The 57,671-nt window shown below is 68.0% G+C and carries 32 protein-coding genes and 6 pseudogenes (1 of these 38 running past the window's edge); 15 read left to right on the top strand and 23 right to left on the bottom strand.

All coding sequences use genetic code 11. The annotated features are described in order from the left end of the window. Positions 1 to 271 carry the 3' portion of a hypothetical protein gene (locus IU450_RS27850; RefSeq protein ID WP_195152709.1) on the top strand. Its footprint begins 65 nt before the window's first position, so 271 of the gene's 336 nt are visible here — the last part of the coding sequence; the start codon falls outside the window, past its left edge; its stop codon occupies positions 269 to 271. A 932-nt stretch (positions 272 to 1,203) separates the two neighbouring features. Here IU450_RS27850 and IU450_RS27845 read toward each other — a convergent pair. Further along, a complete protein-coding gene (locus IU450_RS27845) occupies positions 1,204 to 1,824 on the bottom strand; it encodes a trypsin-like serine peptidase (RefSeq protein WP_195152708.1) in 621 nt (206 codons plus the stop codon). Positions 1,825 to 1,993: 169 nt separating this feature from the next. On the opposite strand from IU450_RS27845, the gene IU450_RS27840 reads away from it, so the two are divergent. The 3 genes and pseudogenes from IU450_RS27840 to IU450_RS27835 all read left to right on the top strand — a co-directional run bounded on the left by IU450_RS27840 (position 1,994) and on the right by IU450_RS27835 (position 8,862). After that, on the top strand, positions 1,994 to 7,231 hold the full coding sequence (locus IU450_RS27840) for a beta strand repeat-containing protein (RefSeq protein WP_195152707.1): 5,238 nt from the start codon (positions 1,994 to 1,996) through the stop codon (positions 7,229 to 7,231). 296 nt (positions 7,232 to 7,527) lie between these two features. Further along, positions 7,528 to 7,755: pseudogene (locus tag IU450_RS41380) on the top strand (IPT/TIG domain-containing protein); the annotation flags it as partial. A 48-nt stretch (positions 7,756 to 7,803) separates the two neighbouring features. Next, positions 7,804 to 8,862, top strand: a complete 1,059-nt coding sequence (locus tag IU450_RS27835; RefSeq protein WP_324197856.1) for an IPT/TIG domain-containing protein — start codon at positions 7,804 to 7,806, stop codon at positions 8,860 to 8,862. 234 nt (positions 8,863 to 9,096) lie between these two features. Here the strand turns inward: IU450_RS27835 and IU450_RS27830 are convergent, their stop codons facing one another. From IU450_RS27830 to IU450_RS40650, 8 genes and pseudogenes are all read right to left on the bottom strand, one after another. Further along, the gene (locus IU450_RS27830) at positions 9,097 to 9,627 is read right to left on the bottom strand and encodes an ESX secretion-associated protein EspG (RefSeq protein WP_195152705.1); all 531 of its coding nucleotides are present in this window, start codon (positions 9,625 to 9,627) and stop codon (positions 9,097 to 9,099) included. Between the two features lie 11 nt (positions 9,628 to 9,638). Next, positions 9,639 to 10,040, bottom strand: coding sequence for a hypothetical protein (locus IU450_RS27825; RefSeq protein WP_195152704.1), 402 nt, complete (start codon positions 10,038 to 10,040; stop codon positions 9,639 to 9,641). Between the two features lie 804 nt (positions 10,041 to 10,844). Then, a complete protein-coding gene (locus IU450_RS27820; RefSeq protein ID WP_195152703.1) occupies positions 10,845 to 11,594 on the bottom strand; it encodes a hypothetical protein in 750 nt (249 codons plus the stop codon). Positions 11,595 to 11,972: 378 nt separating this feature from the next. Continuing rightward, the gene (locus IU450_RS27810) at positions 11,973 to 13,280 is read right to left on the bottom strand and encodes a fatty acid desaturase family protein (protein ID WP_195152702.1); all 1,308 of its coding nucleotides are present in this window, start codon (positions 13,278 to 13,280) and stop codon (positions 11,973 to 11,975) included. A gap of 170 nt (positions 13,281 to 13,450) precedes the next feature. Then, on the bottom strand, positions 13,451 to 14,440 hold the full coding sequence (locus tag IU450_RS27805) for a patatin-like phospholipase family protein (protein WP_195152701.1): 990 nt from the start codon (positions 14,438 to 14,440) through the stop codon (positions 13,451 to 13,453). A 296-nt stretch (positions 14,441 to 14,736) separates the two neighbouring features. Next, on the bottom strand, positions 14,737 to 16,050 hold the full coding sequence (locus tag IU450_RS41375) for a helix-turn-helix domain-containing protein (protein WP_195069153.1): 1,314 nt from the start codon (positions 16,048 to 16,050) through the stop codon (positions 14,737 to 14,739). Between the two features lie 348 nt (positions 16,051 to 16,398). Then, positions 16,399 to 16,824, bottom strand: a pseudogene (locus tag IU450_RS41370) (DUF3556 domain-containing protein); the annotation flags it as partial. A 23-nt stretch (positions 16,825 to 16,847) separates the two neighbouring features. Further along, positions 16,848 to 16,970: pseudogene (locus IU450_RS40650) on the bottom strand (hypothetical protein); the annotation flags it as partial. Between the two features lie 625 nt (positions 16,971 to 17,595). Between IU450_RS40650 and IU450_RS41365 the strand changes: the two are divergent. Continuing rightward, a pseudogene (locus tag IU450_RS41365) lies at positions 17,596 to 17,868 on the top strand (hypothetical protein); the annotation flags it as partial. 273 nt (positions 17,869 to 18,141) lie between these two features. Here IU450_RS41365 and IU450_RS27785 read toward each other — a convergent pair. Further along, positions 18,142 to 18,495 (bottom strand): annotated as a pseudogene (locus tag IU450_RS27785) (DDE-type integrase/transposase/recombinase); the annotation flags it as partial. A gap of 99 nt (positions 18,496 to 18,594) precedes the next feature. After that, positions 18,595 to 19,833 (bottom strand): FAD-dependent oxidoreductase, encoded by a 1,239-nt coding sequence (locus IU450_RS27780; protein WP_195152700.1) that lies wholly within the window; start codon positions 19,831 to 19,833, stop codon positions 18,595 to 18,597. A 96-nt stretch (positions 19,834 to 19,929) separates the two neighbouring features. Here IU450_RS27780 and IU450_RS27775 point away from each other — a divergent pair, with 96 nt between their 5' ends. From IU450_RS27775 to IU450_RS27765, 3 genes are all read left to right on the top strand, one after another. After that, positions 19,930 to 20,931 (top strand): helix-turn-helix transcriptional regulator, encoded by a 1,002-nt coding sequence (locus IU450_RS27775; RefSeq protein ID WP_195152699.1) that lies wholly within the window; start codon positions 19,930 to 19,932, stop codon positions 20,929 to 20,931. Between the two features lie 415 nt (positions 20,932 to 21,346). Continuing rightward, on the top strand, positions 21,347 to 22,678 hold the full coding sequence (locus tag IU450_RS27770; protein ID WP_195152698.1) for a salicylate synthase: 1,332 nt from the start codon (positions 21,347 to 21,349) through the stop codon (positions 22,676 to 22,678). Between the two features lie 263 nt (positions 22,679 to 22,941). Continuing rightward, entirely contained in the window at positions 22,942 to 23,091 is a 150-nt protein-coding gene (locus IU450_RS27765; RefSeq protein ID WP_195152697.1) for a hypothetical protein, read from the top strand. Positions 23,092 to 23,137: 46 nt separating this feature from the next. Here IU450_RS27765 and IU450_RS27760 read toward each other — a convergent pair whose 3' ends face one another. Further along, complete coding sequence (locus IU450_RS27760) at positions 23,138 to 24,550, bottom strand: MFS transporter (RefSeq protein WP_195152696.1); 1,413 nt, start codon at positions 24,548 to 24,550, stop codon at positions 23,138 to 23,140. Positions 24,551 to 24,654: 104 nt separating this feature from the next. Here IU450_RS27760 and IU450_RS27755 point away from each other — a divergent pair, with 104 nt between their 5' ends. Next, positions 24,655 to 25,338: a TetR/AcrR family transcriptional regulator gene (locus IU450_RS27755; RefSeq protein WP_195152695.1), complete on the top strand. Its 684-nt coding sequence runs from the start codon at positions 24,655 to 24,657 to the stop codon at positions 25,336 to 25,338. Between the two features lie 28 nt (positions 25,339 to 25,366). On the opposite strand, the gene hsaB is transcribed toward IU450_RS27755, so the two are convergent. After that, positions 25,367 to 25,954, bottom strand: coding sequence for a 3-hydroxy-9,10-secoandrosta-1,3,5(10)-triene-9,17-dione monooxygenase reductase subunit (hsaB, locus tag IU450_RS27750; RefSeq protein WP_195152694.1), 588 nt, complete (start codon positions 25,952 to 25,954; stop codon positions 25,367 to 25,369). Positions 25,955 to 26,043: 89 nt separating this feature from the next. Between hsaB and IU450_RS27745 the strand changes: the two genes are divergently transcribed. Beyond that, positions 26,044 to 26,757 (top strand): class I SAM-dependent methyltransferase, encoded by a 714-nt coding sequence (locus IU450_RS27745; protein WP_195152693.1) that lies wholly within the window; start codon positions 26,044 to 26,046, stop codon positions 26,755 to 26,757. 154 nt (positions 26,758 to 26,911) lie between these two features. On the opposite strand, the gene IU450_RS27740 is transcribed toward IU450_RS27745, so the two are convergent. From IU450_RS27740 to IU450_RS27720, 5 genes are read right to left on the bottom strand one after another with little or no spacing between them, the layout of a single operon-like run. Continuing rightward, a complete protein-coding gene (locus IU450_RS27740; RefSeq protein ID WP_195152692.1) occupies positions 26,912 to 28,204 on the bottom strand; it encodes a cytochrome P450 in 1,293 nt (430 codons plus the stop codon). Next, on the bottom strand, positions 28,201 to 29,319 hold the full coding sequence (locus IU450_RS27735) for a Gfo/Idh/MocA family oxidoreductase (protein ID WP_195152691.1): 1,119 nt from the start codon (positions 29,317 to 29,319) through the stop codon (positions 28,201 to 28,203). The genes IU450_RS27740 and IU450_RS27735 overlap by 4 nt, the downstream gene beginning before the upstream one ends. Then, entirely contained in the window at positions 29,316 to 30,473 is a 1,158-nt protein-coding gene (locus tag IU450_RS27730; protein ID WP_195152690.1) for a saccharopine dehydrogenase NADP-binding domain-containing protein, read from the bottom strand. Before IU450_RS27730 ends, IU450_RS27735 begins: the two co-directional genes overlap by 4 nt. Then, the gene (locus IU450_RS27725) at positions 30,470 to 36,052 is read right to left on the bottom strand and encodes an AMP-binding protein (RefSeq protein WP_324197854.1); all 5,583 of its coding nucleotides are present in this window, start codon (positions 36,050 to 36,052) and stop codon (positions 30,470 to 30,472) included. The genes IU450_RS27730 and IU450_RS27725 overlap by 4 nt, the downstream gene beginning before the upstream one ends. Before the next feature lie 2 nt (positions 36,053 to 36,054). Next, positions 36,055 to 45,777 carry a non-ribosomal peptide synthetase gene (locus tag IU450_RS27720; RefSeq protein ID WP_228835238.1) on the bottom strand — a complete coding sequence of 3,241 codons (9,723 nt, stop codon included), beginning with the start codon at positions 45,775 to 45,777 and terminating at the stop codon, positions 36,055 to 36,057. Between the two features lie 180 nt (positions 45,778 to 45,957). Here IU450_RS27720 and IU450_RS27715 point away from each other — a divergent pair, with 180 nt between their 5' ends. From IU450_RS27715 to IU450_RS27705, 3 genes are all read left to right on the top strand, one after another. After that, positions 45,958 to 46,971 carry a methyltransferase gene (locus tag IU450_RS27715; RefSeq protein WP_195152688.1) on the top strand — a complete coding sequence of 338 codons (1,014 nt, stop codon included), beginning with the start codon at positions 45,958 to 45,960 and terminating at the stop codon, positions 46,969 to 46,971. A 14-nt stretch (positions 46,972 to 46,985) separates the two neighbouring features. After that, a complete protein-coding gene (locus tag IU450_RS27710) occupies positions 46,986 to 48,218 on the top strand; it encodes a cytochrome P450 family protein (RefSeq protein ID WP_195152687.1) in 1,233 nt (410 codons plus the stop codon). A 69-nt stretch (positions 48,219 to 48,287) separates the two neighbouring features. Continuing rightward, positions 48,288 to 49,877 carry an NAD(P)/FAD-dependent oxidoreductase gene (locus tag IU450_RS27705; RefSeq protein ID WP_195152686.1) on the top strand — a complete coding sequence of 530 codons (1,590 nt, stop codon included), beginning with the start codon at positions 48,288 to 48,290 and terminating at the stop codon, positions 49,875 to 49,877. 76 nt (positions 49,878 to 49,953) lie between these two features. Here IU450_RS27705 and IU450_RS27700 read toward each other — a convergent pair whose 3' ends face one another. Both IU450_RS27700 and IU450_RS27695 read right to left on the bottom strand, forming a co-directional pair. Beyond that, a complete protein-coding gene (locus IU450_RS27700; protein WP_195152685.1) occupies positions 49,954 to 51,699 on the bottom strand; it encodes an ABC transporter ATP-binding protein in 1,746 nt (581 codons plus the stop codon). Then, positions 51,696 to 53,546 carry an ABC transporter ATP-binding protein gene (locus IU450_RS27695; protein ID WP_195152684.1) on the bottom strand — a complete coding sequence of 617 codons (1,851 nt, stop codon included), beginning with the start codon at positions 53,544 to 53,546 and terminating at the stop codon, positions 51,696 to 51,698. The genes IU450_RS27700 and IU450_RS27695 overlap by 4 nt, the downstream gene beginning before the upstream one ends. 112 nt (positions 53,547 to 53,658) lie before the next feature. On the opposite strand from IU450_RS27695, the gene IU450_RS27690 reads away from it, so the two are divergent. Then, positions 53,659 to 54,399 (top strand): TetR/AcrR family transcriptional regulator, encoded by a 741-nt coding sequence (locus IU450_RS27690; RefSeq protein ID WP_228835237.1) that lies wholly within the window; start codon positions 53,659 to 53,661, stop codon positions 54,397 to 54,399. Between the two features lie 152 nt (positions 54,400 to 54,551). After that, on the top strand, positions 54,552 to 54,677 hold the full coding sequence (locus IU450_RS41020; protein ID WP_324197853.1) for an aldolase/citrate lyase family protein: 126 nt from the start codon (positions 54,552 to 54,554) through the stop codon (positions 54,675 to 54,677). 454 nt (positions 54,678 to 55,131) lie between these two features. Here the strand turns inward: IU450_RS41020 and IU450_RS27680 are convergent, their stop codons facing one another. The 3 genes and pseudogenes from IU450_RS27680 to IU450_RS27670 form a co-directional block, all read right to left on the bottom strand. Beyond that, on the bottom strand, positions 55,132 to 55,332 hold the full coding sequence (locus IU450_RS27680; protein ID WP_195152683.1) for a hypothetical protein: 201 nt from the start codon (positions 55,330 to 55,332) through the stop codon (positions 55,132 to 55,134). Next, entirely contained in the window at positions 55,329 to 55,787 is a 459-nt protein-coding gene (locus IU450_RS27675) for a PhoU domain-containing protein (RefSeq protein WP_195152682.1), read from the bottom strand. Before IU450_RS27675 ends, IU450_RS27680 begins: the two co-directional genes overlap by 4 nt. A gap of 611 nt (positions 55,788 to 56,398) precedes the next feature. Then, positions 56,399 to 57,033, bottom strand: a pseudogene (locus tag IU450_RS27670) (ferritin-like domain-containing protein); the annotation flags it as partial. Between the last annotated feature and the right edge of the window lie 638 nt (positions 57,034 to 57,671).

Genomic DNA, 57,671 nt, shown 5'->3' with positions numbered 1-57,671 from the left:
CACCGATGAACCGGTCACCCCGCCGATCGAGACCGGCGCGGGCGCGGAACCGGTCCTCATCCCCCGATCGGTGAAGCTGACCCGTGACCTCGATCAGGCGTGTAAGCGCCGCGCGGCGAACCTCGGCATGTCGCAGTCGGCCTATATCCGTTCGTTGATCGAACGCGACGTGGCCGAGGCCGGAACCGGCGCGCAGCGACCGGCGTGGGTGCGCGAACTCTTGGCCGTGATCGCTCAGCACGAGAACGACGAGCACCGCAAGGCATCCTGAGCCGAGTTCGGCGGTCGACGTCGACCAGTCGGGATGACCGGTTTTGTGTGACTACTCGCCGGGCTTGGAGCCGCTCACTGTCAGCGAGCGTCTGCTCGCGCAGTGCCGCCGGACCCGGGCGGATGACTGATTGGTTCGACGCGTTCTCGTCAACCAGCGTCCTCATCCGTCTCGAGCGAAGCTTCACTGTGCCCGCATCCCGCCGCGATGCCGACCTACGAGGACGACATCAACGTGCGTGTCCGGTCCTTGCCATCCGCACCGGGTATCCCAGCTTCCCGGAGCAAGTGGGCTTACATCGCGCTGCAGGCGCAACGAATCAACGAGAAGCCGCACATCAGTCTGCGGGCACCCGGCCTTTCGGACCCTCGCCAGCCCGGGACGAGACAGCCTCGGCCTCCCCTCATCGAATCGCTGAACATTCGCGAACTAGTAAAAGTCAATTTCAGCTGGATGACCTTGAACCATTGACAAAAGTACCGGCATGTAGCAATGCTGAAACTGTGTCAGGGCAGCATGATCCGACCCCAAGTAGCCGTAGGAGAAACTACAGCAGCGGCATTCGGTCAGCCCCCCAACCACTCCCCGTGGGCTTGGGACGGACTCGATCTCCGCGATTCTCAGATAGTTCCGCAGTCTCGCGATGGCCCACTCGTGGTTGATGCCGCGGTTCATCTCCGAAATGTTCCTCCCACAGGTGCGCTCCGACCAAAACGCTCAGCGTCGACGGCCGCCGTCGCGCCGTCGCCGCGCGGCGCGGATCTTGCCATCGGCGACTGGCCTGCGAGCAGCGCGTAGATCTGAGTGGGTTTCGCTGGAGGCGTGCCCGAGCCGTCTTGCCCGATAACGGTAGTTATGGGGCAACACACCTCCGGCGGGGACGTTCTACCCGCGCACGTAACTGCCGCCTAGACGGCCACATCCCTGCCGAGCTAGGGGTAGTTCCGCTTTGCGTACCTGACGAGGCGGACGATATCGGCCCCGCCGGAGCACCAATTGATCCTGAAGGTCGGCGGGTAGAAGCCAAAGCTCTCCGAAGATATGACTGCCGTGACAAAAGGCCAGGGTCGAGTGCCGGTGCCGTCGTCGTAATTCCACCAGCCGAACATGGGGGATCCTGACTGACCTTTCATCATGTCGACGTTGCTGTTCATGGCGCGGCCGGAGCCGAAGTCCCACTCGTCCTCGTCCATACTCTTGTTCCCGATGAAGATGGGCTGGACTCCGCTGGCGACGTCCCCTGGGTACCCGATCGAGGACCAAACGTCGTCGTCATCCCAGTCGCTGTCGTACTCCCGGACGCCGAGCCAACCGAAGGCCTCGCCGAGCGGTTTTTCGAGCACGAGACAGGCGTAGTCCTCATCGACTGTGGTGGACGTAACCGTTGTGATGTCGGTATACGCGATCGCTCGCGTGACGTAGGACCAGTCACGAGCCGTCGCGCCGAACAGGTGGACTTCGACCTTCATCAACCCGCCCGACCAGTCGACGCAATGACTCGCGGTGAGCACGTGACGCGGGCCAACCCCGAATGCCGTCCGGTGCACCGTCATCCCATCTTGCGGGATAAAGCGTTTCGGCAGATCTGCCTTGTTCTCGCCTCGCCTCAGCTACGCCGCTGCCGCAGTGCCCGATAGAACGTCCTCGACTCCATCGCCAGCATCCAAATCGGACAAAAACAGATCGGAGATACGTTGCCCAGCAACTAGTCCTGGGGCGTTAATGGAGAAGGCGGGCCGCCGATCGAGTCGTGCACCAATCCGGTGCAGAGGATTAGCACCACGGCAACGAGGAGGCTGCGCCATGCCTACCATCACTTCCATCTCCCCCACGTCAGGGCCGACGACGGGGGGTACCAGCGTCACGATTACCGGTACCGGGTTCACCGGTCCGACGACAGTTCGGTTCGGGAGCACCGCAACCACTTTCACCATGAACTCCCCCACCCAGATCACGGCCATCGCGCCCGCCGGTTCGGCCGGTACCGTACAGGTCACCGTCACCACCGCGGCCGGTACCAGTAACGGGGTCTCCTATACCTATCTGCCGGTCCCGTCCCTGAGCAGTGTCAGCCCCAGCCAAGGGTCCACCTCCGGCGGGACGACGGTCACACTCACCGGATCGGGCCTGACCGGAGTCACCTCGGTCAACTTCGGTGCCACACCGGCAACCTCGTTCACGGTCAACTCCGACACCCAGATCACCGCCGTATCCCCTGCCGGGAGCGGAATCGTGTCGATCACCGTCACCGGTCCAGGGGGCACCAGCAACCCGGTCACCTTCGTCTATGTCACAGTTCCGACCATCACGTCCATCTCCCCGACCGCGGGTCCCGCGTCGGGTGGTAACAGTGTCACGATCACCGGCACGAACTTCACCGGTCCCTTGACGGTACGGTTCGGCAACACCGCAACCATTTTCACCGTCAACTCGCCAACACAGATCACGGCCACCGCCCCCGCCGGGTCGCCCGGCACGGTACAGGTCACCGTCACCGGCTCGGGCGGAACCAGCAACGGCGTCAACTACACCTACGCCGGAGTCCCCAGCCTCACCTCGATCAACCCGAATACGGGGCCGGTCACCGGCGGCACAACGGTCGTCCTCACCGGCACGGGCCTGTCCACCACCAGCGCGGTCACTTTCGGTGGTACGCCGGCGACCTCGTTCACGGTGAACTCCAACACGCAGGTCACGGCGGTCGCTCCCGCAGGAACAGGGACGGTACAGGTCACCGTCACCACTGCCGGGGGCACGAGCAACGGACTCTCCTACACCTACGTCGCGGTGCCCACGCTCACCTCGGTGGTGCCGAACTCCGGACCAGTGGCAGGCGGAACGACGGTTGTCCTCACCGGAACAGGATTCACCGGAGCCACCGCGGTCACTTTCGGTGCCACACCGGCAACTTCGTTCACGGTCAACTCCGCGACACAAATCACCGCCGTCGCACCGGCCGGAACGGGGACCGTCCAGGTCACCGTCACCGCCCCAGGCGGAACCAGTAACGGGGTGTCCTACAGCTACATCCCCGTTCCGACTCTGACCACAGTGGTCCCGAGTGCGGGACCAGTGGCAGGCGGAACGACGGTCGTCCTCACCGGAACAGGATTCACCGGAGCCACCGCGGTCACTTTCGGTGCCACACCGGCAACTTCGTTCACGGTCAACTCCGCGACACAAATCACCGCCGTCGCACCGGCCGGAACGGGGACCGTCCAGGTCACCGTCACCGCCCCAGGCGGAACCAGTAACGGCGTGTCCTATACCTACGTTCCCGTTCCGACTCTGTTCTCGGTAGTGCCGAGTTCGGGACCAGTAGGTGGTGGGACAACGGTCGTTCTGACCGGAACGAACCTGACCGGAGCCACCGCCGTCACCTTCGGCGCCACACCGGCAACCTCGTTCACGGTCAACTCCTCTACCCAGATCACCGCTGTCGCACCAGCCGGAACAGGCACGGTGCAAGTCACCGCCACCACCACGGGCGGAACCAGCAACGGGGTGTCCTACACCTACGTTCCGATTCCCGCTCTGTCCTCGGTAGTGCCGAGTTCGGGTCCGGTCACCGGCGGGACAACGCTCGTGCTCACCGGGACAAACCTGACCGGAGCCACAGCCGTCACCTTCGGCGCCACACCGGCAACCTCGTTCACGGTCAACTCCTCTACCCAGATCACCGCTGTCGCTCCAGCCGGAACAGGCACGGTGCAAGTCACCGCCACCACCACGGGCGGAACCAGCAACGGGGTGTCCTACACCTACGTTCCGATTCCCGCTCTGTCCTCGGTAGTGCCGAGTTCGGGTCCGGTCACCGGCGGGACAACGGTCGTGCTCACCGGGACAAACCTGACCGGAGCCACAGCCGTCACCTTCGGCGCGACACCGGCCGCCTCCTTCACCGTCAACTCCGCGACGCAGATCACCGCGGTCACCCCCGCGGGCACGGGGTCCGTTGCGGTCACCGTCACCACAGTCGGCGGAGCCAGTAACGGCGTCACGTACACCTACGTCGCGGCTCCCACCCTGAGCACGGTGGTACCGAGCTCGGGCCCGGTCGCTGGTGGGACGACAGTCGTTCTCACCGGGACAGGGCTGACGGGAGCTACAGCGGTGACTTTCGGCGCGACACCGGCCGCCTCCTTCACCGTCAACTCCGCGACCCAGATCACCGCCGTTGCTCCAGCCGGAACAGGCACGGTGCAAGTCACCGCCACCACTGCGGGCGGAACCAGCAACGGCGTGGCCTACACCTATGTTGCGCTTCCCACCCTGGCCACCTTGGTTCCCAGTGCGGGCCCGGTCACCGGCGGAACGACAGTAGTGCTCACCGGCACCAACCTGACCGGAGCCACCGCCGTCACCTTCGGTGCGACACCGGCGACGTCGTTCACCGTCGACTCCGCCACCCAAATCACCGCGGTCACCCCCGCAGGGACCGGGTCCGTTGCGGTCACCGTCACCACAGTCGGCGGAACCAGTAACGGCGTCGCGTACACCTATGTTCCGGCGCCGGCTCTGACTTCGGTGGTGCCGAGTTCGGGCCCAGAGAGTGGTGGGACGACGGTCGTTCTGACCGGCACGAATCTGACGGGAACGACCGGGGTGACTTTCGGTGTGACACCGGCGGCTTCGTTCACGGTCGATTCGGCGACGCAGATCACGGCGGTTTCTCCCGCTGGAACCGGGACGGTGCAGGTTACCGCCACCACCGTGGGCGGCACGAGTACCGGCGTCGCGTACACCTATGTTCCGGCGCCGGCTCTGACTTCGGTGGTGCCGAGTTCGGGCCCAGAGAGTGGTGGGACGACGGTCGTTCTGACCGGCACGAATCTGACGGGAACGACCGGGGTGACTTTCGGTGTGACACCGGCGGCTTCGTTCACGGTCGATTCGGCGACGCAGATCACGGCGGTTTCTCCCGCTGGAACCGGGACGGTGCAGGTTACCGCCACCACCGTGGGCGGCACGAGTACCGGCGTCGCGTACACCTACGTACCGATTCCGACTGTGGCCACGGCCGTACCGAGTTCGGGCCCGGAAACCGGCGGGACGACAGTCGTGCTCACCGGAACGAACCTGACCGGAGCCACCGCCGTCACCTTCGGTGCGACACCGGCGACATCGTTCACGGTCGACTCCGCGACGCAGATCACCGCCGTCGCCCCGGCAGGCACGGGATCCGTACAGGCCACCGTCACGACAGTAGGTGGAACCAGTACCGGCGTCACGTACACCTACGTACCGATTCCGACTGTGGCCACGGCCGTACCGAGTTCGGGCCCGGAAACCGGCGGGACGACAGTCGTGCTCACCGGAACGAACCTGACCGGAGTCACCGCGGTCACCTTCGGTGCGACACCGGCGACATCGTTCACGGTCGACTCCGCGACGCAGATCACCGCCGTCGCCCCGGCAGGCACGGGATCCGTACAGGCCACCGTCACGACAGTAGGTGGAACCAGTACCGGCGTCACGTACACCTACGTACCGACTCCCGCTCTGACCACAGTGGTCCCCAATTCGGGGACAGCAGCGGGCGGAACGACGGTTGTCCTGACCGGAACGGATCTGACCGGAGCGACCGCGGTCAGTTTCGGTGCGACACCGGCAGCTTCGTTCACCGTCGACTCGGCGACGCAGATCACGGCGGTTTCTCCCGCTGGAACCGGGACGGTGCAGGTTACCGCCACCACCGTGGGCGGCACCACCAACGGCGTCGCATACACCTATATTCCGGTTCCGGCTCTCGCCAATGTGGTTCCCAACTCGGGACCGGTCGCGGGTGGGACGACGGTCGTTCTCACCGGAACGGACCTGACGGGAACTACCGCAGTCGATTTCGGTGCGACACCGGCTGCTTCGTTCACGGTTGATTCCGCGACGCAGATCACGGCGGTCTCTCCGGCGGGTACGGGAACGGTGCAGGTTACCGCTACCACCGCGGGTGGGACCAGCAATGGCGTGGCCTACACATTTGTTCCGGTTCCCGCTCTGACCACGGTGGTCCCGAATTCGGGGTCGGCAGCGGGCGGGACGACGGTCGTTCTCACCGGAACGGATCTGACGGGAGCGACTGACGTCAGTTTCGGTGCGACACCGGCGACATCGTTCACGGTCGACTCCGCGACGCAGATCACGGCAGTCTCTTCGGCGGGTACGGGGACGGTACAGGTCACCATCACCACCGCGGGTGGTACCAGTAACGGCGTCTCCTACGACTACGTCCCGGCCTTGGGTTCGGCGTTCCCCTTCCAGGGGCCGGAAGCAGGCGGTAACCAGGTCTTCCTCAACGGGAATGGCCTGACCGGAGTCACCGCGGTCACCTTCGGCGGCACACCGGCCACCTCGTTCACCGTCGACTCCGATACGCAGATCACGGCCATCGCAGCCGCGGGGACGGGCGCCGTGCAAGTCACCGCCACTGGCCCGAACGGCACCAGCAACGGCGTGACCTACACGTACATCCCGGTTCCCACCCTGACCTCGGACAGCCCGACTTCCGGGCCCGAAGCAGGCGGAAACACGGTCATCCTGACCGGGACGGGCCTGTCCACTGCGGGCGCGGTCCTGTTCGGTATCTCCGCGTCCGACTTCACCGTCGACTCCGACACGCAGATCACCGCGACCGCTGTTCCGGGGACGGGGACTGTGCAGATCACCGTCATCACGGCGGGTGGAACCAGCAATGGTGTCGCGTACACCTACATTCCGGCTCCCACCCTCAGCAGCGCGGTTCCGAATTCGGGTGCGGCGGCCGGTGGCACGACGGTCGTTCTCACCGGAACGGATCTGACGGGAACTACCGCAGTCGATTTCGGTGCGACACCGGCTGCTTCGTTCACGGTCGACTCCGCGACGCAGATCACGGCAGTCTCGCCCGCCGGAACGGGCACCGTGCAGATCACCGCCACGACAGGAGGTGGGACCAGTAACGGCGTCGCCTACACCTTTATCTGACAGGAGATTCGGCTGGGCCGTCGGCACAATGTGCCGGCGGCCCGGTCTCGTATCTGGTTCCTTGGCCTCTGTTCGGCCACACACCTGCAGTGGGATGCGGTGAACCGTACGCGTTGCTCAGGATATGCCCAGCAGTTATACCGGGCGGTCGGAACGGAAATTCGAAACGGACAAAACGGATTGAAGATGCATTGCTCAGTAAACGGCCCAGGGGAGTTAATGGAAAGGGCGGGCCGCCAACAAAACTCGGGCGCCACACGGTGCAGAGGAACCATTCAGCAATAAGGGGCAGCGCCATGCCTACCATCAATTCCCTCTCCCCAACGTCTGGCCCCACGACAGGGGGTACCAGCGTCACGATCACCGGTACCGGCTTCGCCGATGCCACATCCGTGCGTTTCGGTACCACCGCAACCAGCTTCAGCATTGATTCCCCCACTCAAATCACTGCCATCGCTCCCCCCGGTTCGGCCGGAACGGCGCAGGTGACCGTCACCGGCCCGGGTGGAACCAGTAACGGTGTCTCCTACACGTATTTACCGTTTCCGAGTGCCGGGTCGACGGTCTGCGGGGTGACCGTCACTCTGACCGGGACGGTGCAGATCACCATCCCGACGGGTGGTCCCTGCAACTGTGTCCCTTGCCCCGGTGGCGCGCCTCCCACTCTGACCACGATCAATCCGGGTGCGGGTCCGGAGGCCGGCGGGACAACCGTCACTTTGACCGGGACGGACTTGACCGGAGCCACTGCGGTCAGTTTTGGTGCGACACCGGCGACTTCGTTCACGGTCGACTCCGCTGCCCAGATCACGGTCGTCGCCCCCACGGGGTCGGGAACCGTGCAGGTCACCGTCACCACCGCGAGCGGAACCAGCAACGCGGTCTTCTACTCCTATGTTCCGGCCCCTGCTCTGACCTCGGTCAGCCCGAGTTCGGGACCGGCCGCCGGCGGGACCACGGTCACCCTCACCGGTACGGGTCTGCCTACCGCTGGTGCGGTCTCGTTCGGTAGTACACCGGCGACTTCGTTCACGGTCGATTCCGATACGCAGATCACGGCCGTTTCCCCCGCTGGAACAGGGACCGTGCAGGTCACCGTCACCACTGCAGGTGGTACCAGCAACGGTGTCTCCTACGCCTATGTCCCGGCCCTGGCCTCGATCTTCCAGTTCCAAGGGCCCGAAGCAGGCGGACACCTCGTCTACCTCAACGGGACCGGCCTGACCGGAGTCACCGCGGTCACGTTCGGTAGTACGCCGGCGACGTCGTTCACCGTCAACTCCGATACGGAGATCGCCGTTTTCACCCCTGCGGGGACGGGTACCGTGCAGGTCACTGCTACTGGGCCGAACGGCACCAGCAACGGTGTCTCCTACACCTATGTTCCGGTTCCCACTCTGACGTCGGTCAGCCCGACTTCGGGGCCCGAAGCAGGCGGGAACACGGTTGTCCTGACCGGGACGGGCCTGTCCACTGGGGCCGCAGTCCTGTTCGGCATCGTGGCGTCCGATTTCACCGTGGATTCCGATACGCAGATTACTGCGACCGCTGTTCCGGGGACAGGGACGGTGCAGATCACCGTCATCACCGCGGGTGGAACCAGTAACGGCGTCAACTACACCTACATCTGACAGCTGATGCCGCTGGGCCGCCGACAAGTTATTGTCGGCGGCCCGGTCTCGTTGGGATGCGGCCGAGCGATATGCCGACGCACAGGTCCAGGCTGGGCGGCGATGTCAGCTGGTCGGCCCTCGATTCGTCCCGCAATTGGGGGTCGTCGGCCGCAGCGCTCAGCGACTCCGACCGTGGCTGTAGTCAATACGGTAGGTGGACGCCGTCTCGCACTTCCGTAACGGCCCGGCTGATCAGCTGAAGAATTGCTCGAACTGCTCGCGTGGTGTCGGCCGCCAGGCGTCGCGGGCCGGCGGGCGTGGCCGCGTCAGCTCCTCGGCTGTGGCCTGCACTTGCTTGCCCCGCCCCGCGCCGCATCTGGGGAATACGTCGACCACCGTGCGCGCCACCTCTGCGGCGGGCAGCAAGGTCAACACCACATCGCCGGGTTCGTGGCCGGGACCCGGTTCCTGCACCGCGACCGCGCCATGCTGATAGTGCACCCCGGCGTGCGCACGCAGCTTGCGGTCGCGGCGGGCGCCGGCGAACCCGGCCAGTTCCACTCGGGCCTCCGGCGCCAGCAGCACTTCGACCGCACGCAGCAGATCGTCATCGAGGCACGGGTGCAGCGACCGCGCCGCTCCCTGCCGCAACCGCAAACTTTCCGGCCGGAACTCCGTCGTGTACTGGTGCCGCAACGGATAAGGCAGCACATCCCGTCCGGTGGACTCCCACAGCGTCCGGAATTCGAGCGCGGTGAACCGCCAGCTCCGCACTTCAGGCATGGAAAATTTCCTTACGGCGCCGTGTTGTCGCCGATGACCGGCGGCACTGTCCTGGGCAGGTCATCCAGCCCGGTGAGCTCATTGCCGTGTTCCTGAGTGATCAGGTAGTCCGGAATGCCTTTGCTGGATTCGTCGTCGGACTTGCCGCCGCGCGAACCGGGCGCCATCCCGCCCGGCATGCCGCCCATGCCGGGGCGGCCGGACGGGTTGCCCGACCGCGCCGCGGCCGGGACAGCTCCGGGAGTATTCGGTGTGCCGGGACGCCCCGAAGGCGGCACCGACACACCCGGCCCGCCGGGACCGGTGGGACTACCGGGACTTCCTGGGCTTCCCGGCGTGTTGAGATTCGGGCTGCCGGGGGTCTCGGGCGTGGTGGTCGAGGCGGGTGTGTCCCACCGGGGTGAAGGTGGCATCCCGCTGAGGTGAGGAAGCCGATGTCGGCCGCCTCGAAGGTGCCCGCGCCGAGCGGCCCAATCTGACCGCGGCTACCCAAGGCAGCCTCGAGTCGGAGCTGGGGCTGTTGGAGCAAATCGCCGGCCAAGGCCGGATCGTGCTCGCCGCGTCTGCACCGAATCTGACCAGCAAAAGCTAGCCCGCATCCGGGAGCGTGGACCGCGCTCAACGATCGCCAGCAAGGGCCCTTGTCCGACATCTACGACATCGAGCAGGGCATCGAGGCTTCGCGCAAGCGCGACGGTGCCCGTGGCGCTCGGTGTTGGTCCGACAGTTGGCCCGCATCGTCGAAGCGCGAACACATCGCTGTGTCTTCGAGCGTTTCTGCCGCCAGAAGGAATCCGTACGATCGGACACTCGAATCTAAACCTGATCCGAAGGGCCAGGTGGAGCGCGGTGAGTGAGTCACGAGCAACTGGTGGAGTGTAGGTATTCGAGGCGGGCGCAATTCCTCGGCCACTCCACAGATGCTTCCGTCCCGCTCATCGTCGTAGTGTCCGGGCCGAGTGACACTCGTCCGCATTGGTCGGCTGCTGGGATGGTTCATTTTGCAGCCGGTCGGCCCCGCCACTGATTGCCGCCACTGCATTTGCACGCAGTTTGCTGCAACGTGCGGAAGTGTCTATGGATCGCTTCGAACTGGGCCGAGCCGCGGCTGGCCGAACGCACCATAGTGTCGAATACGGCGTGTGGGACGGTCGTCCAAATCTTCTGGCCCAGGCGACGTTTCTACCCGAAATCGGCCACAGGTGACGGCATGGAGTTTACGGCTGGACGAGTGTCCGAACGAGCACCGCTTCGACCTCTCGTGGAGCACCGCCGGCAACATCCACGGCGCACACGGCCTCGAACGGGTCGCCGGACCGTACCGCCGGATGATCAAGGAGCTCGGCCTTCTGGCACAGCATGGCCGCGCCTGCGGTACCGAATGCTGTGCCGCCGGCCAGGATCAAGATTGTCCGCCGTGCATTGAACGGGCTGATGGCACGGACCACGATGCCGTAGTCGGTGCGGGTCCGCTTGCCGTCGGGAGTGCGCACCCTGGACCACGTTCGACTCGACTGCACGTCATGCACATCCGCAAGTTCCGTCGAAGGCTGCGCGAGACTGCCGAATCCCACGTTGATATCGAGGCGCGCCAAGGCGTCTCCGGTGACAGTGTTGGTCCAGGGACCGCCGATCAAAATCAGGTTGCTGCGCCAGTCGTCGTCGTTCAGCCTGTTCGACGGGCGCACAACAAGTTTGTCGATACCCAGCGCGCTCACCGCGTCCTGCAATGTGACGAGAGCAATGACGTCGCCGAGGCCGACCCATTCGGCTCTTTCGATCGTCTGGTCTTCGCCGACCTGATGGATCGGGGTGATCACTCGAAACTCGCCGTTCGCGTATGGCTTCCAGAACGCTCGGGTGCTTCGCGTCCGCCACCGGTTGCGGGCCTGATTGCTCGACAGCCCTACACCGAACGCGATGCCCGCGGCCAGAAGATTGATTCCCAGATCCTGCAGCTCCTGCACCCGTTCATCCTGCCGTACCCGCCGCACTGTCACCGTCGCACCGAGGGCATCAACTTCCGGGGGACACAGCGAGTTTGGTTGTGCGACCACGGTTGGTGTCGTCGGGGACGATCGGCGGAGTTGACGGGTTCCCGATTCGGCCAGCTCAACGTCACAACACAGTCATCACATGCGAGATTCCAAAGCCGGTCCCCGACTCGTGACGGTTCAGAGTGCTTCGCCCAGGGCGGTGGTCTGGGCCTTGACGAAGGCCCGGGAGATGGCGGCTTTCGCTTCAATGGAGTCGAAGTTGTGGTAGGCGCCGGGCACTACGTGAAGGGTGCAGTCGACGCCGGCCTGCTGCAGTCGCCGGGCGTAGGTGACGTCCTCGTCGTGGGGTTAGCGCACGAGTGCCGCAAGTCGTGCAACCGGATCGGCCGGGCGCCGGCCTTCTTCGCCAGCTGAGCGAAAGCCCAGGTCTGATTTGGCCTTGGCGAGTGCCGTACGAAGGCCACGGCGCTTGCCGGTGACGGGGTCGGCCGGAAACCGATCTGATGTCGCATGCTGGCTCGATACACCGATGAATTTGAGTTCAGAGCTGGTCTCAGGCGCGTCGTCAGCGGTGCGACGCAACAACCTATCGGGCAGCGCAAGTTTATGGATCGTCCGCAATGCCTGCAAAAATTGCTTGGTCAGCGAGCCACTGGTGTAGGGCAAGTCGTATTCGTCACACAGCGCACGTACCCGCACCGCGATCTCGGCATAGCGGTTACTCGGCAGGTCGGGAAACAGATGATGCTCGATCTGATAGCTGAGATTTCCTGACATGAACGCCAACACCGGCCCCGCCTCGAAGTTGGCGGTGCCTAGCAGTTGCCGGAGATACCACTCACTACGGGTTTCGTTGTCGAACTCCTCGATAGTGAACTTCTCTGCACCGTCGGGGAAATGCCCGCACATGATGACGATGAACGACCACAGGTTCCGCAGCAGCAGCGCGGCGGCATTGGCGCCGAGCGTTCGTTTGAACGCTGGACCTGTCAGCGCCGGATAGAAGACGAAATCTTTGCCTAGTTGGCGGACGATCTTTCGCGCGAACTCCCTGTTCGGCTTCGATAACAACCGCTGGCGCGATGTGTGCGTGAACCGGCGTTCCAGCGCCCAGTCGTGCACCGAGATCGCCCACTCGAAAAACGCCGCGACCACAAGGCTCGACACCGGTTGGAACAGGTGAACCGGACGCCACGGTTCGTCCCGAGTCATTCGCATGACGACGAAGCTCAGGTCGTCGTCCATGCCGAAGACATTGGTGTATGTGTGGTGGAAGTGGTTGTGCGACCGCTTCCAATGCGCCGACGAACCGACGAAATCCCACTCCCACGACGTAGAATGAATCTCCGGATCGTTCATCCAATCCCACTGGCCGTGGCTGATGTTGTGTCCGAGCTCCATCATTTCGATGATCTTCGCTAGAGCCAACATCGCTGTGCCCACCAGCCACGCCGGTCGCCGTCGACTCGCGAACAACGTCAATCGTCCGCCCAACTCCAGCATCCGCTGCGCTCTGATCACACGCAGAATATAATTGGCATCGCGTTCACCTCGCGACAATTCGATGTCTCGACGAATCGCGTCCAGCTTTTTGCACAGGGCATCGATATCTGCTTGGTTCATATGAGAAAACGTCTGTATGTCCGTGATCGCCACGGGAGTCCTTTCTACTGCTTGGAGCGTTCACTCGTTGCCGTCGAGTGCCGTAGGGCCGACAGGCGAGTTCGACAGCAAGTCCGCCGCGGACTCGGGGCCTCACCGGCGCCGCTGACGCCACCGTGAATCGCGAAGCGACAAGCATCCGCACCTCGAGTTCCGGTCTACCGTTATCGCCGAGGGCCGAGCGCCGCGGAATCTTCGGCCGGTGACACCGGCATCAGCTCACCGAGTACATCTGGATCGACGACGGCGAAGAGCTGGTCGGCGGTGCGGGTGTCGACCCACGTTGCCGCGATGTCGTAGCCGTAGTCGAAGAGCTCCTCGGGCGAACGCGTCGGGGACTGCAGCGCCGACCCATATGGCATCTCGGCGAAAATGGTTCGCGCGCAAACATTTTCGTCACCGAAAGGTCGTGGACGACGGGGGATCATCGGCAGTGACGAGTGGACCACTGGGAGGAGTAGACCGCCGCGGCTGTAGTGCGGCTCCGGGCCGTAGAGGTCGAGAATCAGCGCGGGATGAGACCCGAATAACTCATACGGGACACGATGGTGTGTTCCGCCGTCGAAGATATGATCGAGCGCGGTGACCGCGGGGAAGGCTCCCGGTATCCGTGTCGCCGCGACCAGTGCATCGGCTACGGGCATATCGGTCAAACCCAGCTTCGGCAAATCCTGTGGAAGGAATAACGTGCCGTGCTCGCCCGAGTAGACCGGAATGATCAAGGAGGAAACGATCCCTGACGGCTGCCGCCGAGCCAGGTTCGGTTCCAGCACGAAATCAGCGAATGTCCGATCGCCGACAACCGCGTGTGCGAGTTCGCGTAGCCGAGCATCGGGGTAGAGTGTGCGTTTGGTCAACATCGCGCGAAGGCTTCGGTTGCCGACTACTTCGTTTGCCGGATGATCGGCGGCGATCTGACGTAGCTGCGCGCGACCCATTCCCAATGCTGCGGCTGCAGCCCCGATAGCCCCTCCGCTGACACCTAGTACAACTGGCTGAATAGGTGTCGGCCGTGTGACACCATGATCAGCCAGAATTTTCGCCCTCCTGGAATTCAAACTATCCACGGCGCCATTGACCATCCCCGCCATAAGAGCGAGGCTGAGCCCGGCTACACCGGCCAGAATGCGAACCGTCACCCGTTCCTCAATCAACAGACTATCCTTCTCGAAATCGAATCAGTTCGGAGCACAAAGAATTTCGCAACGCAGGCAGTCATGCCGATCGACCCGGCGAATGATCTCGCCGCCGGCCACGGAGCTCGATTGAAGGAGATCGCCCACCACGGTCGTTCTATTGTGGGCCACTAGAGCCGAAATGCTCACTGCAACCTACCGTAGTCACCCACACCGGAAAATCATTATTCCGCGTCATTGATTTCGGTGTATTCGTAACACTTTTCTGCCGGTGGTGTAGCACCGCGTGCCGTGCCTGCAGAATTATCGGATGATCAGGAGGGTCGGCGCAGGACGGTGGCACCGAGGAAGCGGCAGACCTGCAAAGCCAGCGCAATATCGAGTTTGTCGTGTGGGGCGGTGCCGACGCGGGTGGCCTCGATCGCCTTGGTGACGCGATATTTGACCGTATTGCGGTGCAGAGTGAGGATTTGGGCGGTACGCACATGGCTTTCGCTGGTGGTGTAGTAGGTGCTGAGGGTGCGGCGCAGAGTGGCTGCCTGGTCGGTGTCGAACGCCAGTTCGCCCAGGACTTCACGGACCCATGCGCGGGTGGAGTCCAGGTCCTTGGCCAGCAAGGAGATGACGGCCACACCGGGATCGCCGAAGCCGACGATCATATGCGAGGACGAGATCCCGGGAACGCTGGCGACGAAGTATGCGGCGATGGCCTGTCGATGCGAGCGGCGAAATCCGCCGAGCGCGTGTCCGGGCAGTCCGACCGTCAGTCGCACCCCGTCGGCGGGATCCATCATGGCGTGCAGTTCGGTGGTGTCGATCACCGGGTGGCGGTGGCCGAACGGCAGCCACGCCCATGCTGTGTGGCGGTCGATGGCCGTGACCAGTGCCGGGCTCTCGGCGCGCAGGCCACGGGCGAGCGTCCGTGCTTGGGCATCCAGGAGTTTCCAGGTGCTCGGCTTCTCATGGCCGGGGCGCCACAGGATGAGAGCCAGGTGGGTTTGGTCGAGCCGGTAGCCGGTTTCGGCCTCGAAGGCAGTTGCATCGGCAGTGTCCTCGGACAACACGGCGTGGACGGTGGAGGAGTGCACGCTGCCGCGGGCATTCACCCACCGGCTGCGCTCAGCCTCGTAGGCAGCTAGGACGTAGAGGGTGATCCATTCGACGTAGGTGTAGACGATCTCGGTGAGCCTCTTGACGACGGCGAGCGCGAGCGGCGCGGGCAGGCGGCGGCGATCGATCTCGTCGTGGCAAATCCGCAGCATGTAGTTCTGCCCCATGTGGTACGCCCGTACCAGAGAATGGGACGGAACGTCCCGCTGGGCGAGTCGTGATGCGTTTTCGACGGCCGCGGTGGTGGGTTGCAAATGGTCGACGGGGATACCGTCGGCCAAGACATGGAGGAGGGTGGCGAGGTTGCCGTGCACACTGGCCTCGAACATTTCCATCAATTGTGGGTCGTTGTCGAGGTGGTCGACTTCTCGCGCAATCATGGCGCTCATCGCCTGGGAGATCTCCCGTTCGCGCGACTTCAGCGTGCGTGCGATGTCTGCTATGACCGCGACGGCATCATCCATGGCCGGGACCTGGGACAACTGACGCTGATGGGGGGAGCTGGGAAAGGCGGTCATAGGTGCGCCTCCTGCTTGACCGGCGAACGAGGAGGTGTCCGCGGATACCGCAGTGCCGAACTTCGCCGGCTGCGGTGGATGACGGTCGACTGCCTCCGCCGGTTGACCTTGGACACCGTGCCGGGATATGCGGACGGCTGCGGCGAGCCATCGGGTCCGCCGACGACGACGGCCGTGGTCACGTCCGCCGAATCTCGGCGGGCGAGGATGCGGGGTCGTGCATAGAGACTCCTGCAGATCGGTCTGCTTGACGACCGAGTCGGTACGCGAGTCCAACACCCACTCCATGTCGAATGGTATGGGGTTGTTGGGCAACCAGGGCCGTTCGGCGACCGCGTCGGCGACCCGGTCGGTGCCGGTCTCGATCGTTTCGAGTGCGGCGCCGATGACCATATAGCGTCGGATAGTGTTTCGCATCGGCTGAGATCCGACGGGTGACCGGTGCACGGCTACGTCGGCGGGGTCGGGTGGATAGCTGGTCAGGAATTGAGTACGGGTACTCGAGACTGGCCGGGGTATGAACTGGTCCAGTTCGTCCTCCGCCCCGGGCGCGAAAGCCCATGTCGTCGTCGCCCAGTTGCCTGTGTACTGGCACATCGACGGCAGGAATGAGACCAGGCCGAGCCGCAGACTACCCAGCATTGGGAAGTACCCCAAGCCGGACGTGGCCAGAAGCGGCAACCACGGAATCGACCTATCGGTGACCTCGAATCCATCGTGGTTCGGAAAACCCGGAACAGGAATACCGCAGCGTAGGCGAACAGAATATTCCACTTCGTCGGCACCGCGAGCGGGAACGTCGACACGATGAAGAAGTGGAACGCGACCGCCACGCCGAGCAGGATGATCACCGGATGCGTCGCGCACAACAACAGCAGCGGGGCGCTGATCTCCACGAACGTTCCGAGTACATATGGCACCCCGCCAGCCGCTGCGGAGCGACGCAGATCGTCGGGATAGTTTCGATAGCACACGTATCCGGTTCGGAAGAGGCCGTTGCTGGAATGTCGGCGGGTCGACCGGCGGAAGATCCCCCGTGGTCAATCCCACATTTCCTCCTCAGGAGACCACGAGCGCGAAAGCAATTCGGGGAAAATGAACTCGGATGGCGTCCGTGCTGCCGAAACGGCCACCTCGAGTGGAGCCGCGGAGGGCCCCGAAACGCTCGGTGAACTCTCAGACATCCTTGTCCTGGAATATACGGATAACCCGATTCGGAGGCGCGCCGCCATATGATTTCAATGGCCGCAGCCGTGACCTCGACCATTTTCGACTTGCCACGAAGTATGAGGGTAATGGGTGTCTCCGGGGCCGGAAAGGTCTGCGGGCACACACTTTCGGACGGGCTTTGTGCTTAGTGCACATCCACCGCTGGATTGGTGCGGGAGCGGTATTCGGCGGAGGACGTTGTGGCTGGTGGGCCCCTTCGGCACCGCGGCGCTGTGCGGGCAGCCACCGGCCACCCGCCTGCGGATCCTCGGTGGCGTCGTGCGTGTGCTGCGTCGGCGAGGAGGCTGAACGTTCGGCAGGTGATGTGCCACAGCGATTCGGACTCGTGCTGGAACCCCGCCGGGGATTGGCCTGGCGGATGCGCGAAGTGGGGACGCCGACACCCACCGATCCTGCCTCGCACGACGGCTGCGGGCACCGCAAGAAGGCTTCAACCTGCCCTTTGCCCGCCGCTTCACCCAGGCGCTCGACATCCCCGTGATCGCGGTCGGAGGCTTCCATACGCGGGCGGGCATGGAACAAGCGCTGGCCAGCGGTGATGCCGACGTCATATCGGCCGCCCGTGCTTTCATCGCCGACCCGCACCTCTACCGCAACGTCACCGGCGAACCCACCCCGGGACATCCGGTCTGCGGCTACTGCAATGGCTGCATCGCGCGTTCAGTGGCTCGCGCATCGGCCCCGCCGATGGCCCGGCGTCCGCTGGATTCCTCGTTGGCCGCGACGGTGCAGGAGCTCGCCGAATCCGACCCCGGATTCGTAGCCTTGCAGATCCCGCAGCCCGGGGGCGGGTGGGGCGACGTCACCGCCGCACGCTTCGCCGAGGAAGTCGGTGCGGTCGCAAAGGGCTTGATAGCGTCCGGTATTGGCCCAGTCCCGCATCGCGAAGCAGCCAGCTCCGGGCCGTTGTCGCAGCGCAGCGCCGCCGGGTATCCACGATCGACGGAGATACGGTCGAGTGTCGATCAACCGGTCGGCGGTGATCGAGCGTTCCACCAGCCCGCCCAGGCATTCGCGGGTGTGTTCGTCGACGATCGACACGATCTTCACCGGCCGCCCGTCCTCGGTGGCATCGAACTGGAAATCAACCGCCCACACCTGGTTCGGCGCATCCGCGACCACCGTGGTCACGGTGGAGTCACCGACGCGTATGCGGCGCCGCCGCTGCGGCACCCGCAACCCCTCCTCGCGCCACAAACGCTGGACCTTCTTGTGAACCCCTGCCGCGGGCGAGTTTTCGGACTCACCCGCTACCGGCCGGTGTGCGTGCGCGACGCCTGTTCTGAGTGCAGGGCACGGACGGCGCGCGGCTCGTCAGTGACGTAGCCGGGCGGCTGCGGCCAGGATTGGGGTGCTCACGGCGGTGGCTGCGGCGCCGAGTGTGGTGTCGGTGGCCAGGATCCACCGGACGGTCTTCATGGCCAGGGTCAGGACTTCGCTGCCGCGCTGGCGCATGCCGGCCTCGAAGTGTTCCACGGCGTCGGTGAGTGTTTCGGTGCCGGCGGCGGCGTCGCTCACGTGCTCGAGCAGGCTGGCGGCGTCGCGGATGGCTGCGCCCGCTCCCATTCCGGCGGTGGGTGGTGTGGCGTGGACAGCGTCGCCGATCGCGGTGATTCGACCCGCGGGCCAGGGCGCGAGATCGTCCGCGCGGGTGGAGGCGGCGTTGAAGCGGAACCCGGCCACGCTGTGCGGGTCGGCCTGGGCGATGACCTCGAGTGTGCGCTCGGTCCAGCCCCGCTTGCGAAACCGGCTCAGCAGTGCGGCCTGCAGCGCGCAGCCACGCAGGTCGCGCAGGGAATCGGTCACGGCGGATTCGGGGAACATGGCGCCCCAGATGTAGGTGGGTCCGGTGGTGACCGACATTCGTAGCTCGGGAGCGTCGAGCGCGGCGTTGCCGACCGGGTCGAGGAAGCCGATATAGAGCGCTGCCCCGCGCGGGCCGATCGCCAGCCCTGATCGTGGCCGCAGCCGCTGCTGTTCGCCGGAGCTGAGGTCTCGCAGGAGGGTGCGGCCGGAGAACCCGATGATGCCCGCCGGTCTGTTGGTTGGGCCTCCTGCCAGGTGGCGGGCTACTACCGAGTGGGTGCCGTCTGCACCCACCACCAGATCCGCTGACACCGGCGCACGATGGGTGAACAGCACCTGGGGCGCGCCGTGGTCATCATGGCCGACGCCGGACGCGCTGCATCCCAGGTGCAGGCTGTCACCCACCGCTTCGGCCAACAACATCCGCAGGGTGATCCGATCCACGTCGACACTGCCGTTGCCGCTGAGGTCCGGCCCGTGGCCGAGCAGCCGGCCGCGGCGGTCCCAGAACGCGTCACGCTCGCGCAGCCGCAGCGCCGAACCCGATGCGAGCAACCGCTGCATGATCTTCGGTTCGACTAGATCTCTCAGCGCCGACTGCGACCGCTCGTCCAGGGTGATGTGGTAGCCGCCTGTCGCCGTCACGTCGGTGTCGCGGTCGAATACCGCGACCTCGAACCCTCGGCGACGCAGCCCCGCCCCCAGTGCAAGCCCGCCGATCCCGCCACCTACCACGACCACCCGCATACCCGACCGTCCTCTCCGCCGCCACTCGCGCTGAACAGAACCCACCATGACATCGGTAGTGGACACCGAGTGTCCACTACCGGTCATGATGAGACGATGGCGAACACCTCACACCGGGCGTTGCGACTGCTGTCTCTGCTCGGGTCAGGACGGCAGTGGCCGCTGCGCGAGCTGGCCACCCGGCTCGGAGTCAGCGAACGCACCGTCCGCCGCGACATAGAAACACTGCGCCAGCTCGACTACCCGATCACCACCATCCACGGCCCCGACGGCGGCTATCGGCTCGGCGCGGGGCACACCCTGCCGCCGCTGCTGTTCGACCACGACCATGCCCTCGCGGTCGCGGTGGCCCTGCAGACCGCGCCCAGCACGATGTTCGGCCTCGGGGACGACGCGGCGCGGGCACTGGCCACTCTGCACCAGGTCATGCCCCCTGCACTGCGGGCATCCATGGAATCCCTGCGCCTGACCCGGCTGCAGAACTACTGGGAATTCTCCGCACCTCCCATCGACCCGGCCGCTCTCACGGCCGTCGGAACCGCGGTATGCTACCGCCGCCTACTCGTCACCGAGACACTGCGTCCCGACGGCACACGCCCCGAACCCGGGGATCCCGATTTCCTGCCCGCACACCGCATCGAGCCGCATCACCTGGTCGTCTGGGCCGCCCGGTGGTACCTGGTCGCCTACGACCTCACCGACCACGAATGGCGAGTGCACCGCGTCGATCGACTGAACCCCCGCCCCACGCAACACTTCTCCGCCCGCGCGCTTCCCGACGACGACCTCGCCCACTTCGTGATGAGCACCCACAACCGCGGCGACACCCCCGCCGACTGGCAATGCACCGGCACGGTGGTCATGGTCGAGTTCGTACCGGAACTGGGAATCCCGGTGGTGGAGGCGATGTATTGGCACCCGCTGCATGACCACCGACCCTGCCAACACCTGGCTGCGGAGCTCCATCCAGCAGGCCTGCCGCGACGTGCGCGGCGACGCCCCAGCAGCGACGCATCCGATCTGCATACAACCCGCACCGCCGCGGTGACTCGGCCGCGCCCTCGGTCTACACCAGCACGATCCGCGGTGGTTCGGTGACCTCGACGGGATAAACGACGAGAAGGACGGCGATCTGCAGAAAACCGCGACCTGCAGAAAGAAGTGCGTCGACAAGTCGAAGAGCGAGGGCATAGCGGACTCCGGGGCAGGCGCGGGCATTCGGCACCGGGGCCCGCGGTGGTCGGCCCGGTGTGCTCCGGGGCCATTCGGACTGGCGGACCCGAGAACCGCAAGCTACGCTAATTGACAATGATTGTCATTTCAGTGTCTTGCATTACGGAATCGAGACTGCCCGGCGCACCGAGGATCTCGCTCTGGAGGCGCAGCGGAGGCACCGCGGGAGACAGATGGTGAGCCTGGCCTTGTTCGACCGCCGGTACGAGCCGGTGGTCACGCGGCGCTACGTCGAGGGCGCCGTACTGCGGTCGACGCCCCGGGCCGGGGAGGTGTTCTCGTGACGGTTCACGAAAACGTCCGGCACGGGCGGTTCGATCCCGCGGCGCTGGCCGCCGGGATCGCGAGTTCCGGAGTGCTGCGCGAGTACGTAGTGTACGAGCGGGCCGGCACCTGGCATGTCGGGGCCGACCCGGTCGGCACCGTCAGCGTGAGCCCGGCGCGGATCCGCTCGACGATCGGTGGCGACTTCGAAGAACCGTGGTCCGGTACGCCGTGGCCGCAGGTCCGGGCGGCGTTGCAGCGCGCCCCGCGCGGATGGCGTGCCTACGGGTGGGGTTGCTTCGAACTGGCCGATCCGGTGAGCGCGGATGTCGGGGACCTACTGGCGCAGATGATGATTCCGGCGCTCGAACTCGAGATCACCGCGCACAGTGTGACTGTTCGATCACGTGACGAGTCCCGCGTGGCGGAAGTGTGCGAATTCCTCAGTGAGCACGCACCTGCCACCGGCCTCGCCCCGGTATCGGTCGAGCAGACCGATACCGCATACCTCGACGCTGTCGAACAGGCCGTCGCGCGAATCCGGCGCGGACAATTCCAGAAAGTGATTCTCTCGCGCCGGGTGGAGATCCCGCACGAGGTCGATATCGCGGCGACGTACCTGACCGGTCGCCGGGCGAACGATCCGGCGCGATCGTTCCTGCTCGACCTCGGCGGTTGGCAGGCCGCCGGGTTCAGCCCGGAAACGGTGCTGGAGGTCGACGAATCGGGGTACGCCGCGACCCAGCCACTGGCGGGCACCAGGGCTCACCGCGGACTCGCCGCGCTCGACCGCGCACTGCGCGAGGACCTGCTCGCCGATCCGAAAGAAGTCTTCGAGCACGCGATCTCGGTCAAACTGGCCTTCCAGGAACTGGCCGCGCTCGGGGCTCCTCGCAGCACCAGGATCAGCGAATTCCTGTCGGTGAAGTGCCGGGGCAGCGTGCAGCACCTCGGTTCGCGGGTGGAAACCCAGCTCGCGGAGGCCACCGCCTGGGACGCGCTCACCGCGGTCTTCCCCGCTGTCACCGCCTCGGGAATCCCGAAAGCCGCTGTCTACGAATCGATCCGCGACCTGGAGGTCGATGTGCGCGGGCTGTACTCCGGCATTGTGCTGATCGCCGACAGTCACGGCATGCTCGACGCCGCACTCGTGCTACGCGCCGTGTATCAGCGCGACGGCCGAGCCTGGCTGCGAGCGGGTGCGGGGGTGGTCGCCACGTCGACTCCCGAGCGCGAACACGAGGAGACTCGGGAAAAGCTGAGCAGCGTCGCACCTTATGTCGTCGCCGCCCGGCCACGTCCGCGGCGCGCGCCCGACGGCGAAGTCCGCGCCGGGCACATCGCATGACCGGCCAGGCCGGAAGTTCACCACCTGGCGCGCGGGTCGACCGTCGAGTGGACCGCACGCACTCCCCAGACATCACCGCCGCAGCATCGAGCGCGAGGCCATCCTCGGTGAACTGTGACGCAACGAATCCGGACTCGGCGTCCGGCAGCTCCACGTTGCGCGGCGAATCCCGATCGGCACCTACCGGCCGGGATCGACGATTACTCCGCATGGCCGGAGCCCGACCGGCGCACGCAGGCGTAGGCGGTGCCTTCGGGAAGCAGATGACGGCGGACGAGTTTGCGCCGACGGTACTGCCGATAGGTGAAGATTCCGCGCACCACCACCGCGACTACGCAGGTCAGGGTTTCGGCGTCGATATCGACCGTGTCGGTATATCGGCAGCGGCGTTCGCCGAGCGGTTCGACCCATAGCGTGTGATTCCATGCCGTCAGCAGGCCACCGTGTTCGTGGGTCCGGTCAGCTTCCCGTCTTCGCCTCCACCGGTGCGGTTTTCGCCGCGGCCTGCGGGATCAGCAGCCCGGCGATCACGGTTCCGACCGCGATGAGCGCGCCGCCCAGCAGGAACGCGGTGGAGTAGCCGTCGCTGAGCGCCGCCGGCGAGCGGTCGTCCCCGGTGACCGTGGCGGCCACCGTCGTCAGCACGGCCAGGCCGAGCGCGCCGCCGAGCTGGCGGGAGCTGTTCAGCAGCCCGGACGCCATGCCCGCCTCCTCGCTCGCGACGCCCTGCATCGCGATGGTGCCCATGACCACGAAGCTGACGCCGATGCCGATGCTGGCCACGATCGAGGGGCCGAGGATGTCGGTGAGGAAGCTGCCGCCCGGCCCGCCTGCGCCGAACCAGCCGATCCCGACCGCGCCGAGCAGCCCGCCTACCACGAGTGTGGCACGGTGGCCGAACCGGGCCACGAGGACCGCCGCCAGGCGCATACCGACCACGGCGCCCAGCGCGAACGGCACGAAGCAGACACCGGCGACGGCGGGCGAATACTGCAGCACCGACTGCATGTGCAGCGAGACGAAGTAGAAGGCGGTCAGCTGACCGGCGGTGATCATGAAGCCGAAAACATTGGCTCCCGCGACACTTCCGTGGGCGAGCAGCCCCAGCCGCATGAGCGGTTCCCGGACCCGCGTCTCCACCGCGACGAACGCTGCCAGCAGCACCGTGCCCGCGGCGAGCGTCCCGATCGTCACAGCGGAGGCCCAGCCGTGCTCGTCGGTGCGGACCACACCGAGGATCAACAGCAGCATCGCGGCGGTGACCAGCAGTGCGCCGACGATGTCGAGTCGCGGCCGCGCGCCCTCGACCGCCCCGCCGATGCCGCGCACGGCCGTGGTCAGTGCGGCGATGACGATCGGCACGTTGATCAGCAGCACCCACCGCCAATCGGCGAAGTCGGTGAGCAGGCCGCTGGCCACCACCCCGAGCGCGCCGCCGAGCATGGTCGCGGCAGCCCACAGCCCCACCGCTTTGGTACGCGCCGGGCCTTCTTCGAAGGTGACTGTGATCAGCGCCAGGGACAGCGGCGACAGCGCGGCCGCGCCCAGCCCCTGCACCGCCCTGGCGCCGATGAGCACGGACTCGTGGGTGGCCAGGCCACCCGCGAGGCTGGCGGCACCGAAGAGCACCAGCCCCGCGATCATCGTGCGGCGGCGGCCGATCACGTCACCGAGCCGGCCACCCAGCAACAGGAATCCGCCGAACACCACGGCGTAGGCGTTGACGACCCATTGCAGCGTGGTGGCCGAGAGCTCGAACTCGGCCTGGATCGCCGGTAGCGCCACGTTCACCACGGACAGGTCCAGGGAGACCATGAACTGCACGATCACCACGGTTGCCAGCACGGCGGCCGGTTTGTTCGATTGCGACATCTGCCTCTCCAGAACTGCTGCCCGATTTTAGTAACGTGTGTTTTTAATATGGTTAGCACAGCCCAACAACCCTGTCGAGAGCGTGGGTTCGGAGACTCGCCGTGATGCCCGAGAGATCGCCCCGCAGACGCGGACGCCCGGTGCGGGTACCCCGAGACGCGGTTGTGGCCGCCGCGACCCAGCTGCTCGCCGCCGAGGGCGAGCAGGCGTTCAGCATGCGTCGCCTCGCGAGCGAGCTGCAGGTCAGCACCGCCGCGCTCTACCATCACTTTCCCACCAAGGCAGCGCTGTTCACCGCCGTCCTCGGCCGACTGGCCGATTCGCTGCGCCGTCCGGCGCTCCCCGAAGGGCCCCGGGAACGTCTGATCGCCATCGTGAGCTACCTGATCGACATCCTGCACCAATTGCCCTGGGTGGCCGGCATTCTCGCCAGCGGTCAGAGCGGTGCGCGATCGGCGTTGTGGATTCTGGAGGAGTTCGTCGTCGCCGCGCGCGAGCTCGGCGCGTCCGACCGGCAGGCCGGGTACATGTATCTGACCGTGTGGCGCTTCGTGGTCGGCGAGCTGACCAGCCGCCACGCCGCGGCCGCGCATCGCGAGAGCGAGCCGGCGCTACCCTATTGGTCGGATCTGACCGGCGCCGATCAGCTCGCCGACTTCCCCGCCGTGGCGCGGTTGCTCCCGCAGTGGGCCGAGGTGCGCGCCGACTTCCGCACCGAGGACGCGGTCGCCGACGTCATCGACGGGCTCCTCGCCGGAATTTCCCGCCGCGCCGCCCCGCAGCACTGACCGTGCCTCACCGCCGGCCGCTCCGCACTCACAGCCACGAGTCGAATGTAGTTGTGGCTAGGAAGCGTTCGAGGTCCACCCGCCACGGCGCGAGCGAGGGGTCGGCGGGTTCGATGGTTGCGTAACGGCCGCGGTAGAACAGCAGCGGGCGCCCGGCGGCGGCGGCTGACAGCGTGTCCACCCGGCCGACGACGATATGGTGATCACCGCCGTCGGCGACGCTCACCACCGAACACTCGATGGTGGCCAGCGCGCCGTCCAGCACCGGGAGTCCGCGCCCGGACCAGCGCCAGGTCGTCCCGGCGAACTTGTCCTCGATCTCGCGGGTGCCGAAGCGCGCGCAGACCGGCTGCTGGGCAGCGGTCAGCACGTTCGCGCAGAACTTTCCGGCTACCTCGATCGCTGCCCCGGTCCGCGAGCCCGTGACCGGGCAGAACAGCACCAACGGCGGCTCCAGGGACAGCGCCGCGAACGACTGGCACGCGAAGCCCACCGGAGCACCCGATGGCCCCGGCGCGGTGATCACGACCACGCCAGTACAGAAGTGGCTCAGGACTTTTCGGAAGTCGCGCGGAGCGATCGTGGATTCGGGGGACAGCCCGAGGGATGGCGACATCACAGACCCTTCCAGCAACTACCGACGAAAGTACGCATAATGATAATCTTTTTCATTAAAGCTGGCTCGTCACACCGCAGGAGATGTGCATGGACGACTTCTACTCCCCCGTCGCCGAGTTCTACGACCTCGTTCCGCGCGCGCACGCCGAAGGCGAAGCGGCGCTGCGGAAGATCCTCGCCGAGGTCGATCCGAGCGCGGGCACGGTGGTCGATATCGGGGCGGGCACCGGGCGTACCTGTCGGGTGGTCGCCGAAGTGCTGCCGACCGCGAAGATCCTGGCCAGCGAGCCCGCTCCGGCCATGCGCGCGGTGCTGACCCACGAGGTGCTCGCCGACGAGGATCTGCGGCGGCGGGTCACTATCGTGCCGGAGCCCGCCGAGTCGGTGGTGCTGCCCGATGCCATCTCGGCACTGGTGCTGTTCGGGGTGCTCGGCCACATCGGCGCCGAGGACCGCCGGGCGCTGTGGGATCGAGTCCTGCCCCGACTGGCGCCCGGCGCGCCGGTGCTGGTCGAACTGCTGCCGGTCAACCGCCCCACCGCGCTGCCCAAGATGCAGCTGGCGCGCGAACAGATCGGCGACCTGATCTACGAGGGTTCGATCGAGGCCGAGCCGATCGGCGGCGATCTGATCCGGATGACCTCGACGTGGCAGATCAGCGGCGACGCGGCGCCGCCGCGGACGGTGCAGAACGTCAGTGAGTGGCACACCTTCGGCATCGAGGACCTGGCGGAGGAGACGGGGCTCGTCGGCGAACAGCTCACCGCGCAGTCCGGGGTGCTGCGGGCGCCGCGCACCTGAGCGCGAGCGCAGTTGCCCGAGTAGCCGCGGGCAGCTGCGCCGCTCGTGCCCGCGGAGCGGGCTACCCCGCCGCATCCGGTGGAGCCGCTCGGGTCCGACCCGCGGCGACGCTGCTCGCGGCGTACCGGCAGCACCGGACCGCGCCGCCCTCGCGTCACCGGATCGCGTTGATGCGCAGAGTGATCCCGTCGCGCGGGTGCATGCCGATCAACCCGCTGGGCGGCGCCTCGGTGGTCAGGAGTTCGGCGTCGATGCGCCGGGCGAGGGCGACGAAAGCTGCTTTGACCGCCATCGTCGCGAAGGCGGCACCGATGCAGCGGTGCGGGCCGACCCCGAAGGGCAGGAATTCGTGCGGCGCCGGGCGCCGGTAGCGATCGGATTCGGGGTCCCATCTGCCGGGGTCGAAGCGCTCCGGGTCCGGCCACACCGACTCCAGCCGATGGGTGTGGAAGGGACTGAAGATCAACAGGTCGCCCGGGACGAATTCCGCTCCGGCCAGGGTGAACTCGGTAGCGACCTTCCTGGAGATGACGGCGGTGGCCGGATACAGCCGCATGGTCTCGGAGATGACATGATCCAGCCTGGGCGGGGGCGGCGCGTCCACCGGACGACCGGCGATCGCGGCGGTGAGCTCCGCCCACAGCGGACGGTCGCCCAACGTGCAGAACAGCATCCACGACAGCTGTGCCGCGGTGGTCTCGGCCCCCGCTTCGAGCAGGCTGACGAGCTGGTCGGGGATCTCGTCGTCGGTGAGCCGGGTTCCGTCGGTTCCGCGCAGCAGCACGCCGAGCACGTCGTCGCCTGGATCGTCACTGTCGCCGCGCCGCTCGATCTCATCGAGGACCCAGCGGTGCACCGAGGAACGGGCCAGCAGCGCCCTGCGCCAGACCGGTGATCCCGACCCGCGTTCGATGCTGCCGCCCACCACGTCGGTGTCGATGGCGCGGTGGATGTCGTGCAGCCAGTCGTCCAGCCCCTCTGATCGATCGACGGCGGATGCGCCGAACAAACTTTCCAGGGTGGCCAGTCGCATCGCACGGCGCAGCGGCGGATGGACGTCGATGACATCACCGGCCGCCCATCCGGCTACCGCGTTCTCGATGTGCCGGGTGACGGTGCCGAGGTGGTGCTCGACCCGGCGCGCCGTGAAGGCCGGGGTGACCTGGCGGCGCAGGTGGCGATGCCGGTCACCGTCATTGACCAGCAGCGCCGAAGGCCCGGTGAGCGGCACCAGCGCAGTGAATGCCGCTTCCCAGCTGAACAGGTCGCTGTTCGCGAGGATGAACGCGCTGGCCTCGGTGCCGAGGGTGAGCCGGAAGCGCATCGGTCCGGCGCCGAGAACCGAGATCGCGCCGTTCTCCCGGTACAGCCGCTGCATCGTGGCGTACGGGTCGGCCGAGAATGCTTGCAGGTCGGACAGTTCGCGCGGGGCATCTGTCCCGGTCACCAGTTATCACCGGCCCGTTGCTCGGCGAGTAGGTCCGGCAGCGGTACCGGCTCGGGGGTGGGCGGCCGGATCAGCTCGGGCTGGCCGAGCACGGCCGTGAGCCGCTGCCACAGGGCGGTGACGGTCATCGCCCACTGACCGGCGCCCGCCGAGCGGCTCGGGTCGGCGATGTCGGCGCGTAACTGCCGCAGTGCGTTTCGGACGCTGTCGGGCCAGAGCTCGTGGAAGACGGTGCGGAAGGTCGGTACCGCGGCCGGTTGCAGAATCTCGGTGCTCGGCACGTCCAGCCGTTCGGTTCCGGGGCCGTCCATGAGCAGCCGGCCGGTTTCGTCACGGCCGGTGTGCAGGCGCGGGCTCCACAGCACCGGGCCGTGCGTGTCGGCCAGGGAGAGCACGCCGCCCTCGAAGGCGATCGCGATCCGGTGCAGCAGCAGCGCGTGGTTGTCCGGGTCGGCGGGGTGGATCTGGTTCTGTACCCGCAGCGACACCGGGACACCGCCGATCACCGCGCTCAGCGAGGTGTAGGGCATCGGCGAATTCGCCAGGGCGGCCACCTCCGGCGCCACGGGCGCGGCCTCGCCGATGGCCCACGGCCGTAGCCGGCCGACCGCCCGGCCGATGATGTCGAGCAACGAGTACACGACCTGGCTCCCGGCCGCCGCGTCCACGTGCAGCGGCCGCTGCCGCTCCCGCAGGATCGCGGCTGCCCGCAGGAACAGCTCCACCGGCCGCACATGCGGATAGAACGCGTTGAGCCGGTAGCGGACTCCGTGCTCACGGGCTACCCGCAGGCAGTCGGTGAGCTCGTCAGGGTGCAGCAGGTGCTCCTGCAGCACATGGATACCGCGACCCATCAGGCTCTGGGCCAGCCTGGCGCCGTCGCCACCGGCGGCACCGGCTCGCACCGCGACGCAGGCGATGTCGACGTCGCCGGGCAGTTCCTCGACGCCAATATAGTGCGGCACTCCCAACGTTTTCGCGTACTCCGCCGAGGTGGCACTGCCGCGGGAGACAACGCCGGCGAGTTCGACCTCCGGATCATCATGCACTGCCCGCAGATACACCCGGCCGAACGACGTGCCGCATACGACGACCTTCGGTTTCGCATCATTCACAGGCTGCCTGCCTCCATCGGCTCGTCGTGGGCAAAGCGGTGGGTCCGGAACACCGGCAACGCGCCGAGGGCGGCCACCGCGTCGAGCAGACCGCGGGGATCGAGCACGTCATCGGCATAGTGCAGGCCCGGCGCGACGCCCCCGGACAGCACTGCCTCGACCGTGTGCGCGGCCGTCGCGGCGGTGAGCTCGAAGCTGCTCGGGGTGCGCAGCACCGCGGTGTCGATGCGGTCCGCCCGGTGCACCGTGAAAGCCATCAGATAGAACGGGTCCAGTCCGGCCAGGTCGAGTTCCGCGGCCGCGCGAATCTCGGTGACGATCGGCGCCAGCGCGGCGGGGTCGGCAGGGACGCGGCCGCGCAACCGGCTGAGCGTCAGCCGCAACGCCCCGCCCACGAAGACGTTGTGCCAGTGCAGTTCGTCGAGCCCGGCGGAGCGGGCCAGCCGTTCGGCGTCGGCGGTGAGGAACGGCATGGTGGTCACCCGCCCGGGGAACCCGGCGACCTCGACGTCCTCGCGCACCGGCAGGGCATTGCGCCGACGGCGCCCACCCAACCACGCGGCCAGGGTCTCGCCGTACCAGTGATCATCGTCGGAGCTGTCCAGCGACAGCGCCAGATCGCCCGCCGACGCCGGCGCGAACGGCTCGATGCCGCCCGCGTAGACGACCAGCCGGGCACCGGTCAGGTCGTCGGCCAGTATCCGGGGAACGACGTTCGCCAGGCCGGGCAGCATGCCGGCCGACAGCACCGCCGTTCGGCCGTCCAGCAGCGGCGAGCCGTCGAGCAGCCGGTGGGCGGGGCCGTCGCCGGAGACGTCGACGTAATCGCTGCCCGCTGCCAGCGCGACCCGCGCCACTCGATCCGTCAACAAGTAGGACGGGCCGGCGCAGTTGAGCACGAGGCGGGTGCCCGCGCAGAACTCCGCCAGCGCATCGGGGTCGCCGGCGTCCACCCGGCGTTGTTCGGCGCCGGGTGGAAGTGCCGACGGCTCGGCCCGGGGCGCCGCGCGCGCACCGAGCCGCAGGTCACCGATCCCGAGCCGGGTCAGCATCCGCACCGCTGCCCGCCCGACCACCCCGGTGGCGCCGAGCACCGCCACCGGGCGCGGGTCACCGCCACCGCTTCGCCCCGCTTCCGTGCCGCGCCCGGTCATGGTCGCAGCTCGTGGCCGGCCGCGTCCGGGAACGGCGCGGTGATCCGGGCGGCGAGTTCGGCGGCGTGCGCGGCGGACATGCTGGTGAGGTGGTCACCGGGGATCTCGGCGATGACCAAGGCGCCGAGCCCGATCCGCGACCAGAACCGCTCCACCTCCGCCCGGGTGCCCATCAGCGTCGCGGTGCCGCTGTTGCTCAGCACCCGCACCGCGCCGAAGTACGGCTCGGCCCGGTGCGCGCCCATGGCGCGCAGGTTGTGCGCGAAGATGTCGAACTGCCTGCGGAACTCCTCCAACGCGAGCCCGCTGGACCGGTACGGGCCGGTCCCGGAGATGGCGGCGGCGTGCAGGGCGGAGAGCCGTTCGGCGCGCGGCACCGCCGCCCGCTCGCGGAATCTCGCCGCCAGCGGCGCCGATTCGCCGTTCAGCCCGGCGAGCGCGCCGGCCGGAACCCGATCCGGGGTGCGGTCGAGGATCGCGCGCAGCGCGGTCGCGAACGCTTCGTCGTCGGCGGGGAACCCGAGGGTGACCGGGTCGATGCCGATGGACTGGGCGAACACGTACTCGGTCATCAGCTCGTCGTGCACGGCGGGCGGCTGGTAGGAGCCGATCACCGTGAGCTCGTCCACTGTCGCGCCTGCCTCGGTGAGAGTGCGGGCGATCTCGGCGGCGAGCAGGCCACCGACGGAGTAACCGATGATCCGGAAGCGGCGGTCGCGGGCGAGCAGCTCGGTCGCGTAATCGGCGGCCTGCCTGCCGATCACGGTGTCGGCGGGCAAGTTCAGGTACTTCGCCGGGTCGGTGACCTCGAGGCCGAGCAGTGCCCCGGGGTGCGCCGTCCGCAGGTGCGGGATCAGCGCGTCGTAGGGCGAGAGCGTGCCGGTTCCGCCGTGCACGAGCACCCAGGTGCCGCTGTCGTGGCCCGGCCGGCCGCCCAGGGTGCGCACCGGGGACTGCTCGCCCACGGGTGTGGAGGCGGGCGCCTGCCCGCGATGGCGGCGGGCGGCGAGCGCGGCGACGGTGGGGTTGCGCAACACGTCACGCAGCAGCTCCTGCCATTCGATGTCGGCGACCTCGGGCACCCGGTCGCGCAGCTTGCCGACCATTTGCGACAGCAGCAGCGAATCCCCGCCCAGGGTGTAGAAGTTCTGGTCGCGGCCGACCTTCGGCACGCCGAGCATCTCCTGCCACAGTTGCGCGATCCGCTCCTCGATCTCGTCGGCGGGCGGCACGTAGGCGGCCTGCGCGGCGGCGGCCGGGGCAGCGCCGATTCGCTCGGCCAGCGCCGCTCGGTCGAGTTTCCCGTTCACCGAACGCGGCAGCGCGTCCAGCAGGTTCAGCTCGGCGGGCACCATGTGGCCGGGCAGCAGGGTCGCGACATGCTCGGCCAGCTGCTGTTCGGTGACGGTGCGCCGCTGCTGCTTGAACCGGGCGATGAAGACACCCTGGCCGGAGGCGGCGAGCGGAGCGTCCGCGGCTGGGAGCACCCGGATGTGGTCGGCGCCGGCGGTATCGAGCTGGCGCAGCCACTGTTCGCGGGTGAAGAACGCCTGCCCAGTGCCCGCTCGCACGTCGGTGAAAGCGGTGAGCTCGCTGAAGAACTCGAACTCCATGGACACCAGCAGCGCGTAGTTGTGCTGCCGGGTGGGTTCGAGGAACACCAGCCAGCCGCCTGGCGCGAGCAGATCCCGCAGCCGGGCCAGCACCTCGTCGGCGTTCACCGAGTTGTGCAGCACGTTGGCGCACAGGATGACATCGGCCGAGTTGGGCCGCAGGCCCTGCTCGAGCGGGTCGGCGTTGATGTCGAAGCGCCCATAGCGCATCCACGGATACTCCGCGAATTTGGCGCGGGCCTCACCGAGGAAGTATTCCGACAGATCCGTGAACAGGTAGTCGGGCTCGAACTCGGCCAGCGCGGGGACCAGATCGGTGCTGGTGCCCGCGATGCCCGCGCCGACCTCGAGCAGCCGCAGCCGGTGCGGTGACTTCTGGGCGATCTCGCGCACGGTGTCGATCACGATGCGATGCGAGCTGCGCGCCACCAGGTTCGTGCGGTACACCGCGTGCGCCGCGCCGGGCTTGCCCGCGGGGAACAGCAGCTCGCGCACGTCCAGAGTGCCGCGCAGCAGGTCGTCCAGCCGGTCGCTGCAGGCTCGGATGTAGGCCAGGGTCTCGCTGCCGTAGCCGACGACGGTTTCCAGCTCGTCGATGCGCTTCCATGCCGCCTCGACCGCGCGCGGGCCGGCCGCGATCAGGTCGCGGTAGCGCCCGGTCTCCGGATCGTGCACCACCGCTGCGCCGTCGGCCAGCGCGGCCAGCCAGCGCCTCAGCAGGCCGTGCTGACGATCGGAAACGCCGGTGGCCGTGGCGATCTCGGCGATGTCGTGGGAGCGATCCCGATCCTCGAACAGGCCGGCGGCGCGCAGCTGGGCGGCGATAGAGAGCATGGCCATCTCGTCGACAGCGTTCATCAGCGCGACGAACGATTCGCCGTCCACCTCGCGCTGCGCCGCGTCGGCGGCGTTCTCGGCGGCGGCGAGCACATCGGCCGCGGCCTGTTCGCCGAAGCCCGGTTCGCCGGCGGCGTCGGTGGCGATCTCGGCGAAGCCGAGCAGCCGCGCTCCCGGGCCTTGGCCGTCGACCAGCACGGCGGCGTCGGCGACGGCGGGATGGCGGCGCAGCGCCGACTCGATCTCACCGAGCTCGACCCGGTGGCCGCGGATCTTGACCTGGGTGTCCTCGCGGCCGAGGAATTCCAGCCAGCCGTCCGGGTGGAAGCGGCCGAGGTCGCCGGTGCGGTAGAGCCGGGCGCCGGTCCGCGGATGCCGCATGAACCGGTGCGCGGTCAGCTCCGCGTCGCCCAGGTACTCCTCGGCCAGTCCGACGCCGCCGATGTAGATCTCGCCGGTCACATACTCGGGGCAGTCCTGCAGCGCGCCGTCGAGTACGTGCATGGTCTGGTTCCGCAGCGGGCTCCCGTAGGGGATGCTGCGCCACCGCGGGTCGATTTCGCGCACCGGGTGGTGGATCGACCAGATGGCGGCCTCGGTGGCACCACCCAGCCCGATCACGGTCAGCTCCGGATGGTCGGCGCGCATCCGGTCGGGCAGGTCCAGCGGAATCCAGTCACCGGACAGCAGCGCCAGCCGGAGTGAGCCGGCGCGGGCTTCGGAGGCGGCGGCTGAGGGGTGAGCCGGAGAAGGAAGCGAGTGTAGCCGCGCAGGCGACCCCGAAGCCGCCGGACGAGGCAGAGATTCGAGGACATCGAGCAGCATCTGCAGCTGCCCCGGCACGCTGTTCCACAGGGTCACCGAATGCTGTTGCACCAGTTCGAGCCAGTGCGACGGGTCCGCCACGCGGTCCTGTTCCGGCAGCACCACGGCGCCCCCGGCTGCGAGCACGCCGAAGATGTCCCACACCGACAGGTCGAAGGCCAGTCCGGCGATGCCGAGCACCCGGTCGCCGGCGGTCACGGCGAAGCGCTGGTTGATGTCGTCGATGGTGTTCGCCGCGGCGCGGTGGGTCACGACGACGCCCTTCGGTTCGCCGGTGGAGCCGGAGGTGTAGATGACGTAGGCCGCGCCGTCGGGGTCGCCGGCGCTGTCCGGCACAGCATCGATCCCGGGCAGCAGGTCCACGGCGAGCGGCCGCGCCGCCGCTGGGACCGCACCGGAATCGCGCAGCCAGGACTGGGTGAGCGCCACACCGGCGCCGGCCCGGTCGAGGATCCGTTCCCGGCGGGCCATCGGCTGGGTGATCGCGATCGGCACGTAGGCCGCGCCGAGCACCGATGTCGCGAGCACCGCCACGACTTGTTCCGGCCCTTTCTCCATCAGCACGGCCACCCGGTCCCCCGCTTGCACCCCGGCCTCGCGGAGGGCGGCAGCCGTCGCCGCGACGCGGCGACGCAGTTCGGCGAAATCGAGCACGGTGTCGCGATGGATCACCGCGACCGCGTCCGGGGCGATATCGGCGCGCTCCAGAATCGCCTGGTGCAGCAGCCTGGGCGCCACCTCGGCGGCGGTGTCGTTGTACTTGTCGCGGCGGCTGCGCTGCGCCGCGGGCAGGGGCACCGGGTACTGCTCGGTCCACGTCTCGGGTGTGTCGGCAAGTCGGGTGAGCAGCTGCACGAACGCGGCGAAGGCCTCGGCGGCGGTGTCGCCGGCGAGCACGCCGCGGCGCACGTCCCAGGCGATCATCAGGCCGCCGTCGTACTGGGTGACCTGGCAGTCGAGCCACACCTGCGGAGTCCGGGTGATGCCGCGCCGTATGCGGCCGCGCAGGGCGCGCGCACCGGCGTCGTCCGAGCCCAGGGTGCTGGTGAATACCACGGGCATGAGCACCGGGTTGCCCGCTCGGCGGGTGAGTTCGCTGAGCACCTCCACGCCGTCGAACGAGCGGTGGTCGAGATCGGTGAAGAGCTGGACGGTGATGCCGCGGGCACGCTCGACGAAGGTGTCCTGTTCGTCCAGGTCGATGCCAAGCAGTTCGACGGAGGTGAAATCACCGAGCACCGCACCGATGTCGGGGTGCGCGGGCAGCCGGTTGAACACCGGCAGGTTCAGCGTAAACTGCCGCTTCCGGCTCCAGCGCCCGATGGCCTCGGCGTAGGCGGCGAGGATCGCGCCAGAGGGGGTGAGGCCGTGCGGTGCGGCGGTGCGCGCCAATCCGGCGAGCACGGAGGCCGGCAGCCAGTGGTTCAGCCGATCGAAGCCCGGGTCGACGTCCGCCGCGGAGCCGTCGTCGCTCGCTCTGGTCGGCAGTTCCGGCGCGGCGGGCAGCGTGTCGATCCGAGCCTGCCAGTACTCCCGGTCGCGCTGATATCGCGATCCGTTGCGCAATTGCTGCATCCCGAGCAGGTAGTCGCGGAAACCGATCTCCGGTGCGGGGCGCAGTGCCGTGTCGTCGCCGCCCGCCTGCACGAGTTCGTCGAGCTCGGCCAGCAGCAGCTGCATGCTGGCCGCGTCGACCACCAGCAGTTCGATCAGCAGGTGCACGATGCACGCGGTGTCGGTGCGGGTGACCCGTACGGCGAACAACGGCCAGGTATCCGTGGCCCCGGCCGGGCCGAGCAGATCGTCGCGCTGCCGGTCCAGCACGGCGTCGACGGCGGCGGAATCGTGCCCCCGCACATCGGTCACCGGAATCTGGTAGTGCGGCACGGACGCGGCGACCCGCTGGTAGCCGTCGCTGTGCACGGTGGCCCGGAGCATGCCGTGGCGGCGCACCAGCGCGTTCCATGCCCGCTCCACGCTCTCGGGTTCGACGCCGTCGTGGCGGACCTCCAGATAGCTGGCGCACGCGACGCCCCCGAAGGGGTAGGTGGGGTCGCGGCCGATCAGGTACGCCTGCTGTACCGGAGTCAGCGGGAACGGGTCGTGCGCGGCGGCCGGATCGGCGGCCACGCTGATCACCGCCTGGTCTCGAGCGAGGTGTTCGAGGACGGCGGGCTTATTCGCTACCAGCTGTTCCCGGTCTTCGGCCGTCAGCACACCCTGGGGGGCGCGGAACCGCAGCTGGTCGCCGTCGGCCCAGAGGTGAACTCCGCGCTGTCGCAGATCGGTTACCAGGTCGGACACGTTCACAGAGCACCTTCTTCGAGTTCGAGCGCGTTGTGCGGTTGGTTGTCGCCGAGTCCGGCGATGGTCGGATCGGTGAAGAATTCGCGCAGGGTCACGGCGATGCCGAGTTCCCGGGCGAGACGGCCGACGAGGCGGGTGGCCGACAGCGAGTCGCCGCCCGCGCCGAAGAAGCTCGCGTGCCGGTCGGCCGGAGCGGCGCCGAGCAGGTCGGCCCAGATCTGCGCTATCCGCGTCTCCAGACCGGGACGAATCGGCTCACCGATCGTGGAAACAGTTGTGTGAGTTGCTGCTTCGGCTTGCCGGACCAGTGCGGCGTGGTCCACTTTGCCGTTGCCGGTCAGTGGTGGGTGCGGCAGGGGAATCAGCTCGGGCATCCAGGCGGCGGGGATGCGGTCGGCGAGGAAACGCGCCATGTCGCCGGGTACCTCCGGCTCGGCGAAGGCGACCAGTCGCGCACTCGCCCGCTTCCCGACCGCCAGCGCGAAGGCCCGCCGCACCCCCGGATGCGCCGCGACGGCCTGTTCGATCTCCCCCAGCTCCACCCGATGCCCACGAATCTTGACCTGACGATCCGCCCGCCCCAGAAACTCCAGCACACCATCGGCGCGATACCGGCCCAGATCACCGGTCCGATACCACCGGACACCCTCGGACTCGAAGAACGACGCCGTCGTCAGGTCCGGCCTACCCCGGTACCCTCGTGCGACTCCCGCACCGCCGATCAGCAACTCACCCGGCACCCAGTCGGGACGGTCCGCGCCGTCCTCGTCGACGACCCGGAAACGCTGATTGCGCAACGGACGCCCGTACGGGATCGAGGTCCACGCCGGATCCACCGAGTCCACCTCGAAGAAGTTCGACCAGATCGCCGCCTCCGTCGCACCGCCCAAGGCGACGAAACGACAGCCCCCGGATCGGGCCGCCAATCGGCCGGGCAGATCCAGGCCGACCCAATCCCCCGACACCAGTACCAGCCGCAGCGACTCGATCGGATCGGGTCCGCTCTCCGCCACCGTGAGCAACATGTCCAGCATCGCGGGCACCGTGTTCCACACCGTCACACCGTGTTCGCGTACCAGGGTCAGCCAGCGGTCCGGATCACGCCGATCCTCATCGGCGACGATCACCGCGCTGCCACCGGCACCGAGCACTCCGAACAGGTCGAACACCGACAGATCGAAATCCACGGCGGCCACGGCCAGCACCCGATCGCCGGCACCGAGCCGGTAACGCTCCCGCAGATCGTCGAGGGTGTTCACGACGTGCCGGTGCTCGACCTCCACGCCCTTCGGCACCCCGGTGCTACCGGAGGTGAAGATCACGTAGGCGAGGTCGGTTTCGGATACCGGATGCAGCGGCGCGGGATCGTGCCGGCCCGCATCCGCGATCGCCACCACCGGCACGGCGTCGGCTCGCCCTTCGGTGCGCCGACCCGCGTCGTCCGCCCCGGGGGCGCCACCGGCCGCGGCAACCAGCCCCGCTCTCGGGGCGAATCGGCTGGTGTCGTCGGTGAGGACGGCGGCGACGCCGGCCTGTTCCAAGATCGCGGCCCGCCGCCGCTCCGGCTGGTCCACCGCGACCGGCACATACGCCGCCCCCACGGCCAGCACCCCGTACAGTGCCGCCACCAGCGTGGCTCCCCTGGCCGCGCACACCGCCACCGCATCACAGGGCCGCACCCCACGCTCGGCCAGCAACGCCGCGATCCGGCGGCTCTCGACGGCGAGCTCGCCGAACGACACGGTGGCATCGCCGACGACGAGCGCCGTGCGACCCGGATCAGCGGCGGCGACCTCGAACATCGCCGAATGCAGCAGACCGCTGCCGGCTCGATCGGCCAACGGCCCGGCGGTGTCGTTGACCTGGTCGCGGACCGCGCGCTGGACGGGCGGCAACACCACCTCCAGCGGCCGGTCCCAATCCAGCTCCCCCAGCTCCAGCAACAGCTGGTGATAGGCGTCGAACATTTCATCGACCAGCCCGTCCGGGAACAGCTCGTCCACCGAATCCCAGCTCAGCACAAGCCCGTCCGGCAACTCGATCACCTGATGATCCAGCCACACCTGTGGCGTCTGCGTCCGCGTGAAATCCGGCCACCGCACCGACCGCGCCAGCTCGTCGTCCACCCCCAACATCGAGGTGAACACCACCGGCACCGGCTCGGCGGGCACCGCGCTGTCGCGGGCGAGTTCGCGCAGCACCCGCACCGCCGACACCTGCTGGTGATCCAGGTCGCTCCACAACTGCTCCTGCAACCGTCGAGCGCGCCCGGCCCAACTCTCATGTGCTTCCGGGCGATCCGCCACCAGCAGCAGCGAACTGAAATCACCAACCACCCGCATGATGTCGGGGTGCACGTCCCGGCGATCGAAACGGGTCAAGGTCACCGTCAGCTCACGCTGCGCACTCCACGCACCGAGCACCCATGTATAACACGCCAGCAGCACCACACTGGGCGTCACACCCAGACCCCGCGCGCGCCGGATGATCCCCTGCCAGACATCAGGATCCAGCCACACCTCCCGGCGGGTGAACCGCGGTCGCTCGATCATCGCGGGCAACATCCGCAGCGGTAACTGCGGACCCGGCGGCAGCTCCGCCAACCGCTCCCGCCAATACGCCAGCCCCGCCGCCACCTCCGAATCCGACGGGGCACAACCCAGCACGTAGTCCCGGAACTCGATGGCCAGTGGCTCCGATGTCACGGTGGGTTCCGCGTACCACCGGAACCAATCGGAGATCACCACCAGGGCGCTCAGGCCGTCGATGACCAGGCTGTCGAAGGCGACGCACAGCCGGGCTCGGTCGGCGGCGCGCAGGACTCGTACGGCGAACAGCGGTCCGGTGGCGGCATCCAGGGCGCCGCTCGCCATGTCGTCTCGCATCGCCGCAGCAGCGGAATCGAAATCGCCACCGGTCTCGACGACCTCGATCCGATATTCCGGGGTGCCGGGCAGCACCCGCTGCCTGCCGTCGGCGTCGATGACGGCCCGCAGCATGGCGTGCCGCTGAATCACCCGATTCCAGGACGCCTGCAACCGCTCGACATCCAGGCCCGGCCAGTCGTATTCGAAGTAGAGCTGCGCTCCGATACCGCCGAGATCGAAGTCGGCCGAGCGGCCCAGCCAGTACGCCACCTGGATGTCGGTCAGCGGGAACGGATCGTGCAGGTGCGCGGGGTCGGCGGTCAGCGCCGGGGCTGCGGGCGCGCTCGGCGGCTGCGTCGACGGCTCGGCGAGACCGGTATCGGTTCGGGTGCGCGCGAGTCCGGCGATGGTCGGGTCGAGGAAGAATTCGCGCAGCCGCACGGTGAGTCCGAGTTCCCGGGCGAGGCGGCTCACCAGGCGGGTCGCCGACAGCGAGTCCCCGCCCGCGCCGAAGAAGTTCGTGGTCCGGTCGGGGCGGTCGCCGCCGAGCACGTCCTGCCACAGCTGCGCTATCCGGTTCTCCAACCCGGGACGAATCGGTTCGTCCGCCCCGGCACTTGCTGTCGCCGTCGCTGTTTCGGCGCGGCGCACCAGAGCGGCGTGGTCGATCTTGCCGTTACCGGTCAACGGCGGATCAGGCAGCGCAATCAACTCCGGCGCCCACCCGGGAGGAATCCGCTCGGCCACGAACTCAGCGAGACCCTCCGGCAAACCCGGCTCGGCGAAGGCGACCAGTCGCGCACTCGCCCGCTGTCCGATCGCCAGCACGAAGGCCCGCCGCACCCCCGGATGCGCCGCGACGGCCTGTTCGATCTCCCCCAGTTCCACCCGATGCCCACGAATCTTGACCTGACGATCCGCCCGCCCCAGAAACTCCAGCACACCATCGGCGCGATACCGGCCCAGATCACCGGTCCGATACCACCGGACACCCTCGGACTCGAAGAACGACGCCGTCGTCAGGTCCGGCCTACCCCGGTACCCTCGTGCGACTCCCGCACCGCCGATCAGCAACTCACCCGGCACCCAGTCGGGACGGTCCGCGCCGTCCTCGTCGACGACCCGGAAACGCTGATTGCGCAACGGACGCCCGTACGGGATCGAGGTCCACGCCGGATCCACCGAGTCCACCTCGAAGAAGTTCGACCAGATCGCCGCCTCCGTCGCACCGCCCAAGGCGACGAAACGACAGCCCCCGGATCGGGCCGCCAATCGGCCGGGCAGATCGAGCCCCACCCAATCCCCGGACAGCAGAGCGAGGCGTAGCGACGGGAGCAGATCGGGGCCGGTCTCGGCGACGGTGAGCAGCATGTCCAGCATCGCGGGCACCGTGTTCCACACCGTCACGCCGTGCTCACGCACCAGCTCCAGCCAGCGGTCCGGATCACGCCGATCCTCATCGGCGACGATCACCGCACTGCCACCGGCACCCAGCACCCCGAACAGGTCGAACACCGACAGATCGAAATCCACGGCGGCCACGGCCAGCACCCGATCGCCGGCACCGAGCCGGTAACGCTCCCGCAGATCGTCGAGGGTGTTCACGACGTGCCGGTGCTCGACCTCCACGCCCTTCGGCACCCCGGTGCTACCGGAGGTGAAGATCACGTACGCGAGATCGGAGCCGCTCCCCGGATGGAGCGCGGCGGGGTCGTGCCGACCCGCATCCGCGATGTCCACGACCGGCACGGATGGAGCGCGTGATTCCGCGCCGGGCACTGTGGCGAATCGGCTGGTGTCGTCGGTGAGCACGGCGGCGATGGCGGCCTGTTCCAGGATCGCGGCCCGCCGCTGCTCCGGCTGGTCCACCGCGACCGGCACATACGCCGCCCCCACGGCCAGCACCCCGTACAACGCCGCCACCAGGCCCGCACCCCTGGCCGCGCACACCGCCACGGCGTCTCCCGGTCGCACCCCACGCTCGGCCAGCAACGCCGCGATCCGGCGGCTGCGCTCGGCGAGTTCGCCGAAACTCACTGTGGTGTCGCCGTCGATGATCGCGGTCCGGCCGGGATCGGTCGCGGCGATCTCGAACATCGCCGAATGCAGCAGACCGCTGCCGGTTCGATCGGCCAACGGCCCGGCGGTGTCGTTGACCTGGTCGCGGATCGCCCGCTGGACGGGCGGCAACACCGCTTCCAGCGGCCGGTCCCAGTCCCGATCACCCAGCTCCAGCAACAGCTGGTGATAGGCGTCGAACATTTCATCGACCAGCCCCACGGAAAATAGCTCGTCCACCGAATCCCAGCTCAGCACAAGCCCGTCCGGCAACTCGATCACCTGATGATCCAGCCACACCTGCGGCGTCTGCGTCCGCGTGAAATCCGGCCACCGCACCGACCGCGCCAGCTCGTCGTCCACCCCCAACATCGAGGTGAACACCACCGGCACCGGCTCGGCGGCGAGTTCGCTCTCCCGGCCCAGCTCGCGCAGCACCCGCACCGCCGACACCTGCTGATGGTCCAGGTCGCTCCACAATTGTTCCTGCAACCGCCGGACCCGGCCCAGCCAGCTCTCTCCCGCCCCCGGGCGATCCGCGACCAGCAGCAGCGAGCTGAAATCACCCACCACCCGCATGATGTCCGGATGCACGTCCCGGCGATCGAACCGGGTCAACGTCACCGTCAGTTCACGATGCGCGCTCCACTGCCCGAGAACCCAGGTGTAACAGGCCAGCAGCACCACACTCGGCGTCACACCCAGACCCCGCGCACGAGCAACGATCCCGCTCCAGATTCCCGGGTCGAGCCGTACCTCCCGCCGCGTGAAACGCGGACGCTCCACCACCGCGGGCAACACCCGCAGCGGTAACTGCGGACCCGGCGGCAGCTCCGCCAACCGCTCCCGCCAATACGCCAGCCCCGCCGCCACCTCCGAATCCGACGGGGCACAACCCAGCACGTAATCCCGGAACTCCAGCTCCGGCACAGGGAGCGCGAGATCGGGCTCCGCGTACAGTCGCGTCCACTCCGACAGCAGCACCAGGACACTCAGGCCGTCGGCGATCAGCGTGTCGAACGCAGCGCAAACCTTCGTGCTCTCGCCGTCCCGAACGATACGGATGTCGAACAGCGGCCAGCTCGCGGCATCGCGGAGGTTGTCGGAGATGCCGTCCCGGACCGCTGAGACGGCCCCCTGGACCACGGGAACCCGATACGCGGGCACCTCGCCGAGCACCCGCTGCGTGCCGTCCGGTTCGATCACCGCGCGCAGCATCGGATGCCGCTCGACCACCCGGTTCCACGCGGCCTCCACCCGGGCCGGATCGACATCGGGCCAGTCGTATTCGAGGTACAGGTGCGCACCGATACCGCCGAGAGCGAAATCGTCCGACCGCCCCAGCCAGTACGCCACCTGGATGTCGGTCAGCGGGAACGGATCGTGGCGGTGCTCGGGATCGGCGACGATCTCCGGGAGCTCGGTCGCGGCGCCGAAGGCCAGCGCCGAGGCGAACGCGGCGAGGGTGGGGGTGGTGAACAGGTGCGCCAGAGCGGCACCGGTCACCCCGTCGGCGAGTAGGCGCCGGATCAGGCGGGTAGCCAGCAGGCTGTCCCCGCCGAGCGCGAAGAAGTCGTCGTCGCGCCGGATCTCTGCGACGCCGAGGACCGCTGCCCAGGCATCGGCCACGATCCGCTCCAGACCGTCCAGCGGTGCGGATCCGGCTTCGCTGCGCTCGTCACCGGCGGCGACGAGCGCAGCGAGCACGGCATCGCGGTCGATCTTGCCGTTGCGCGTGATCGGAAGTTCTGCGCGACGAACGAAGCGCCGGGGAATCATGTACATGGGCAACCGCTCGCCGAGCCAAGCCCGCAGAGCCTGGTCGGGAAGAGCGTCGTCGCCCGCACCGACGACGACGGCGCCGAGGGACCGGGTAGGGTGCTCGAGCACGGCGGCAGCCGCGGCGGAGACCCGTGGATGCTCGGCCAGCACGGCCTCGATCTCGCCGAGCTCGATCCGATGGCCGCGGATCTTGACCTGGTGGTCGACGCGGCCGAGAAACTCCAGCATCCCGCCCGTCCGGTAGCGCACCAGGTCGCCGGTCCGGTACCACCGGAGCCCGTCGCGCTCGACGAACCTGTCGGCGGTGCGCTCCGGATCGTCCCGGTAGCCGTGCGCCAAACCGGCTCCGGTGACCCACAATTCGCCGGACGCCCACTCCGGGCAGTCTCGGCCGCGGGTGCCGACCACTCGGCAGGCGGCGTGCGGGAGCGGTACCCCGTACGGCACGCTCGACCAGCTGGGATCGACGGTCTCGACCTCGCAGACGGTGGCGTGGATGGCGGCCTCGGTCATGCCGCCGAGGCCGGCGAACCGGCAGCCGGGCACCAGCCGGCGCAGCCGGTCGGGCAGATCGAGGGTGACCCGGTCGCCGCCGAGCATCACCACCCGCAGCGCGGCGCCCAGCCCGGTGCCGGCGGCGGCAGTCAGCAGCATGTCCAGCAGCGCCGGGACGGCGCTGACGACGGTCACCTCCCAGCGGCGGATCAGCTCGGCCCAGGCGGCGGCGTCCCGGCGCTGCGGCTCGGCCACCACGACCACCGAGCCGCCGAAGCCCAGGAACGCGAACAGGTCGTACGCGGAGAGGTCGAAGTCCAACGCGGACAGGGCGATCGTGCGATCGTCCGCGCCGATGCCGAACCGGTCGTTCACCGCGTCGACGGTCGCGGCGACAGCCCGGTGCGGAACCTCGACGCCCTTGGGCGTGCCGGTGGAGCCGGAGGTGAAGATGACGTACATCACGTCCTCGGGATCGACCTCCACGATGCCCGACAGCGGGGCGACGGTGCGGGCTTGCTGGAGAAAGACCGCTTCGATGTCCTCGGACCACGCCGGCGCGCTCGCGGTGTCCCGGTCGGTGACGACCAGCCGGGCCCCCGCGGTTCGGTAGACCTGTTCGCGTCGGGCGAGCGGCAGATCGACACCCGAGGGGACGTAGGTCGCCCCGGTGGCGAGCACACCCAGCACCGCCACGATCTGATCCACCCCCTTGGGCAGGGTGATGGCCACGGTGTCGCCCCGGCCGATTCCTCTGTCCCGCAACAGCCGTGCCAGACGTCGGGCCCGCTCGGAGAGCTCGCCGTAGGAGATCGCGGCGTCGTCGGCAAGCAGCGCGGGACGGTCCGGTTCGGCGGCGGCCCGCGCGAAGAACCGCTGGTGCAGCGGAGCGGCCGGCGCGGCGACGATCTCGTCGTATCGGCGGACGGTCACCGGCCACGGTGCGGCGCGATCCCATGCGCCGTCGTCGTCCAGCAGCAGCTCGACGAGGTGCACGTAGGCGGCGAACATGCTGTCCAGCAGGCCGGGTGGGAACAGCGAGACCCGCGCGTCCCAGTTGAGCAGGATGCCGCCGTCGAATTCGGTGACCTGCGCATCGAGCCAGACCTGCGGCCCCTGCGAGATGGTCCAGCACGGTTCGCCCAGACATCGCCGCACCTCTGGCGCGTACAGCTCGCCCAGGCTCAGCGCGCTGGTGTAGACCACTGGCGCCAGGACCCGGCCACCCCCGCCGGCCCGGCTCAGGTCGCGCAGCACCTCCACACCGGTGTAGACGGCGTAACCCAGCACCTCCCGCAGGCGATCGGTGAGCGCGCGGCCCCGCTCGGCGACCGTCATGGGGGCCGACAGGTCCACATCGAGTAGTACCGAGCTGGAGAAGTCGCCGACGAGGCGGTCGACATCATCGTGCAGGGGTTCCCGGTCGAAAGCGGGCATGTTGAGCAGGAATCGGTCGGTGCTGCTCCAGGCCCCGATGGTCTCCGCGAAGACCGTAGCCAGTACACCGGCGGTGGTCAGCCCCGCGCGTTGCGCTCGCCCCCGCAGCCGCGCCGCCCGCTCCGGCGAGAGCCAGTGGCTGCGCCGATCGACTCGTGCGCCACCGCTCGCTTCCTCCGAGGTCAGCAGCGGAAGTTGCGGGGCCTCGGGCAGAGTCGGCAGCTGGGCCTGCCACCAGGCCCGCGCCTGTTCGCGGGCGGTGGCTCGAGTCCGGTTGCGGTCGGCGAGATACCGGCCGTAGGCGTACTCCAGGCCGGGCAGCGCACCGGGGCCATCCTCGTACAGCACGGTCAGGTCGGCGAGGAGATTGCGCAGGCTCAGTGCATCCCCGGCGATCATGTCCAGATCGAGGTGCATTCGGCTCCGGCCGCCGGGCAGCAGCGAGAGCTGGAGATCGATGAGTTCCCCCGCCGCGACATCCATGGCCCGATGTGAGCAGGTGTCCCTGATCGCGGCCAGGCGCTGCGCACATTCGGGCTCAGGCACCTCGCGCAGATCGTGGACCACGAGCCCGGGCCAGGAGCCACGCTCGGCCACCCGCTGCAACCCGGCGGCGTCGATCGTCACCCGAAGCATCGGGTGCCGCGCGATCAGGGCGCGCATCGCACGCTCCAGCCGGTCCGGTTCGAGCCCGCCCTCGTGGTCGAACTCGCTGTAGAAGTGCGCGGCCACGCCGCCGAGTTCCTGTGCGGGGGTGCGCCCGATCCAGAAGGCATGCTGCATCACCGCCAGGGGGAACGACTCCGAGAGTTCACCGGCCGGTTCCGCGACGCCGGATGCTTCGGCGGCAGGATCGCTCTCGCGCAGCAATTTTCGCCAAGCGCCGAGCGTCGGGTTTCGCACCAGGTCGCGGAACTCTACCCGCTTGCCCACGCGCCGCATCAGCCCCGAGATCCGCATGGTGGTCACCGAGTCGAGCCCGAGATCGAGCAAATTCGCATCGTCGGTCAGCTCGCCCGCCGGAATCCCGGTCAGCTCGGCGATATCTCGCCGCAGACCATCGGCTCCGTCCCCCTCTGCCATCGAGCTTACGGCCAGTAAACGGAGCTTTTCCGGCATCACATTCCCCAATTATAAACGAAAATCATTTTCACTATTGCTACAATCTACGGTGCCGCACCGATCAGGTCAAGCGACCTTTTCTGTGCGGGAATGCGAAACAGGCAGGTGGCGAACAACTTTGATGCGGTACAGGAAGTAGGCATGGCAGCTCATCAGCGACTCATGAACATGATGTTCGGAACGATCTGCTCCCAAGTCGTCGGTACCGCCGCCCGCCTGGGGCTCGCCGATCACCTGGGTGACGACGAACTCGGCTACCGAGAACTAGCCGCCCGCACCGACACTCACCCCGGTGCGCTGGCCCGGTTGCTCCGGGCGCTGGCCGCTCTGGAGATCGTCGTGGAGACCCGCCCCGGCACCTTCCGGCTGGGCGAGGCCGGGATTCCGCTGCGCACCGATCGGCCCGATTCCCAGGCGGCGGCGGTGCTGCTGTTCACCGACCCGGCGCTACTGGATTCCTGGAAGCTGACCGAGCAGGCGGTGCGCACCGGTCAGCCGACCTTCGAAAGGCTGTACGGCACCGACTTCTTCAGCTTCCTCGCCACCCGCCCGGAGCTGTCGGAGCGGTTCAACGCGACGATGCGCCAGGTGAGCCTGCCCATCGCGCAGCTTGTTCCGGTGAGCTACGACTTCACCCGGCACCGCACCATCATCGATGTCGGCGGCGGTGACGGCACCCTGCTCACGCAGATCCTGCGCGGTGCACGCGGTGTGCGCGGCGTCGTCTTCGACTCGCCGAGCGGGGTGGCCGAGGCCGCTGCGACGCTGAGCACGGCCGGCGTCGCCGACCGCTGCCGCATCGAAGCCGGCGACTTCTTCTTCGCAGTGCCCGAAGGCGGAGACCTGTACGTGCTCAAGAACATCCTGCACGACTGGGACGACGACCGCTGCGTCACCATTCTCGAGCGCTGCCACAAGGCGGTGCCGACCGACGGCCGGCTGCTCATCGTGGAATCCGTGCTGCCCGACGTGGTCGACACCGCGGACCCGGCCCCGTATCTCACCGACATCAGCATGCTGGTGAACATGGGCGGCCAGGAACGGACCCGGGACGAATACGAAGCACTCTGCCGCAAAGCCGGATTCGCGGTCATCGCGGTGCATCCGACCATCTTCCCCACCTCGTACTCACTGATCGAGGCCATGCCGGTCTGAACGGAATGCCACCGATGCTCCACAAGTCCCGGCCGATCGTGGTCGACCTGCTGTCCGACGACTTCCACGACCGCGCCCACACCATCTACGACGACCTGCGGGCGCGGTCACCGATCGTCTTCGCCGAACTGCCGGAGCAGCCGGGCCGGGGATTCTGGATGATCACCGGCTACGCGGCAGCCGAAGCGGCGCTGCGCGACAGTCGGCTCGCGAACAATCCGCGCGCGCTGCTCACCCCCGCGCAGCTGGCGGCCAGAGCGCGAGCGGGGCTCACTGAGCCACCGAACAACATGCTGTTGTCCGACCCGCCGGAACACACCCGGTTGCGGCGGGCCGCACAGCAGGCGTTCACGCCCCGATCGGTCACCGCGTTGCGCCCCGCGGTGGTCCGGCATGCCGAACGGCTGCTGGACACGGCGGAGCAGGCGGCACGCGACCAGGGCGGCACCGTGGATCTGCTGCACACCTACGCCTACCCGCTGTCGCTGACCGTGCTCGGCGAAATTCTCGGCTTCCCCGAAGCGTGGCACGCGGGCCTGCACGACCTCGCCGTCCGGGCCGCGACCGCCTCCACCCCGCTCTCCGGGCCGGACCCAGCGCTGCGCGAGCAACTCGACGCCTACACCCGCGATCTGGTCGTCCTCAAACGGGATAGCCCGGGCGATGACCTGATCAGCAGGTTGATGCACCCGGAATCCGGCAAGAACACGCTGTCCGACGGCGAATTGCAGTCCATGATCGGCCTGCTCGTGGCCGCGGGTTTCGAGACCTCGGCCAGCTTGATCGCCAGCGCCGTGCTGTCCCTGCGCACCCACCCGGACCAGTGGGCGGCGCTGTGCGACGATCCCGAGCTCGCCGGCCCCGCCGTGGAGGAGACAATGCGCTTCTGGGGACCGGTGGAGTCGGCGACGATGCGCCTCGCGCTCGCCCCGCTGGAACTCGGCGGGCAGCGCATCGATCGAGGCGACCGGGTGCTGGTGTTCACCGCCGCCGCCAACCGCGACCCGGCCCATGTCCCCGATCCGCACCGCTTCGACATCCACCGCAAGCCCCGGCCGCACCTCGGGTTCAGCCACGGCATCCACAACTGCATGGGCGCCGCCCTCGCCCGCACGGAAGTCGCGATCGCACTGACCACGCTGATCGCGCGCTGGCCCGGACTGCGCACCGCCGTTGACCCGGCCGAATTGCGCTGGCGTCCCGGTATGGGGCTGCGCGGTCTGCGCCGGCTGCCGGTCCGTCCCTGACCCGAACACCGCGCCGAGCGCCGTTCGCGGAGCCGGAGCGACAGCACCATCAGCACAAGGAGTTCCACCATGACAATCCCGACCGCCGCCCAGTACGACGTCGCCATTCTCGGCGCCGGGATCGCGGGTAGCACGCTGGCGACGATCCTCGCGCGCCACAACCTGTCGGTCCTGCTCATCGACGCGGGCGTGCATCCGCGCTTCGTGGTCGGCGAATCCACCATCCCGCACGCGACCACCACGATGCGCGTCCTGGCCGAGCGCTACGACGTCCCCGAGCTCGCCGCGCTGGCCACCTTTCAGGACACTGCCGAGAAGGTGACCAAGACCTGCGGGCAGAAACAGAACTTCGGATTCGTCTACCACGAGGAGGGCCGGGCGTACGACCCGCAGCGGGCCAACCAGGTCGTCCTCGGCTCCGAGTACCGCCGCGCCGAAGCGCACTGGTTCCGCCAGGACATCGACGCGCACGTGTACCACCTCGCCGTGCGTTACGGCGCCACCGCCCGCATGAACACCCGGATCGACGAGATCGACCTCGACCCGGCACACGGGGCCGTGCTCCGTTCGGCGGCGGGTGAGTCGTTCACCGCCAAGTATCTGGTCGATGCCACCGGGTTCCGCTCGGTACTGGCCGAGCGGTTCGGGCTCCGGGAGCAACCCACCCGGGCGCGCACGCACTCCCGTTCCCTGTTCACCCACATGATCGGTGTGCAGCCCTTCGACGATATCGCGCCGGTTGCGTACAACCCGCCGACCCAGTGGCACAACGGCACCCTGCACCACGTCTTCGACGGCGGCTGGCTCTGGGTGATCCCGTTCGACAACAACGACGCGTCGATGAACCCGCTGTGCAGTGTGGGCCTCACTCTCACCGGGGACGCGGTCTTCGACGACCGCCCCGGCCCGGAGCAGGAGTTCCGCGCCTTCCTCGACCGGTTCCCGGCCATCGCGAAGCAGTTCCGGAACGCGTCCGCGGTCCGGCCGTGGGTGAGCACCGGGCGTTTGCAGTACTCCGCCTCCGACACCGTGGGCGACCGCTTCTGCCTGACCGCGCAGTCCGCCGGCGCGATCGACGCGCTGTTCTCCCGCGGTCTCGCGAACTCCTTCCAGACCGTGAACGCCCTCGCCTGGCGCATCATCGAGGCGGCCCGCGCCGACGACTGGTCGGCCGCCCGCTTCGCCGGGCTCGACGCGCTGCAGCAGCGGATGTTCGACGTGCACGACGACCTGGCCTACTCGTCGTACGTGGGTTTCCGCGACTACGCGCTGTGGGACGCGATTTTTCGCGTCTGGCACACATACAGCTTCTACTCCGACGCCGCCCTCGAGCACTCCCTGTCGCGGTACTTCTCCACCCGAGACGATCAGGTGTTCCGGAAGCTGGAGCGCGCCGACTCGGCGCTGGCCCGGGCAGTCCGGGGCCTGCTGACCTTCGCGCGCGAAACCTGCGAATCCGTCGACCGCGGGGAAACGAAACCAGCGGCGGCCGCGGAGGCGATCATCGAGCGGATCAACCGGGAACAGTTCTTCCCCGACTACCTGCCGCACGGCAAGCCGGAGCTCAAGTACGTCGACATCAGCCAGGACACGGCAATGCAGTTCATGCAGTGGACGCGCGCCGGAGCACCGCGCTGGATCAGCGAGGCCTTCACCTGACCGCTTCGCGAAGCCGCAAATGCCCTCGGGGCCCGGAGCTCCGGGCCCCGAGGGCATTTGCGCGGGATACCCCGGACTATGCCGACGCGGTGACCCGCCAGTGCCGAGCTCTGGTCTGCGCGGCCCACATCGCGCTGTAGCGGCCCTGCTGCGCCAGCAACTCATCATGGGTGCCGCGCTCGGACACCCGGCCGTCCTCCAGCACCAAAATCTGATCCGCCGCCACCACGGTGGAGAGCCGATGCGCGATCACGACCACGGTCTTCTCCGCGACCAGCGCGTCGATGGCCTCCTGCACGTAGACCTCGCTCTCGGTATCCAGCGCGGCGGTCGGTTCGTCCAGGAGGACGATCGGCGCGTTCTTCAGGATCGCCCGGGCGATCGAGATGCGCTGGCGTTCCCCGCCGGACAGCGCGCCGCCGATCTCGCCGACCCTGGTGTCGTAGCCGTGCGGCAGCCGTTCGACGAAGGTGTGCACATTGGCCGCCCTGGCCGCGGCCTCGATCTCCGCCTGAGTGGCGTCCGGCGCGGCCATCGCGATGTTGGCCCGGATCGTGTCATCGAACAGATACACGTCCTGGAAGACCACCGCAATGTTGCGGTAGATCTCCACCGGGTCCAGATCGCGCAGATCGAGCCCGCCGATCCGGACACTGCCCGCGTCCGGATCCGCGTACCGGGTGAGCAACTTGGTCACCGTCGTCTTGCCCGATCCGGACGGACCCACCAGTGCGGTGAGCGAGCGCGCGGGCGCGGTGAAGGACAGCCCACGCAGCACCGGGGCGCCCTCGGCGTAGCTGAAGTGCACAGCCTCGAATTCGAGGTCGTAACCGGTGATCCGCACCTCCGAGTCGCGGACCGGGAGCGCCGGGGCGTCCAGCACCTCCCCGACGCGTTCCAACGCCGAGTCGATGACTTCGAAGATCGCCGAGAGATTGGCCATGGTCGACATGGGCTCGGCGAATCGGACTGCCGCGGCCACCACGGCGATCAGCAACGCCGCCGACATGTCCAGATCGAGCACTAGCGCCGCGCCGACGGCCACCATCGCCACCAGACACAGCTGGACGACGCTGGAGGCCAGCAGGCCGGGCCAGGTCAGCCGCTTCTGCATGGCCGACATGGCCTCGTTCTGCTCTTCGAGGGTTTCCACCAGGCGCCGCGACGAACTGCCAATTTGTCCGGTGGCCCGCAGCACCGGCAGCCCCTGGACGTACTCGACCACCCGACTCGCGGCCGCGGCGTCGGCCGCGTCGGTCCGACGCGCGCCCGCTCCGGTGATCTGCTGGATCCGCCGGACGAACAGCACCGCGAACGGCAGCGCCACCGCCAGCACCAAGCCCAGCCGCCAGTCGACCGCGAGAATGATCACCGCGATGATCACCGGCACCGTCACCATCTGGATGAACAACAGCGCCATTCCGGACGAGCCCATCGTCGCGTTGGCGACATTGCTCCCCATCACCGTGGTGAGATCGCCAGCGGCTCGGCGCTCGAGCTCGGCCTGCGGCATGGTCCGCAGCTTATCGCCCAGGCGCAGCCGGGTAGCGGCGAGCACATCGGCCCACCTGCCGAACTCGAACCGCAGCTGCCCGTAGTGGAACGCGGCCTGAATCACCCAGCAGGCGACCAGAACTGCGAACCAGGTCCATGCGGCGGTGGTGTCCACCTCCGGCTGGCTCAACTCGTACAGAATAGGGATCAGAGTGGCGTACGCGGCCGCCTGCATGATCGAACCGAGCAGCGCGCACCACAGCGTGCGGCGGAACTCGTCCCGGTAGTCGCCGGCGGCGAGCAGCATGAGCCGCAGAATCCTGCTCATCGGTTCGTGGCCTCCTCGGTCGTGCTGCCCAGGCCCCATCCCCGGGCCCGCTGATGGTGTTCCCAGAGTTGGGCGTAACGGCCGCCGGAAGCGAGCAGCTCGGTGTGCGTACCCGTTTCGGACACCCGACCGGATTCCAGCACCACGATCCGGTCGGCGTCGATGATCGTGGAGAGGCGATGTGCGATCACCAGGACAGTGCGGCCCCGGGTGAGCGCGGCGATCGCGTCCTGGATCGCCGCCTCGTTTTCCGGGTCGGCAAACGAGGTCGCCTCGTCTAGGATCACGATCGGCGCGTCCGCGAGCAGCGCCCGGGCGATGGTGATCCGCTGCCGCTGCCCGCCGGACAACCGCGCGCCCCGCTCACCGACCGGTGTGGCGTAGCCCTGGGGCAGCTCCGTCACGATGAAATCGTGGGCCTGGGCCGTCCGAGCAGCGGCTTCGACCTCCTCGTCGGTGGCCGAGGGGCGGGCCAGGCGGATGTTCTCGGCCACGGTGTCGGAGAGCAGGAACGGATCCTGGAACACCATCGCCAGGTGCCGCAGCAGCTCCTCCGAGGCGATCTCACGGACGTCGACCCCGCCCACCCGCACCTGCCCGGAATCCACGTCCCAAAACCGCGGAATCAACCGCGCGACCGTCGATTTCCCCGATCCGGACGGGCCGACCAGCGCGCACACGGTCCCGCTCGGCACAGTCAGATCCACCCCGTCCAGCGCGGCCCGGCCCGCTCCGGCGTATCCGAATCGGACGGAGCGAAACTCGATCGACCCGTCGGCCGGAACCTTCGGGTTCTCCGGCTCCGGCAACGGCTCGATGTCGAGCAGCTCCACGATTCGCGCGGCGCCGGCCTTGGAGTCGTTGATCAGGTTGGACAGATTCATCAGCGGCACCACCGACTCCACCGGAAGGGTCCCGATGAGAATCGCGGCGATCAACGTCGCGGGCGACATCGACCCGCTCGACGTCAGCCAGATGCCCACCGCAGTCACGATCACGATGGTGGGCAGCGGCGCGACCGTCAGGTTGGCGAAGATCATCGCGCTGCGATTGTTGTTCTGCCAGTTGGTAGTCGCGACGTTGAACTGCTTGACCCGGTCGACGAAGCGTCGGAACGAGACGGTGCCGTCGTCGAAGGTTCGCACCACCGGCATGCCCTGCACGAACTCCACCGTTGCCGCATTGATCGCCTCGTTGGCCTCGTCGTAGCGGCGGCGGGTCTCGACGTAGTCCCGCAGGGTCAGCTGCATCCCGACGAACACCACCGGCAAGAACAGCGCGACCGCCAGCAACAGCCGCCAATCGACGAACCCCAGCGCGATCAACGCCGCGATGGGCTGGGCAATCGTGAACCCCGCGAGCGGCACGGCGTCGGCCACCGCCATGTGCAAACCGCGGACATCGTCCTGGACGACCTTCTTCACCGCTCCCGAGCCCAGGCGCTGCGCCTCGCCCAGCGGGACCCGGCCGAGGTGCGTGGCGAGATCGCTGCGCAGGCGGTGCTCGAGATCGAAGGACGCCAGATGGGAGAGCAGGAACGACCACGCGCGCAGGGCGAACCGGACGAGGAACCCGGCGGCGGCCAGCACCAGGAAGGCCACCACCGTCCCGGTCTCGGCATCGGCCCCGAACAGCTCGCCTAGCGCCAGCGCCAGCCCCACGAAACCGGTCACCCCGGCCGCCCCGCCCAGGGCGGCGATCGCCAGGGAGGCGCCGAGCCGTCCGCGCACCGGCTCGGTCACTCGGAACAGCGCGCTGCCCGGCGTCACCCCGGGCTCGTCCGCAGTCGCCGCCGGTGGCGCCTGTCCCACCTCGTCCACCTGGAGCGATGTCGCGGTATCACTCATTGTCGCGTTCCTGCCGATCACCCACGAGAAGCCCCAGCCGATCTATGAAAATGATTGTCATTACGCTTGTTCGGCACTATAACACGACGTTTTTCTATCGCGTATTTTTATTATGGGATCACACCCGGCGTCCTCCGTCGAGGGCACCGACCGCAGAATGGTCGCCGTGCCGAATCCCGCGCCCCGCAGACGTGGCCGACCGGTTCGCCTCGACCGCGAAACGATTCTCGCCGCCACCGACCGAATGCTCATCGCCGAGGGCGCCGCGACGTTCAGCATGCGTCGGCTCGCCGGCTGCCTGGGGGTCAGCACCGCCGCGATCTACCACCACTTCCCCACCAAGGGCGCGCTGCTCTTCGCCGTTCTCGATGCCCGCTCCGAGCAACTCCCCCAGCCGGAACTCCCCACCGACCCGCGAGACCGGCTGGCCGCCCTCGTCGGCTACCTCATCGACACCCTGCACGGACTCCCCTGGGTGGTGGAGATTCTCATCACCGGCGAGAGCTACGGCCGAGCCGCGTTGTGGATCATGGACGAATTTGTCACCGCCGCAACCGAGCTCGGCGCAACCGACGCGGAGGCTGTCTCCATGTACGCGGTGTTGTGGCGCTTTACATTGGGCGAACTGAGCGCCCGAAAAGCGGCAGCCGAACGCTCCGCCGCCGCCCGCGGCGGCCAGCCACCACCGCACTGGACCGAAACCGCCGCCCCCGACCTGCGCGACGACTTTCCCTCGGTCGCCGCCCTGCTGCCGCGGTGGACTTCACTGGTGGACAACTACGATTCGGACAAGGCTGTCCGCGCCATCATCGACGGGCTGGTCGCCAACCTTGGTTCGGGCGCCGAAGACTGACTCGCTCACACATCTACCGATCAAGCACCTACGCCGCGGGGCATTCCAGTTCCTATGGCGGACAAGCCCTGCTGGACGCGACGAAGTAGGGCCGCGGGACCGCTTCAGGTGGTAGAACCAACGCCGTCTCGGGCTATTCGTCGACGCCGGTCGTGCGCGTCCCGGTCGGCGATGCGGTGATCGTCAAGCAGGTGCTCGACCTCGGCGCGCAGAACATCCTCGTGCCGATGATCTCGACACATGAGGAGGCGAAAGCGGTCGCCGCGATGACCCGGTAACCGCCTGTGGGGGTACGCGGTGTGGGCAGCGCACTCGCGCGATCAGCGCGATGGAACCGTGTCGACGGATATTTGCGCGATGATGCCGCTTACTTTTCCGTGTTCGTGCAGATCGAGACCGTCGAGGGCGTGGCGAACGCCCGCGTGATCGCCGAAACCCTCGGCGTCGACGGTGTTTTCGTCGTCCCATCGACCCCGCGGCCTCGATGGGACTGATCGGGCAGCAGACGTATCCCGGATGTCGTCGCCGCGGTGAAGCGTGCCTTCGCGGGCATCGCCGTGCCGCGCGCCCGGTTGGTGTCGGCCCGAGTGAGGGACGAGGCAGACCTCCTCGTCCGTGCGTGTCCCACACAAGCCCCCTCGCGGGGGCCCGGGGGTGGAGGGCGAACGAACCCCCGCACCGGATGCCGATTATCGCGACCGCCCGCGCATGACCCGTAGGAGGCGAGCGGGCTCACCGGTCGTCCTGCTCGCTCGACGAGTGGGTGGGGTCGGTCGGTGGTCCGGAAGTGGGTGCGGTGGGCGATGTGAACGGTGTGGTCGGCGAAACGTTCGTCGTAGCGGCCCACAGCACGAGACCGACCACGGCGGCGATGGTTTCGCCGCGGGTGTCCTCGATGACGGCGGCCAGCAGGGTGCGGTGCAACTCGTTCATGGTGTCGTCTTGGCCGGCCGGCGGGTGGCATCGGGTGGCCAGCACCACGGCGGCGTTGGTGGCCACCCGTGATCGCGGCCGAGCCCATGCGCGAGGATCGGTCGCACGGAGTCCGGTACCGCGGGCTCGGGGTGGTGGCGGCGGGCGATCTCGGCAATGTGCTCGGCGAGGGCACCCATGCAGGTGAGGTCACCGACGATCTGCACGGCGGTGAGGACCTGCTGCAGTTCCCCGGCCACCGGAGCGTGCAACGCCAGCAGCCGCACCGCGGCGTGCTCATGCTCCTGGCCGACGGTGGCGATATCGTCGCACAGGTCGATGGCGTGTTCGGCCTGCTGTAGATCGGCATCCAGCAGCGCGAGGGTGGCCGCAGCGGTGGCGCTGCGATCACGCAGGCGCATCGCCTGCAGTTCGGCGGCGAACTCGTAGAGGTCGTTGTGGAAACGGGTCCGCACTCTGTCCATCCTCGGCGAATCCGCCTCGCCGGTGTGGGCCGGGCGCGGCCGGTGGCGCTGCCGCCGGCAGGGGGGAATCGTGTGCTTGGTTCGGCGGCAGCGCGCGTATCCGAGACAGGGCACCGGCCACCGGAGGTGGCCAAGAATCGTGCCCACCCGGGTATTCGCCACCGGCGCAGCACCTGTTACCCCTGACACGCCGAAAGACATGTGTGAACCGAGGTTTCAGGCACACACGGGCCGGAACGCCTATTACCTGCGCGGTCTCGGGCACTTTCTCCTCGCCCGGGGTACGCATGAGGACGGCCACCGCCCAGCGGCGATGCGCGGCAAGCAGAGCCATGGGCACGACCGCCGATGCACACCCGTGATCCACACGACACCACGGTGATGGCAGGCCCGCTCAATCCACAGCGAACCCTTCAGAGGGCGGGCCTTCATGCGGCATCACCTGGTGCGTCGGTGCCGGTATGTCGATGCGGCCCCGGCAGTTCCGATACCGGTGCGGATCCCCACCAACGCGCATCAGCACGCACCGGTGTGGGTGCGTGCTCAGGGCGCTGACGCGGGGTTGATGTGGTGTTGACGACTTCGCCGCTGGCGGGAGCCGCTCAGGTGAGGCCGGCGACTTCTTGGGCGATCGCGGCGAGCCGGGTCTGGGCGGCCGATACCACGCCGTGGCGGTTCTTGTGGCTTCCTCGTAGGCGACGATCGCGCGGATGTCGGCTGGGTCGGTGAGGTCCTTGACCGCGGCGACGGCTTGGGAGACGTTCAACTCGTCGTAGTCACCGACCGGCAGTTCCTCGGGTTCCAGAACACCGGTGCTGGTGCGGATCGAACGCAACGCATCAGCGGCGGTGTCGGCGCCTTCGCGGCGGGTGACCTGCTCGGCGGTCTCGAGCGCGGCGTCGCGGGACGCGGAGAGGGTTTTGACCGCGACATCACCCGCGCGTGCGCCTTGGGCGAGCAGCCCGCCGAACGCGGGCGGGGTGGCGCGCACGGTGTCCAGCGCCCGGTCCAGCCCACGAGTCGACCAGGAGACCGGGAGGTTGAACAGCTTCACCGCGGTCCCGGCCGCTGCCTGCGAGGCGGTGCGGCGCGGCGCGGCCGGCCCGCCGAGGGCGTCCTCGGCCAGGACGGTGGTCAGCCAGTCCACCGTCGCCGAGTGCGCGGTGATCAACCGATCTGCCAACGCCACCACCTCGCGTAGCTGCGCGGCGGTGGCCAGGGCCTTTACGCTTCGTGCGATCTGACGACCGTCTACGCGGTTCGTCCGGCGGCCGCGGTGATATCGGCGGTCGGAACGATCAGGTTCGCCGTCTCCGACAGGCCAACGCACGGTGAACATTTCGGTGCTCACGTGACGGAAGCGCAACTGCCGGAGCGGGCGCATGGCCATACCGCGAGTGCAGTGTTCGCCTGTACCCCAACACGACTTTCAGTTGCCTCGGCCGATCGACCCAAAGGCATTCCGACGTGAACCGGGTGTATGGGGCAACGGGTGCGGCCTCGATGCAAGGGACTCACGACCGGTGAGATCCGCGCGCATCTGGCCGAGATACACGCGCCGACATCGCGCGGGAGACGATCTCGAAGATCACCGATGCCGTGGCCGGTGAGCTGGCCGAACGGCAGTCCCGCCTGCTCGATCGCGTGCATGCGGGCGTGATGATCGACTGTATCTGGGTCGAGATCGGGGGGCGGTGAGCCGCCGCAGGCACCTCCCGTCCGATCGGGCCGCTCAGGTTCAAGAGGTCTGAGGTTGCCCCGGTCTTCCGGACACCAATGGTGAGGCGAGATACTCGCCTCCGAAAGGAGTCTGGATGCCACCAGCACACCCGCCGGAGTTCCGTCAGCGCGCGATCGAGTTGGCCCGCAGTAGCG

The sequence above is a fragment of the Nocardia abscessus genome (genome assembly GCF_015477775.1).
Taxonomy (GTDB): domain Bacteria; phylum Actinomycetota; class Actinomycetes; order Mycobacteriales; family Mycobacteriaceae; genus Nocardia; species Nocardia abscessus_A.
Note: the sequence above shows the minus strand (reverse complement) of the source record. Positions and strands in the feature narration are given on the sequence as shown.

What these genes read in the sequence shown, in the direction of transcription:
- IU450_RS27845 (WP_195152708.1), bottom strand. Translation starts at nt 1,824, where the DNA reads ATGACGGTGCACCGGACGGCATTCGGGGTTGGCCCGCGTCACGTGCTC.
- IU450_RS27840 (WP_195152707.1), top strand. Translation starts at nt 1,994, where the DNA reads ATGGAGAAGGCGGGCCGCCGATCGAGTCGTGCACCAATCCGGTGCAGA.
- IU450_RS27830 (WP_195152705.1), bottom strand. Translation starts at nt 9,627, where the DNA reads ATGCCTGAAGTGCGGAGCTGGCGGTTCACCGCGCTCGAATTCCGGACG.
- IU450_RS27825 (WP_195152704.1), bottom strand. Translation starts at nt 10,040, where the DNA reads ATGCCACCTTCACCCCGGTGGGACACACCCGCCTCGACCACCACGCCC.
- IU450_RS41375 (WP_195069153.1), bottom strand. Translation starts at nt 16,050, where the DNA reads ATGACCGCCTTTCCCAGCTCCCCCCATCAGCGTCAGTTGTCCCAGGTC.
- IU450_RS27780 (WP_195152700.1), bottom strand. Translation starts at nt 19,833, where the DNA reads ATGCGGGTGGTCGTGGTAGGTGGCGGGATCGGCGGGCTTGCACTGGGG.
- IU450_RS27775 (WP_195152699.1), top strand. Translation starts at nt 19,930, where the DNA reads ATGGCGAACACCTCACACCGGGCGTTGCGACTGCTGTCTCTGCTCGGG.
- IU450_RS27765 (WP_195152697.1), top strand. Translation starts at nt 22,942, where the DNA reads ATGACGGCGGACGAGTTTGCGCCGACGGTACTGCCGATAGGTGAAGAT.
- IU450_RS27760 (WP_195152696.1), bottom strand. Translation starts at nt 24,550, where the DNA reads ATGTCGCAATCGAACAAACCGGCCGCCGTGCTGGCAACCGTGGTGATC.
- IU450_RS27755 (WP_195152695.1), top strand. Translation starts at nt 24,655, where the DNA reads ATGCCCGAGAGATCGCCCCGCAGACGCGGACGCCCGGTGCGGGTACCC.
- hsaB (WP_195152694.1), bottom strand. Translation starts at nt 25,954, where the DNA reads ATGTCGCCATCCCTCGGGCTGTCCCCCGAATCCACGATCGCTCCGCGC.
- IU450_RS27745 (WP_195152693.1), top strand. Translation starts at nt 26,044, where the DNA reads ATGGACGACTTCTACTCCCCCGTCGCCGAGTTCTACGACCTCGTTCCG.
- IU450_RS27730 (WP_195152690.1), bottom strand. Translation starts at nt 30,473, where the DNA reads ATGACCGGGCGCGGCACGGAAGCGGGGCGAAGCGGTGGCGGTGACCCG.
- IU450_RS27720 (WP_228835238.1), bottom strand. Translation starts at nt 45,777, where the DNA reads ATGGCAGAGGGGGACGGAGCCGATGGTCTGCGGCGAGATATCGCCGAG.
- IU450_RS27715 (WP_195152688.1), top strand. Translation starts at nt 45,958, where the DNA reads ATGGCAGCTCATCAGCGACTCATGAACATGATGTTCGGAACGATCTGC.
- IU450_RS27710 (WP_195152687.1), top strand. Translation starts at nt 46,986, where the DNA reads ATGCTCCACAAGTCCCGGCCGATCGTGGTCGACCTGCTGTCCGACGAC.
- IU450_RS27705 (WP_195152686.1), top strand. Translation starts at nt 48,288, where the DNA reads ATGACAATCCCGACCGCCGCCCAGTACGACGTCGCCATTCTCGGCGCC.
- IU450_RS27700 (WP_195152685.1), bottom strand. Translation starts at nt 51,699, where the DNA reads ATGAGCAGGATTCTGCGGCTCATGCTGCTCGCCGCCGGCGACTACCGG.
- IU450_RS27695 (WP_195152684.1), bottom strand. Translation starts at nt 53,546, where the DNA reads ATGAGTGATACCGCGACATCGCTCCAGGTGGACGAGGTGGGACAGGCG.
- IU450_RS27690 (WP_228835237.1), top strand. Translation starts at nt 53,659, where the DNA reads ATGGGATCACACCCGGCGTCCTCCGTCGAGGGCACCGACCGCAGAATG.
- IU450_RS27680 (WP_195152683.1), bottom strand. Translation starts at nt 55,332, where the DNA reads ATGAACGAGTTGCACCGCACCCTGCTGGCCGCCGTCATCGAGGACACC.